Genomic DNA, 55304 nt, shown 5'->3' on the forward strand with positions numbered 1-55304 from the left:
ATGGGCCAGCAGTCCATCCAGCCGCTGCTGTCCAGGGACCTGCCCTATGACGCGGAGAAGGATTTCGCGCCCATCGCCTTGTTCTCCGCGGTGCCGAATGCGCTGGCGGTGTCGACCAACGTGCCGGTGAAGACGGTCCAGGAACTGATCGCCTATGCCAACAAGCATCCCGGGAAGCTGAACATGGCTTCCGCCGGCATTGCGTCGGTCAACCATCTGACCGGAGAACTCTTCATGCTGCGCTCGGGCGCCAAGTTCACGCATGTACCCTACCGGGGCGCGGGTCCCGCCACCGCCGACCTGCTGGCCGGACAGGTACACGTGATGTTCGCCAACCTGCCCAACGTGCTGCCCTACATCAAGCCGGGCAAGCTGCGCGTGCTGGCGATGGCCAGCGAGAAACGCAGTCCCGCCGCGCCCGACGTGCCCACGCTGGAGGAAGCCGGTGTGAAGGATGCGGTGGTCGAGTCCTGGTACGGGCTGATGGCGCCGGCCGGCACCAGTTCGCAGATCATCAAGAAACTGGAAGCCACAATCATCGGCATCGCCAAGGAGAAAGCCATGGCCGCGCAACTGGCCGAGCAGGGCGCCTTGCCGTTCCCCGGGACCAGCGAGGATCTGGCCAAGCTTTCCAGCGAAGAGACGAAGCGGTGGAAAGACATCATCTCGCGCGCCAACATCCAGTTGAACTGAACGCACGGCATGCAGCACAGGGGCAGAAGAACGTGGTTCCAGTCGGCATCATCGGGGGCATGGGCCCGTTCGCGGGGGCGCACTACGTCGGCCTGTTCCTGGAGGAATGCGCGCGGCTGATCGAGGCGGGCGGGGCAGGCGTGACCGACCAGCGCTTCCCGCCCCACTATCTGTTCCAGTTGCCGGTGCCCGACAGGACGTCGGCGTTGCTGGGGACGCGGGACGAGTATGGGCGCGTGCTGCATGGGTTGTCCGGGCAGATGGACGGGCTGCGGGCGTTGGGGGCCAGGGTAGTTGCGATGTCGTGCAATACCGCGCATGCGTGGCATGCCGAGTTGCGGCACATGCATCCGGACATGGCGCTGCTGCACATCGGCGATGCCACGGCCGACTATCTGGTTGGACAAGGCGAGACGGAAGTCGGGCTGTTGTCCACGGCCGGGACGGTGAAGTCGGGCGTCTATGCCGAAGCGTTGGCTCGGGTGGGTATCGCGTGCAGGGCACCGGATGGCGACGAGCTGGATCTGGTCATGCGGGGCATCTACGACGGGGTGAAGGCGGGCGACAGCGAGCTGGGGCGAGCCTGCTTTACCAGTGCATTGCTACGGATGCGCGGGCGTACCGGCGTGACGGGTTTCCTGATGGCGTGCACGGAGATTCCGCTGGCGCTGGGCACGGATGATGCGCCGGTGGAATGTCGGTTGTATGACCCGGGGCGGTTGTCGGCCCGGGAACTGGCGAGGCGGGCATTGGCATGACGGCCGCCGGCTCCGTCCCATAGTTGAGGCACAATCCCGGCTAGGATTCATACGATTCGGCCGAGACGTGAGCCTTCCATCCCGTCCCTCGTCGCTGCGCCTGAGCGCGCTCGACGCCCATCTGCTGCTCGGCCGCGACCGGCCCGGCCTGACCGGCATCCCCCGCTACGACGCGCTGCTGGTCATCATGACCTTCACGATCGTGGCCAATCTGAAGCACATCAAGGAAAGGGTTCACGTGCCGGAGTAGGCGCGGGTCCGCATCCATGGGCAACTTGCCAAGCAAGGCTTGTTCAAACAATAATAATAATCAATTACCTTTCACCAAAGCTTCTGCGCTCCGCTCCCCACGGCGCACCCGAACCCCTATGCACGAGCGCTACTACCGCGAGCTGTTGCGCTATTTCACCCGCCGGGCGGGAAATGGCGACACGGCAGCGGATGTCGTGCAGGAGGCCTATGCCCGGGTATTGGCATTGCAGCGCACCGGCGCCCCCATATTCGAGCCCCGCGCGGTGCTGTACCAGGCCGGCCGCAACATCCTGGCGACATTGCGTCTGCGCAGCGCGGTCGAGGCAAGGGTGCTGGAAACACTGGCGCTGGTGGGCGACGACAGCCGGCCGTCGGTGGAGCGCGAGGTCGGCGCCCGGCAGCAGCTCGAACGTTTGCTGGCCCTGTTGAAGAGCATGCCGTCCAGGCGGCGCGACGTGTTCATCCTGGTGCGCATCCATGGCATGAGCTATGCGCAGACCGCCGCGCACATGGACATGACCGTGCGAACGGTGGAGCGGCAGATGGCGCGCGCGCTGCTCGACTGCGCGGGCTATGCTCCCGGGGAAGATTGAAGCCCGTTCACGCCATGGCACCGAAGCCTGTCCCCCTGTTCGACCGCGAAGAGCGGCGCGCGCCACGCCAGTTGGTCGAGCACGCGCTGATCCTGATCGGCCGCATTCACCATGGGGATGCGGCCGCCGCCCAGCGTGCCGAGCTGGCGCTGCAAACGTGGCGCGAGTCCTCGTCCGAACACGCCGAAGCCGCCTTGACCGCGCAGCGTATCTGGAATGCCACCGAGCCGGGTGCCCTGCGCTCGCAAATCGCCAAGCCCGCCAGCGCGGCGCAGAGGCAGCGCCTGCGGCGCCGCGCGCTTGGCCTGGCCGGTGTGGGGGTGGGCCTGGGGCTGTTGGGCGTGGGCGGGCGCTGGGCATGGCGGCTGCCGGTGTACGAGATTGCGCTGCGAACCGGACGCGCGCAACGGATGACGCAGGCGTTGCCGGACGGCAGCAGCGTGGACTTGTCCGCGCGTACCGCGGCCCAGGTGACGTTCTTGCGCGCCAGGAGAACCGTCAGGTTGACCGAGGGCGAGGCGCGGTTCTCCGTGGCGTCCGACGCCGAGCGTCCATTCTGGGTGGAAACGGATTGGGGCCGCGTGCGCGTGGTCGGCACCGTGTTCACGGTTTCCACCCGCGAGGCCCGCATGCGGGTGGAGGTCGCCGAAGGCCGGGTCGCCGTGTGGGGCGCGGAGAACGGCCAGGCGGCGGATCCGGCGCCTTCCGTTTTTTTGCAGGCGGGCCAGGCTGCCGACATCGACGGCCGGGGGGTCGGTTCGCCTCGTCCGGTGGATCCGGGCGAAGTTGGCGGCTGGCGGCAGGGATGGCTGTTCTTCCGCGACACGCCGCTGCCGGAAGTCGTATCCCGGTGGAATGACTACCTGTCTCGCCCCTTGAGGTTGTCCCCGCGGGATGCGGCCCTGCGCGAGATGCGGGTGACCGGCAGCTATTTGCTGAAGGACCCTCAGTCCTTTCTCGACAGCCTGGCGCACATGCTGCCGGTGCGGGTGATGCCCGCGGACGAGCAGGGTATCGAGATCCGGGCGCGCGGTTGATTCCCGCCGGGGAAGTTGCTTTTTGTTGCAAGTGGGGAGGGGGGCAAATGCGCCGTGGCGTGTCTTCTGCATGACACGTTCAGTTCTTCCACCATGACCGCACACGACGCTTTCCGATTCTTCCGACCGTTCGCCGCCCGGCGCAGCCGCCATGGCGCGGCCATGGCTCCGTTTCTTCTGACCTGCGCCGTCGGCGCCGCGGGCCTGCTGCCGGCCGGGTCCGTCCGGGCCCAGCCCCAGCCCGCGCTCGCCTCGACGCCTGTCCATCTGTCGCTGCCCGCCCAGTCCCTGGCCAGGACGCTGGCCGCGTTGTCCCGGCAGTTCGGTATTTCCATCGGCGGCGAGGCCGGGTTACTGGACGGCCGCCAGGCGCCCGCGCTGAATGGGGCCCTGACCCTGGAGCAGGCGCTGCGGCATGCCTTGGAAGGCTCGGGCCTGGTTGCCGTGCGCAGCGGCGCCTCGGCGATGACGGTGGTGCGCGGATCGGATGCCGTCACGACCCTGCCGGCCGTGACGGTGACGGCGCGCGCCGATGCCCTGGGCGGCGAGCGTCCGCCCGCCTATGCCGGCGGGCTGGTGGCGCGCGGCGGGGGCCTCGGCCTCTTGGGCGACACCGATTTCATGGATACGCCCTTCAACGTCGTCAGCTACACCGCGCAGGCCGTCGAAGATCAACTGCCCCGCAGCGTGGCCTCCTTCCTGGCCCGCAACGATGCGTCGGTGCGGGTGGTGGGCGGCGAGGGCGATTCGACCGACACGCTGCGCATCCGCGGCTTCGATCTGGCCACCGATGAAATCGCCTTCAATGGCCTGCCCGGACTGCTTGCGCAATATCGCAGTGCGGCCGAATTCATGGACCGTATCGAAGTGCTCAAGGGGCCGGGCGCGATGCTGAGCGGCATGTCGCCCAGCGGCGCGGCGGGCGGCGCCGTGAACATCCTGACCAAGCGCGCGGACGACGCGCCGTTGACGCGGCTTACGACCAGCTACTTTTCGGATTCGCGCATCGGCCTGCATGCCGACGTGGGCCGCCGGTTCGGCGCCGACGGCGAGTTCGGCGTGCGGGTCAACGGCGTCCTGCGGCGGGGCGATACCGCGCGCGACCACCAGGACGAACAGATGGGCATGGGCGCCGTTGCCCTGGACTATCGCGGGCAGCGGCTGCGCGCATCGCTGGACTACGTCAAGCAGTCGCACCGGGGTCACGCGGTACGCACCGTCCTGAGCAGCTTCGCCGTGGCGCCCGGCGTGTCCCTGCCGGCACCCGCCGGCAGCACGAACTTCGGCCAGCCCTGGAGCTATCTGCGCAGCGGCGACGAAACCCTGGCGGCCCGCGTTGAATACGACCTGGCCGACGACGCGACGGCCTATGCCGCAATAGGCCGCTCCCGCGGCTGGCACGGCGGCATAGGGGGCAACATCTACCTGATGTCGGCCGACGGCGACACCACGCAGAACGCCGCGGCCTCCGCCTTCGACCTGCATACGACCTCGGCCGAGGCCGGCGTGCGCGGACGCCTGCGGACCGGACCGGTCTCGCATCGCTGGGCGCTCAGCGCGAACACCCTGAAGCGCGACGTTGCCTATGGTTTCTCGACATCGGTGGCGACGTTCGAGTCGAACATCTACGACCCCGTCATCTACCCCCAACCGGACGGCATTCCCGGCGTGGCCGCGCAGCCGGCATCGCAAACCCGATTGCGCAGCATCGGCTTCGCCGACACGCTGGGTTTCGTGGATGACCGCATCCTGCTGACGCTGGGGCTGCGCCACCAACAGGTCAAGGTGCAGAACTTCCCGGCCACCGCCGGCCAGTACGACGAGTCCGCCGTCACACCGCTGGCAGGCATCGTCGTCAAACCCTGGGACAACGTCTCGCTGTACGCCAACTACGTCGAAGGGCTGGCCCAGGGCGGTACCGCGCCGGATGGCGTGGCCAATGCCGGACAAGTCCTCAAGCCCCTGAAAACCCGCCAGGCCGAAGTCGGCATCAAGCGCGACTGGGGGCGCCTGGCGACATCCGTCAGCCTGTTCCAGATCCGCAAACCCAGCGGCTTGCTCGACCCGGCCACCAACCGCTACGAGGCGAACGGCGAACAGCGGCATCGCGGCGTGGAGCTGAACGCCTGGGGCGAAGTGACGCCCGGCTTGCGCATGCTGGGCGGCCTGGCGTGGATGGATGCGGAGATGACCCGGACCAACTCCGCGGCCACGACGGGCAAGGACCCGGTGGGCGTGCCGCGCATGACCGCCAACGTCGGGCTGGAGTGGGACGTGCCCACGCTGGCCGGAGTCACCCTGACCGCCGCCGCCATCCATACCGGCTCGGTATACGCCGACGGCACCAACGCCACGCGCGTATCGGGCTGGACCCGCTTCGACTTCGGCGCGCGCTGGGCCACCCGGGTCATGGACCGCAACGTGACCTTCCGGGCGATGCTCGAGAACGCCTTCGACAAACGCTATTGGACGATAGGCACCTGGCAATCCGCCTATCTCGGCCTGCCGCGCGCGGTCGTGCTGTCGGCCACCATCGACTTCTAGTGATTGCGCCTGGCCAGCACCTGGTCACGCGGGCCGGCATCGACCACCTTGCCGGCTTCCATCACGACAACGGTGTCGAACCGTTCGAGCAGGCTGGGCCGGTGTACCGAGGCCACGATGCAGGCTGACGGGAACGCCGCCACCATGCGGTCGAACACCCGGCCCTCGGCCTGCGGGTCGAGCGCGCTGGTGGGCTCGTCCAATAGCAGCAGCGAACTGCCTTGCGCCGCCAGAGCGCCGCGGGACAGGGCCAGCCGCTGCCGCTGGCCACCCGAAAGATTGCCGCCGCGTTCGTTCAGCGGACTGGCCAAACCCTCGGGCAGGCGTTGCAGCACCTCGTCGAACACCCCCGCATGCACGGCCGATTGCAGCGCCGCCGCGTCGGCCGGCTCGCCGAAGGTAAGGTTCTCCTCCACGGTGGCTTCGAACACCTCAGCCTCCTGCGGGATCAGCGTGGCCAAGGTGCGCAGTCCGGCCCAATCCACCGTCAGGCCGTCGCGCAACAGTTCGCCCTGCTGCGGCGGATAAAGGCCGGCCAGCATGCGCAGCAACGTACTCTTGCCGCCCCCGCTCGGACCGATCAGCGCCACCCGGGATCCTCGCCGCAGCAGCAGATCAATCCCATGCAGCCCGCCGCGCGCGTCGTCGGCATAGCGCCAGGTGGCGCCGCGCAGCTCCAGCGTTTGCCATGGCGCGTCGCGCACCACGGCCGGCACCGCCGCATCGGGGTCGCCGGGCGCTTCCCAGATCGGCTCCGCGCTGCCGTAGTCCGTATGCATGCGCGCGAAACTCTGGAAGTTCGACGCCATCGCGCCCACCACCGTCGCGGCCTGCTGGGCGTACTGGTAGATCATGAAGACCGTGCCCAGCATCACCGCCTGCCCGGGCTGCCGCGATTGCAGCACGTAGACCACCACCAGTATCCAGGTGAGCCCCATGCCGAGGATGTCCACGGTGAACCACTTGCCTTCCGTGACCATGACCGCACGGCGCAGCGGCGCCATCACCGCCTGCATGCGGCGGCCGAGCACCTTGCGCGAGGCCGATTGCAGCCGCAGGCCGATCACCGTGCCGGCATTGCCGACGAAGTCCAGCAGCGCGGCGGCATAGCGGCGCTCCGCGTCGTTCTCGGCGCGGGCAAGCTGCATCAGTGCGCGGTCGAAGCGCATGATGATCAGCGCGATGATGACGTAGCCGGTGATGGCGATGGTGCCGCTGGTGCGCGACAGCAAGGCCAGGGCGACCAGAGGACCGACGAAGTTGAAGGCGCTTTGCAGGTAGCCGAATTGGTTCTGGGCGAAGTCGGACAGGGCGCGGCTAGATTGGACGACGCGGTGCTGGAGTTCGCCGGAGTGCCGGCCGTCGCGCCAGGCGAGCGGGGCGGCGGAGATACGGGCGTAGAGTTGATCGGCCAGGCGTTCGCGTACTCGGACGCCTACGTTGCGTTCCAGGATGCGGCCGGGGCCGTGGAGGAGCCAGGACAGGAGGTAGACACCGACGAGATAGGCGATCCAGCGGCCGGCTGTTGCCATGTCGCCTTGCTGCAGGGCGTTGATGGCTTGGGCGGCCAGCCAGGGCATGGTCAGGCGGAGTAGCTGTGCGGCTGAGAGCAGGCCGGCTGCGCCGAGCAGGTGGGGGCGGACGCCGGCTGCGTGGCGCCAGAGGGCGCGGTAGAGGTCGCGGGCTGCGGTGCCTAGGCCGAGGGTAGGCGGCTGGGGAGGAAAGTCTGATTTCGTCACGTGAAGACAACTACTCTTTTGCCAATAGTGACTCGGTGGATGATCTTTGGGTCAATGTTTCTCGAATTTGCTTTCGATGCAGTTGATGCATCTAGCAGATTCAAAATTTGGTGAGTAACGAAGGGTAGGGATTGCAGTCAGCGCTAATGGACTCGCCGTCTCTAAGGAGAAACGATCTTTATGATGCCATTTTACCAAGTAAATCATCAGAGGGGTCGAATCAATTTTTTCAACTGTCTCGTCGTTCGCATGGTCAAAATCATGGCTTAATGTTTTTGGCAACGTTTTCTAGAATCGGCGGCCGGTTGGTTTTCATCGTTGGCAACTGAGCGACCTTAAAATCAATTTTTGGTTCGAGTTGCTGCAAAAATCTTGTTGATCGAAGGGTTGACTTGTATGTTCCGAACTCTTTTCCTCCTTGGTAAGTGTCCACCGCTTGCAGGTAATAGATTTCGATCGCTGTATCTGCGATTTTTCCTAAAGCAGAGCGAAAATTATCGGTGTTTATTTTTTCGAGGGTTATGTGAGGGGAATGAATGTCGGAAAGTTTAGAAATAATCTTTGACGCGGTGAAAATAATCCAAAAGGTGGCCGTAACGGCTAGGAGACCGCCGGTTGGTGCAGATTTTCCAAGCGCTCGCAATTGCTCTATTCGCTTTTCTTCGCAAATGTTACCCAATTGCCAAGTTAGTAAAATATCAGCAGCTGAGATTTGCGGGTAAAATATTTGAGAATAAGGTTGATCGAAGAGTTCAGCCTTATTGTCAATGGCTTGAATCAAAAAATCATTTCTTTGAGCTGCCAAATATTGGGCCAACCGATCAAGTTCAATAATTTTCGATTTGTCTCGACGTCGTCGGCTTCCCGATTGTTTTGGCGCATAGTCTAAGCCAATTACGCCTAATTCGCGGCGAAGGCGCTCTTGTGTGCTATCGACAGCGCGCACCGTCCAAATTTTGATGGCATTTTGCGAATTGTTGAAGCGCACCACATCGTTCTTCACCGAGTCTTTGGCTGCGATAACGCGAACCAATACCTTACAGTCATCGCTGGCATTTGCTTGGCTAAGGGCATTTGTGGTTTGGCAGCCATTGACAATGCTGAATCGACGAAGTGTCAATGAATTCTTTATTTTCTTGCTGCTAGTGGCAGTATCCGCAATGATGGAAACTCCATTGTTTAAGGCCCAAAATAATCCTGGAGTTTCATTTGCTGTTTTTATTATTTGTTCGTTGATTCCACCTTTTCGAGTTCCTAAGAAAAGCCGGACATTCCCTGCAAATAATTGATTCGAATAAGTTCTGTGAAGGCGAATTAGTTCTTTAGCCGATACATTGCCAATCCAAGCCCGCCCATATTCTCCGGTGTCTTCGATAATATTTCCAGAAAAAGCCAGTTGGTCTTCTGCAATGCCGCGTTCAGATTCAATAAGAGCGTCGTACTGCTCCTTGACGTTTTCTTGAGCTAGATAGAAGTACTGGTATTTGTTGAAGGTCTTTGACTGACGAGTGGCATCCACCGTTTTGGTGATGGTAACGTTTTTTCTCCCAAGGCTAATTAAGCCAAAGGCGATGGTGTAATCGCTATTTTCCGTCTTAACTGAGTCGATTTGATCCGCAAGCTCATGCCTTCCCACTTCTCGCAGAGAGCGAGTATCTTCAAAAAAGGGAATGGTCGAAACCACATCACTCCATTTGCTTTTAGGGGTAACTTTTGTATGGTTGTCGCCGCAGTGTCCCTGGATAACGTAAATGGTACGGGTTGAATCGTCCGCAAATACTAAATCGATTCCTTGGTCATTGCCGCCGTCCATGGCGGCCGAACTCAACGCGTCGTCCTCATCCAGATCGTGCATATTAATTGCAAACCAAGCAGTAAAAGCGCGGTGTTTGGAAATGCCGGCTCTAAGTCCGAGCTCGTTCACTGAGTCAATGATGTCTGCCAGAGTCGACGGGTCTTTTACGCTAGCTTTCACTTTTGGCCTTTCGTTGGTGTATACGGCTTTCATTTGTAACTAATAGTACACAAAACTCGAGTACGCCGGTTGAATTGTTCTATATGCGAAGTACCTGGGGAGAGCGCAAAGTTCTGGCCGACCTTCACCATTTCATAAAGCTGCACCGCAGCATTTCCCCTTTTCCGCATCCAGGAAATCCCGCACCCCTGGTCTCGCGCAGAAAAATCCCCCGCCAAATCAACCACTTGCCCCCGCTGGCACGCCCGTTGCACTTCTCATGGCACCACCGCAGCCCCCGCTGCGCCAAGTCATGAAATCAACGAGGGCATCACGCCCCATGGAGACACGCCCATGGATGCAACCGCCGCCGGCACGCCACCGCACGCCTCCCGCTACGTCCGCGTCCTGGGTCTGCTGGAAAGCCGCTACGTCGAGTTCGAGTTTTCGATAGGCGATCCGGAGCTGGCCGTGGAGCTGGTGCTGGCGTTTCCCCAATTCCAGGAGTTCTGCCGCCGCAACCGCGTGCGGATGGTGGGCGCGGAGGAAGCGGCCCGCCTGGACCTGGAGCGCATGAAGTGGCGCTATGGCTCGCCCGGCTTGGCCGAGTAGCGCCTTCCCTTTTTTCCCTTCCGACGAGACCCAGCCATGCAAGTCGATATCAAGACTTCCGACATCCGTCCGATTCGCCAGACGTTTTCCCACATTGCGCGCCGCTTCGGCGCGGACAAGCCGGCGTCGCGCTATCAGGAGGCGACCTATGACCTGCAGCCGGAGGTGAATTTCCATTACCGGCCTTTGTGGGAGCCGGCGTTCGAGCTGTACGACACGCGCCGCACGGCGGTGGTGATGCGGGACTGGTACGCGTTCAAGGATCCGCGTCATTACTACTACGGCACGTACACGCAGGCCCGCGCGCGGCAGCAGGAGGCGCAGGAGAGTGCGCTGGAGTTCGTGGACAAGCGCGGCCTGCTGCGCGATGCGCCGGGGGAGGTACGGCAGCGTATCGAGGAACTGGTGCTGCCGCTGCGTCACTACGAGTGGGGCGCGAATATGAACAACTGTTATGTGACGGCCTATGGCTATGGGGCGGCGATCACGCAGGCGGCGCAGTACCAGAGCATGGACCGGCTGGGGCTGGCGCAGTACCTGAGCCGCATCGGGCTGCTGCTGGACGGCAATCAGGGGGCGTCGCTGGCGCGGGCGAAGCAGTACTGGTTGGGCTCGCCGGCGTGGCAGGGGCTGCGGTGCGAGATGGAGAACCTGTTCGTGACGAAGGACTGGTTCGAGGTGTTCGTGGCGCAGGACTTCGCGCTGGACGGGCTGGTGTATCCGCTGGTGTTCCAGGCGCTGGAGCGGGAGTTGTCGGCGGCCACGGGCAATGGTTTCGGGATGAGCGTGGAGTTCATGCGTGACTGGCATGGCGAGAACCTGCGCTGGGTGGATGCCTGCCTGAAGACGGCGGCGGAGGAGTCGCCGGAGAACGCGGCGCTGTTGTCGCGGTGGGTGAAGGGCTGGCTTGCGCGCGGCAAGGAGGCGCTGGCGCCGTGGGCGGCCGTTGCCTTTGGCGATCGCGCCGCGGCGCAATTGGACGAGGCGGTGTCGGCGCTACGCCAACGCGCCGCGAAGTGCCAGGTCGCCGTCTGACCCCAGTCTCTATCAAGGAACCGCCATGTCCCAAAACGTATTCATCGCCTTCCAGGCCAATGACGATACCCGCAGCATCATCGACGCGATCCTGGAGGACAACCCGCACGCGCAGCGCCAGGACTTCCCCGCGATGGTGAAGATCGACGCGCCGGATTCGCTGGTGGTCCGGCGCGCCTCGGTGGAGGAGCGCCTGGGCCGCGACTGGGATCTGCAGGAGCTGCACGTGAACCTGGTCTCGCTGTCGGGAAACATCGACGAGACGGATGACGAGTTCACGCTGGCCTGGCATCGCTAAGGCCCGAACGCCATTCCCCATCAAGCAAGAACGGAGACGCACATGACCACGACGACGCCCGCGCGCAAGCTGGGCCTGAAGGAGCGCTACGCGCTGCTGACCCGCGACCTGGGCTGGGAAACCAGCTACCAGCCGATGGACAAGGTGTTCCCCTACGACAAGTTCGAGGGCATCAAGGTGCACGATTGGGACAAGTGGGAGGACCCCTTTCGCCTGACGATGGACGCGTACTGGAAGTTCCAGGGCGAGAAGGAGCGCAAGCTCTACGCCATCATCGATGCCTTCGCGCAGAACAACGGCCAGTTCAACGTGACCGACGCGCGCTACATCAACGCCATCAAGCTGTTCCTGCAAGGGGTGAGCCCGCTGGAGTACGCGGCGCACCGGGGCTATGCGATGGCGGGGCGCAATTTCCGCGGGGTGGGGGCGCGCATCGCGTGCCAGATGCAGTCGATTGACGAGCTGCGGCATTCGCAGACGCAGATCCACACGATCAGCCACTACAACAAGTATTTCAACGGCTTGCACGACTTCAAGCACATGCATGACCGGGTCTGGTATCTGTCGGTGCCGAAGTCGTATTTCGACGACGCGATGTCGGCGGGGCCGTTCGAGTTCGTGACGGCGATCTCGTTCTCGTTCGAGTACGTGCTGACGAATCTCTTGTTCATGCCGTTCATGAGCGGCGCGGCGTTCAACGGCGACATGGCCACGGTCACGTTCGGCTTCTCGGCGCAAAGCGACGAGTCGCGCCACATGACGCTGGGGCTGGAGATCGTGAAGTTCCTGCTGGAACAGGATCCGGACAACCTGCCCATCGTGCAGAAGTGGATAGACAAGTGGTTCTGGCGCGGCTACCGGCTGTTGACGCTGGTGGCGATGATGATGGACTACATGCTGCCCAAGCGCGTGATGTCATGGTCGGAGGCCTGGGAGATCTATTTCGAGAAGAACGGCGGCGCGCTGTTCCAGGATCTGGCCCGCTACGGCATCCGCATGCCCAAGTATCACGAGCAGGCGCGCAAGGAGAAGGATCACATCTCGCACCAGGCCTGGGGCATTTTCTACAACTACACGCATGCGGCGGCGATCCACACGTGGATCCCGCGGCCGGACGAGATGGCCTGGCTGTCGGAGAAGTACCCGGCCAGCTTCGATCGCCTGTATCGCCCGCGCCTGGAGTACTGGGACCGGCAGGCGCAGGAAGGCAAGCGCTTCTACAACAACGCGCTGCCCATGCTGTGCCAGATCTGCCAGATTCCCATGGCCTTTACCGAGCCGGACGATCCGACGCGCATCTGCATGCGCGAGACCACCTATCACGGCATGAAGTACCACTTCTGCTCGGACGGCTGCAAGGACGTGTTCGAGGGCGAGCCCGAGAAGTACGTGCAGGCGTGGCTGCCGGTGCACCAGATCTTCCAGGGCAACTGCGGCGGCGCCACGGTGCCCGAGGTGCTGGAGTGGTACCACCTGAAGGCGGGCGAGGACAACGGCGACTTCGACACCTCGGCCGACCGGCGCAACTGGGACCGCTGGACCGGTGGCGAGGCACCCGAACAGCGGGTCGCGTAACGACCCATCCGCTGCATCAACTCATATGTATCCCATCCGGGGCACCGCGGATCCGGCTCTGCCGGTCCGCCAGTGCCGCCCCCTCGAGGGGGCGCGCGAAGCGCGTACGGGGTGGGCCAACCTTGGAGACGAACATGCCTGTCATCGCGCTCGAACCCGACTATGCCGGCCCCGTCCAGGATACCGAGGACAAGTTCGGCGGCAACCGGCTGCTGTACATCAACTGGGACGGCCACATGATGTTCTGCTCGCCGGTGTGCCTGCCGGTGCCGCCGGACATGCCTTTCGCCGCGCTGGTGGACGAGGTGCTGCCCGGCATCTACGGCGCTCATCCCGATTTCGCCCGCATCGACTGGTCGGCGGCGCAGTGGGAGCACGGCGGCCAGCCGTGGCGGCCGGATCGGGCCAAGAGCCTGGCCGACAACGGCCTGGTGCACAAGTCCGCCATACGCCTGCGCACGCCGGGGCTGGAAGGCATAGGCGGCAGCCATTCGTAGGATCGTAGGAGCAGCACATGAGTTACCAACTCACCATCGAACCGCTGGGCCAGACCATCGACATCGAGCCCGGACAGACCGTGCTGGACGCCTGCCTGCGCAGCGGCATCTGGCTGCCGCACGCCTGCGGCCATGGCTTGTGCGGCACTTGCAAGGTGCACGTGCAGGAGGGCGAGGTGGACCACGGCGCGGCCAGCAGTTTCGCGCTGATGGATTTCGAGCGGGACGAAGGGCATTGCCTGGCCTGCTGCGCCATGCCCGAGGCCGATTTGATGATCGAGGCCGACATCGACGAGGAACCCGACGCGCAGTACCTGCCGCTGGAGGACTACGTGGGCGAGGTGGTGGCGCTGCGCGACCTGACACCCACCATCAAGGGCGTGTGGCTGCGCACCGACCGGCCAGTGCGCTTCCAGGCCGGGCAGTACGCCAACCTTGCGGTGCCGGGCGTGGAAGGCCAGCGCGCGTTTTCGCTGGCCAACGCGCCGGGCGAGAACGTGGTGGAGCTGCACGTGCGCAAGGTCGAGGGCGGCGCGGCCACGGGCTACATCCACGAGCACCTGCGCGAGGGCGAGTGCCTGCCGCTGTCGGCGCCGTTCGGGCGCTTCTACGTGCGCAAGTCGGCGCAGGCGCCGATGATCTTCCTGGCAGGCGGCTCGGGGCTGTCCAGTCCCAAGTCCATGATCGCCGAGCTGCTGGCCGAGGGTTGCCAGCAGCTCATCACGCTGGTGCACGGCGCGCGCCATGCGGGCGAGCTGTATTTCTCGGACTGGTTCCAGGAACTGGCCGTGCGGCATCCCAATTTCCGCTACGTGCCGGCGCTGTCCGAGGCGCACGACGAGGAAGGGCGGTGCGAGACGGGCTTCGTGCACGAGGTGCTGGCGCGGCTGTACGCGGGCCAGGACGGGCGCGCGGATTTTCGCGGCCACAAGGCCTACCTGTGCGGCCCGCCGCCCATGATCGAGGCCTGCATCGCGACGCTGATGCAGGGGCGGCTGTTCGAGCGCGATATCCACGTCGAGAAATTCCTGACGGCGGCGCAGGCGCAGGAAGGCCGCCGCAGTCCGCTGTTCAAGGCGATCTGACACCCATGGACGCCGACACCCACGAGGTCCACATCCTGGATACCGGCGAGCGCTACCGCTGCGCGCCGTCGCAGACCTTGCTGGCCGGCATGGAGGCCCTGGGCCGCAAGGGCATTCCGGTGGGCTGCCGCGGCGGCGGCTGCGGGGTCTGCAAGAGCCGCGTCGTGCGCGGCGCCTACCTGGCCTTGAAGATGAGCCGCGGCTGCGTCAGCGCCGAGGAAGAGGCGGCGGGCGTGGTGCTGGCCTGCCGCGCCATGCCGCGCGGCGACGTCGAGCTCCAGGCGCTGGACCGGATGCGCCGCTGCGTGACCCGGCACGTTTCCCGGGACGCCCTGGAGGAGGGGCGTCCCATTTCAACCTCCGACGAGTGACCATAACGATGAAAACCGCGAGACTCCTGCTTCCGCTGGCACAGGCCAGCGCCACCCCGGCGATGGCGCAGACCACGACCACGCTGTACGGCATCATCGATGCCGGCGTGAACTACCTGTCCAACCAGGGCGGCCATGGCACCTGGTCCATGGACACGGGGCTGTTGTCGCCCAACCTGTTCGGCCTGCGCGGCAGCGAGGCGCTGGGCAACGACCTGAAGGCGGTGTTCACGCTGGAAGGCCAGTTCGCGGCCGACAACGGCGCCAGCGTGGGGCCGCTGTTCGGCCGCCAGGCCTACGTGGGCCTGAGTTCCACGTCCTGGGGCACGCTGACCCTGGGCAAGCAGTACGACTTCAGCTTCGACATGCTGGGGCCGGGCCGCTACGGGCCGTCCTTCCCGATGATCGGCCTGTACAACCTGCGCCTGGGACCCTTCGGCGGATTGGGCGTGCCCGGCATGCCGGGCGGGGCGATGGACTTCGACGGCGTGGCCGGCGCCAAGCGGGTCGACAACTCGGTCAAGTTCACCAGCGCCAGCTACGGCGGCCTGACCTTCGGCGCACTGTACGGCTTCGGCGAACAGCCGGGCAGCATGGGGCAGGGCCGCACCTACAGCGCCGGCGTGTCCTACGCACGCGGCCCCTTCGCGTTGACGGCCGCCATCACCGACGCCCGCAACGCGGCCATCAACAACGGCAACGACGGCATCCGCACCTGGGGCCTGGGCGGCCGCTACCAGCTCGGCGCCGCCGTGCTGAACGCGCTGTACACCAACACGCGCAATACCTTTACCGGCGGCTCGGTACAGGTGGCGCAGGTCGGCACGACCCTGCCGGTGGCGGCCAGCACCACGCTGCTGCTGGACTATCAATACCAGTGGGCCAACGCCACGCTGAACAAGGTGCACGCCCACCAGGCCAGCGCCACGCTGGGCTACGCGCTGTCCAAGCGCACCGATGCCTACGCGGCCCTGGTCTACCAGCGCGCCGGCGGCGCGCCCGGCGCCACCGCCTGGATCGCCGGCCTGAACGGCCCCTCGGACGGCAAGACCCAGACCCTGGTGCGGCTCGGCATGCGCCACATGTTCTGAACCCACCCCTGTGCACACACCAAGGAGACTCACATGGCAATTACCGGAGTGCTGCGGCCCGGGCACGTCTGCATACGCGTGCTCGAACTCGAGCCGGCGGTACGGCATTACGTGGACACCATCGGCCTGACCGAAATCATGCGCGATACGGCCGCCGACGGCAGCCCGCGCGTGTTCCTGAAAGGCTGGGACGAATCGGACCATCACAGCGTGGTGCTGCGCGAGGCCGACGAATCCGGCATGGACTACATGGGATGGAAGGTGGACTCGGAAGCGACGCTGGAGAAATTGTCGGCCGACGTGGAGGCCAGCGGGCTCGCCACCGACATGCATTGGATCGCGGCCGGCGAACACCCCGAGACCGGCAAGCGCTTCCGCTTCACCGTGCCCACCGGACACATCATGGAGCTGTACGCCTACCGCAAGGCCACCGGCTGCGCGACGGGTTCGCTGAACCCCGATCCGTGGCCGGACGACATGCACGGCATGGGTGCGCGGCGCTTCGACCACTGCCTGCTGTATGGCGACGACCTGGCCAATACCTACAAGCTGTTCACCGAGGTGCTGGGCTTCGGGCTGAGCGAGGCCGTGGTGGCGGGGCCGGGGGAACAGATGATCGGCGCCTTCCTGAGCTGCGCCAACAAGGCGCACGACGTGGCCTTCATCCAGCAGCCGGTCAAGAACAAGCTGCACCACGTGTCCTTCCTGCTGGACAACTGGGGCGAGGTGCTGAAGGCGGCAGACATCATCTCCAAGCGTCGCGTGTCGCTGGACATCGGGCCGACGCGGCACGGCATCACGCGCGGCGAGACGGTGTACTTCTTCGACCCCAGCGGCAACCGCAACGAGGTGTTCGCGGGCGGCTACACCTGGTATCCGGACAAGCCGGTGATCAAGTGGACGGACGACCAGCTCGGCACGGGCATCTTCTATCACGACCGCAAGCTGAACGAGAAATTCCTGAGCGTATTCACCTGAAGCGGGAGCCGGCATGGAAGACTGGACGCGCATCACGCGCGCGCTGACCCTCGAGGCCGTGCGCACGGCGCTGGACGCCGCGGTGCGGAAAGCCTCGGCACAAGGCATCCGCATCAACGTGGCCGTGGTGGACGCCAGTGGCGTGCCGCTGGGTTTCCTGCGCATGCCGGGGGCGTTCCTGCATTCGGCCGACATCGCGGTCGACAAGGCCTACACGGCGGCCGGTTTCCGGCTGCCCACCGGGGCCTGGAACGACGTCCTGAAGGGGCTTTCCCCGGCGGTGCGCCAGGGCCTGCCGGCCCGGCCCCGGTTCGCGGGCTTCGGCGGCGGTTTTCCGTTGATCGCCGAAGGCGAACTGGTGGGCGGCATAGGGGTGTCGGGCGGAAGCGAGGAACAGGACGAGGCCTGTGCGCGGGCGGCATGCGTAGTATTGGGTATGGCGCCGGACTGAGTTGCCCACGGGCGGATGCGGGTTTGCCCGATCGCCTTTGGTCCATATAACGGACCAAAGGCGATTAATTTTTTTCATGGTCCGAATAACATTCCTGCCTGGTTCATCACGAACGTTCCGTTTTTCGGACTTCTCCCGCTCATGTCCCGTATCCCTTGCCTTGCGGCCCGGCTGCCATGACCGGCCGCGCGCTCTACCTGATGTACGCCGAGGACGTCGACCACAGCGAGGCGCTGCGCGCGCCCCTGCGCGACGCGCACATCCGCCGCCGCAGTGAACTGGCCGCCCAGGGCCGCGTGGTCGTATCGGGTCCCTTGTGGGACTCGGACGCCGGCCAGGGCGACTACTGCGGCAGCCTGCTGGTGGCCGCCTTCGATTCGATGGACGAGGCCCGGGCCTGGGCCGATGCGGACCCGTACGCGCAGGCCGGCGTCTATCGCCGCATGGTCGTGCGCCGCGTCAACACGCACTTCCTGGGCCAGGAGTCCTCTTCATGATCACGCGCCGCGCCTTCGGCCTCGCCTCGCTGGCCACGCTGGGCCTGCCCGCGCTGGCGGCCTTTCCCGACAAGCCTGTCCGCATTCTGGTGGGCTTCGCCGCGGGCGGCCCGGCGGACACGTGCGCGCGGCTGGTCGCGCGCCTGCTGGGCGACAGCCTGGGCCAGCAGGTGGTGGTGGAGAACCGCCCCGGCGCCGGCGGCGCGCTGGCGACCCGGGCGGTGAAGAGCGCGCCGGCCGACGGCCATACGCTGTTGCTGTGCGCCTTCGCCGACGTGCTCAATCCCATCATCGATCCGGCCGAGGCCAACTACAACCTGGTGAACGACTTCGCGCCCATCACGCGCATCACGGGCGTGGGCAACGTGCTGGTCGTGCACCCCTCGCTGCCGGCCAGGACGGTGCCCGAACTGGTGGCGTACGCGCGCGCGCGGCCGGGTCAACTGAATTACGGTTCGGCGGGCATCGGTTCGGCCAGCCACCTGGCGGGCGAGCTGTTCGGCGGGCTGGCGGGAATCAAGGTGACGCACGTGCCCTACAAGGGCACGGCGCAGGCGCAGGTGGACATGCAGACGGGCACGCTGGCCTTCATGTTCGACAGCCTGATCAGCGCGCTGCCCAATATCCAGGCGGGCAAGCTGCGTGCGCTGGCGGTCACCACGGCGGTGCGCTCGCCGGGTGCGCCCGAGGTGCCGACGATGGTGGAGGCGGGGGTGCCGGAGTATGACCTGACGTCGTGGTTCGGCCTGGCCGCGCCCAAGGGCACGCCGGCGCCGGTGGTGGAACGGCTGGCCGGCGCGGTGCGGCAGGCGATCAAGCGCGACGAGGCGGTCGAGGCCCTGCTGCGGCTGGGCGGGCAGCCCGACGACATGGACGGAGCGGCTTTCGATCGCTACCTGCGCAGCGAGGATGCCCGGTGGAAGAAGCTGTTCGCGGCGGGCACGGTGCGCGTCGACAAATAAGAAAAGAAGAGGCCCGCGTTTCGCCGCGGGCCTCGCTCATGCCCGCCGGAGCGGGCATGATGCTCACTCCTGCGGAGCCTTCCCCTCCAGCGCGATCACCCGCGCCTCCAACGCCTGCACCTGCGCTTCCAGCGCATCCACCTTGGCCCGCGTGCGCGCCAGCAATTCGGTCTGGATGTCGAATTCCTCGCGGGTGATCAGGTCCAGCCTGGTGAAGGTCTGGCCCAGGAATCCCTTGACGTTGCGCTCGATGTCGGCCGCCGGGCTGCGGGCGATCAGGTCGGAGATGTTCTTCTGCAGGTCTTCGAACCAGTCGGTGCGATTGATCATGATGTCTGTCCTTTGAGTCGGCTGCCGGCCTCCAGTTTAGTCCCGCCCGGCCGTGCGCGCGCGCCACGACATGGTGCGGGCCCCGGCCCGCGCACCCCGCCGTGCACCAAGTTGGGTCGCAGCGGGAGCGACAGTGGTGCGTTTCATGGGGAAAGCAAGCTGGCACGGGAAATGCTCAGTAACAACCAACCGGGGGCCGCCTGACCGCGAAACCCCGTGACCACGCCAGTTGCGCCACCCACGCACTGGAGCCTGGCTGACAACCCGCCCTGGAACGACCCATGAAAAAACCTCTGCTTGCGACCGCCCTGGCCTTGTGCGCCACCTCGACCGCCTTCGCCGCCGATCCGGAGCCCGACTTTACCTTCACCGGCAATGCCGGCCTGTTCAGCGACTACCGTTTCCGCGGCTTCAGCCAGACCAACCTGAAGCCTGCCATGCAGGGCGGCTTCGATTTCGCCCACAAGTCCGGCTTCTATCTGGGCAACTGGAACTCCAACGTCGCCAGCGAGCTGTTCAGCGGCGGCAACCTGGAAATGGATTTCTACGGCGGCTACAAGTTCAAGTACGAGGATTTCGCCTTCGACGTGGGCGGCCTCTATTACTACTACCCCGGTTCCAAGCTGAACGGCAGCACGATCGACAACTTCGAGCTGTACGGCGCGGTGGGCTGGGGCCCGTTCACGCTGAAGTACTCGCACGGCATGACCGATTTCTTCGGCGCGCCGAACAGCAAGAACAACTACTACCTGGACCTGGGCGCCGCCTTCGACCTGGGCGACGGCTGGGGCGCGAACGCCCACATCGGCTACCAGAAGCTGAAGAACGACGCGACCGGCCTGGATCACTACGTCGACTACAAGGCGGGCGTGACCAAGGACCTGAACGGCTGGATCCTGGGCCTGTCGCTGGTCACCACCAGCAAGAAGGACTGGGTCATCACCAACAAGGGCAAGAACGCCGGCCGCTTCGGCGCGGTGCTTGGCCTGAGCAAGGCGTTCTGATCACGGGGCGGCCGCCGGGCCGCGCCGGTCAATTTCGATTCATCACCATGTGGGGTTCGTCATGAAACTCATCACTGCAATCATCAAGCCTTTCAAGCTTGACGAGGTACGAGAAGCCCTCTCCGGCATCGGGGTCCAGGGCATCACCGTTACCGAGATCAAGGGCTTCGGCCGCCAGAAGGGCCATACCGAGCTGTATCGCGGCGCCGAGTACGTCGTCGATTTCCTGCCCAAGGTCAAGATCGAGATCGCCCTGGCGGACGATCTGGTGGACCGCGCGATCGAGGCCATCGAGACCTCGGCCCGCACCGGCAAGATCGGCGATGGCAAGATATTCGTATTCCCGCTGGAACAGGTCATCCGGATTCGTACCGGGGAAACCGGCAAGGACGCCCTCTGATAGGACGATTCAAAAATGAAAACAACGCATGCTTCATCGATGAAAGCCCTTGGGGCGGGACTGGCGCTGGCGCTGGCACTGTTCGCCGCGCCCGCGCTGGCGGAGGATGCCGCCCCCACGCTGGTCGGGGCCGATCTGGCCTGGCTCAGCACGTCCACCATCCTGGTGCTGCTGATGGTGGTGCCGGGCCTGGCGCTGTTCTACGGCGGCCTGGTGCGCAGCAAGAACATGTTGTCGGTCCTGATGCAGGTGCTGGTCACGTTCTCGCTGATCGTCGTGCTGTGGTTCATCTACGGCTATTCGCTGGCCTTCACCGAGGGCAATGCCTTCTTCGGCGGGCTTGACCGCCTGTTCCTGAAAGGCCTGTTCGATGCCGACACCGGGACCTTCCCGCTGTCGGGCACCGTGCCGGAACTCAGCTTCGCGGCCTTCCAGGCGACGTTCGCCGGCATCACCTGCGCGCTGATCGTGGGCGCCTTCGCCGAACGCGCGCGTTTCTCGGCCATCCTGCTGTTCATGGTGCTGTGGTTCACCTTCGCCTACATCCCCATCGCGCACATGGTGTGGTTCGGCGGCGAAGTCAAGGGCTTCCTGTTCGAGCGCGGCGCGCTGGACTTCGCGGGCGGCACGGTGGTGCACATCAACGCCGGCGTGGCGGGCCTGATCGGCGCCTACGTGATCGGCAAGCGCATCGGCTTCGGCAAGGAAGCCCTGTCGCCGCACAACCTGCCCATGACGATGATCGGCGCCTCGCTGCTGTGGGTGGGCTGGTTCGGCTTCAACGCGGGTTCGGCGCTGGCGGCCAACAACATCGCCTCGCTGGCCTTCATGAACACGCTGATCGCCACGGCCGCGGCGGTGCTGGCCTGGGTCTTCACGGAATGGGCGGTCCGGGGCCATCCCTCGATGCTGGGCGGCGCGTCCGGCGCCGTGGCGGGCCTGGTGGGCGTGACCCCGGCGGCCGGCGTGGTCGGCCCGGTGGGCGCGCTGGTGATCGGCCTGGCCGCGGGCGTGATCTGCGTCTGGGGCGTGACCGGCCTGAAGCGCATGCTGAAGGTGGACGACTCGCTGGACGTGTTCGGCGTGCACGGCGTGGGCGGCATCGTCGGCGCCCTGCTGACCGGCATCTTCAACGCGAAGGTGCTGGGCGGCCCGGGCGTGGACGGCATGACCATCCTGGGCCAGCTGTGGGTGCAGGTCGAGGCCGTGGTGATCACCATCGTCTGGACCACCATCGTCGCGCTGATCGCCTACAAGATCGCCGACGCGCTGCTGGGACTGCGCGTGACCGAAGAGGAAGAGCGCGAGGGCCTGGACATCACGACGCACGGGGAAAGCGCGTATCACTCGTAGATAAGTTCCCCCCTACGCGCTAATGCGCGCCCCCCAGGGGGCGATGCGGGTGGACCGGCAAAGCCGGATCCACCGCATCCTGGCAACATCGGGTGGGTTCTTGCAGGAGCGGCGTCCAGAATTGGGCGCCGCTTTTTTTTCAGGGGTTGTATACGGGGCTTGGCGTTTTCCCTAGGCCTGGTACAAAGTTCTTGTTCTCGGTCGGAATATCTGTATACAGTCTGTATCCAGCAAAGCGGTGAAGAGCTGTAACGGAGACATGACTACCCCCTGCCGTATTCCGGGCGCCATCGGCGCCTTGCCTGTCCGGACTTCCTGTCCGCGTTCCCCCTCTTCGCTGCGAGGCCTGCATGACTGAGCGGGCTTCCGCGCGCGACCGGGCCGAGGGCAAGGCCAAGTCGGGCGGCGCGCAGACGACCGCGGCCGAACTGGGGCTGCGGGAACTGATCCTGTCGGGCGAGCTGACCCCCGGGGCGCGGCTGTCCGAGCCCAGCGTGGCCGAGCGCCTGGGCATTTCGCGCACGCCCATCCGCGCCGCGATGGCCAGGCTGGAAGACGAAGGCCTGCTGGAAGTGATTCCTTCGGGCGGCTATGCGGTCAAGGCCTTCACCGAATCCGAGATCCGCGATTCCATCGAGGTGCGCGGCACCCTGGAAGGGCTGGCCGCGCGCATGGCCGCCGAACGCGGCGTGTCGGCCGCCGACCTGGATGCGATGCGCGACTGCCTGACCGAGATCGACCGCATCCTGACCGGCCGCGACAAGGGTGTCGCCGACCTGTCCAGCTACATCGAGCTGAATCGCCGCTTCCATCAGATGCTGCACTACCTGCCGGGCAGCTCGGTGCTCGAACGCCAGATCGCGCGCGCGACGAACCTGCCGTTCGCCTCGCCCAACGGTTTCCTGCAGGCCCAGGCGGACGACGAGGAAGCCTGGCTGAGCCTGATCGTGGCGCAGGACCAGCACTGGATGGTGCTGGCCGCCATCGAGAACCGCGAAGGCGCACGCGCCGAAGCCATCATGCGCGAACACGCGCGCATCGCCTTCCGCAACATGCAATCGGTGCTGCGCAACCAGGACATGTTCTCGCAGATCCCAGGAGCCCGACTGATACGCAGACGCATACCGCGATAACGTTTCGCGCTTGCGGATTACCCGCAAGCGTCACTTTTCCCGTTTACAAGCTGATACGCTATGCCGCGCTTTTCAGCGGCCCCTGGCTTCTGATTTCCCACGTTGTCCCATCTGGTGAGTTAGCAAGGAGACACCATGAACAACAAACGCAATCTGCTCAAGATCGCAGCCGCGCTGATGCTGGCCGGCACGGCCGCCGTGCCCGCCTACGCGCAGGACGTGGTCAAGGTCGGCCTGATCCTGCCGATGACGGGTCCGTTCGCGTCCACCGGCCGGCAGATCGAAGCGGCCGTCCGCCTGTACATGGCCGAACACGGCACCACCGTGGCGGGCAAGAAAATCGAGCTGATCATCAAGGACGACGCCAACGTCGCCGACACCACCAAGCGCCTGGCGCAGGAACTGGTGATCAATGACCGCGTCGCCGTGCTGGCCGGCTTCGGCCTGACGCCGCTGGCCCTGTCGACCACGCCCATCGCGACCCAGGCCAAGATTCCCATGGTGGTGATGGCCGCCGCGACCGCGATGATCACCGAACAGTCGCCCTACGTCGTGCGTTCCGGCTTCACGCTGCCGCAGGCCACGCTGGGCATCGCCCAGTGGGCGCCGAAGAACGGCATCAAGAAGGTCGTGACCCTGGTCGCGGACTACGGTCCTGGCATCGATGCCCAGAACTCGTTCAAGAAGGTCTTCACCGCCAACGGCGGCGAGGTGCTGCAAGAACTGCGCGTGCCGGTGAACAACCCCGACTTCGCGCCCTTCCTGCAGCGCGTGAGCGATGCCAAGCCCGACGCCGTGTTCGTGTTCGTGCCCTCGGGCATGGGCTCGGTGGTCATGAAGCAGTTCGCCGAGCGCGGCCTGGACAAGGCCGGCATCAAGATGATCGGCACCGGCGACGTGGTCGACGACGATCTGTTGAACGACATGGGCAACGTGGCGCTGGGCGTGGTGACGTCCATGCACTACTCCGCCGCGCTGGACAACCCGGCCAACAAGGCCTACGTGGCCGGCATCGCCAAGGCCAACAAGGGCATGCGTCCGAACTTCCACAGCGTGGGCGGCTATGACGGCATGCACCTGATCTACAAGGCCCTGGAAGCCACCAAGGGCGACACCAACGGCGACAAGCTGCTGGCCGCCATGAAGGGCCAGAAGTGGGACAGCCCGCGCGGTCCGGTCATGCTGGATCCGCAGACGCGCGAGATGGTGCAGAACGTCTACATCACCAAGGTGGAACGCGTGAACGGCGGTCTCTATAACGTGCCTTTCGACAAGATCGAAGCCGTCAAAGATCCAGCAAAGATTAAGTAACCCCCCCTACGCGCTTCGCGCGCTTCCCCAGGGGGGGCGGCACTGGCGGACCGGCGGAGCCGGATCCGCTGTGCCCTGGGGTACTACCGGGCTGGCCGGGGGTGGCGTTCTGTAGTGACGTCATGCGGGTCTTGGGTGTTGCCGTGTCTTGAGCGCGGTTTGGAATTGCGGTGGCTTCATGTTGACTATCTTGTTCGATGGCATTGCATATGGGATGCTGTTGTTCGTGCTGGCTTGCGGGCTGTCCGTGACGTTGGGGTTGATGAACTTCATCAACCTGGCGCACGGGGCGTTCGCGATGGTGGGCGGCTATGTGACCGTGCTGGCCATGCAGCGCCTGAACGTGCCTTTCCTTTTGTGTCTGCCGCTGGCCTTCATCGTGTCGGCGGTCATGGGGGCGATCCTGGAGCGCACGCTGTACAAGCGGGTGTACGGGCAATCGCACCTGAACCAGGTGTTGTTCTCGATCGGCCTGACCTTCATGGCCATGGCCATGGTCGACTACTTCATGGGATCGCAGCAACAGCTGCTGCACCTGCCGGAGTGGCTGAGCGGCCGTTCGGTCATCGGCGGCGTGGGCATCGGGCACTACCGGCTGTTCGTGATCGTGATCTGCGTGGCGCTGGTGATCGGGCTGCAACTGATCCTGAGCAAGACGCGGTTCGGCAGCCGCCTGCGTGCCTCGGTGGACGATCCGCGCGCGGCCAGCGGGCTGGGCATCAACATCAACCTGGTGTTCCTGTCGACCTTCGCCTTCGGTTCCGGCCTGGCCGGCCTGGGGGGCGCGCTGGGCGCCGACCTGCTCGGCCTGGATCCGACCTTCCCGGTCAAGTACATGATCTATTTCCTGATCGTGGTGGCCGTGGGCGGCACGTCGTCCCTGACGGGGCCGCTGGTGGCCTCGCTGCTGCTGGGCGTGGCCGACGTGGCCGGCAAATACTACATCCCCACTGTGGGGGCATTCATCATCTATTGCGTCATGATCATCATGCTGATGTGGCGCCCGCAAGGCCTGTTCGCCCGGGCGGGGGGTAAGTAATGAAAGCCACGATCGCACCCCGGGCCGCCGCCGTGGCGGCCCCTGATTCGCTGCGCGCCGTCGGCGCGCGCTGGTCCCGCATCCGGTGGTTCGAAATCGTCTTCTGGGTGGTCGCCATCGGCGCCGCCTTCGTGCTGCCCAGGGGATTCCTGCTGCTGAACGAACTGGCCATCCTGGCCTTGTTCGCGGTCTCGCTCGACCTGATCCTGGGCTACGCCGGCATCGTCTCGCTGGGGCACGCGGCCTTCTTCGGGTTGGGCGCCTATTGCGCGGCGCTGCTGGCCAAGCACTTCGGCATCGATCCTCTCCTGGGGCTGGCCATCTCGGCCGCCCTGAGCGCGCTGCTGGGACTGGTGACCAGCGTGCTGGTGATGCGCGGTTCGGACCTGACCCGTCTGATGGTGACGCTGGGCGTCGCCTTGATCCTGTACGAGATCGCCAACAAGATGGGTTGGCTGACGGGGGGCGCGGACGGCCTGACCGGCGTGACCATGGTGCCCCTGTTCGGCACCTTCGAGTTCGACCTGTTCGGCCGCACTGCCTATACCTACTCGATCATCGTGGTGGCGATATTGTTCTTCATCGCCCGGGCCATCGTGCATTCGCCGTTCGGCATGTCGCTGCAGGTGGTGCGCCAGAATCCGCTGCGCGCCGCGGCCATGGGCGTGGCCGTGAACCGCCGCCGCGCCGCCGTCTACACGCTGGCGGCCGCCTATGCGGGCGTGGCCGGCGCGCTGCTGGCGCAGACCACCGGCTTCGCCTCGCTGGACGTGCTGGCCTTCCACCGGTCGGCCGACGTGATGCTGATGCTGGTGATCGGCGGCGCCGGCTACCTGTACGGCGGCATCATCGGCGCGGTCATCTTCAAGTTCATGCAGGACTGGCTGTCGGGCATCACGCCTCAATACTGGCAATTCTGGATCGGCCTGCTGCTGGTCGTCATCGTGGTCGTCGGCCACGAGAAGCTGGTGCGTCCCTGGACCTGGTTCCGCCGTGGCCATGGAGGCAAGCAATGACCACCGTACTGCAGACCTTCAACCTGACCAAGCGCTTCGGCGGGCTGGTCGCCACCAACGACGTGTCGATCAAGGTCGAGCGCGGCGCTCGCCAGGCGCTGATCGGCCCCAACGGCGCGGGCAAGACCACGCTGATCAACCTGCTGACCGGCGTGTTGTTCGCCACTTCCGGCCGTATCGAGCTGGAAGGCGAAGACGTCACGCGCCTGCCGGTGCACGCGCGCGCACGCCGCGGCCTGGTACGCACCTTCCAGATCAACCAGCTGTTCGCCGAAATGACGCCCGCGGAATCGCTGGCGGTGGCCATCTCCGAACGCGAAGGCAAGGGCTGGCGCTGCCTGCGCCCGCTGGGCAAGCGCGGCGAGATCATGGACGAGTGCGCGGCCCTGATGGAGCAGTGCAACCTGCTCGACGTGAAAGACCGCAAGACGGCGGTGCTGCCCTACGGCAAGCAGCGCCTGCTGGAGATCGCGCTGGCGCTGGCCGCCAAGCCGCGCGTGCTGCTGCTGGACGAACCCGTGGCCGGCGTGCCCGACGGCGAGCGCCGCGAGATCCTCAACACGGTCGGCGCCCTGCCCGAGGACGTGACCATCCTGCTGATCGAACACGACATGGACCTGGTATTTTCCTTCGCCAACCGCATCTCGGTACTGGTCAACGGCGGCTTGTTCGTCGAAGGCACCAATGCCGAGATCGCCCGCGACCCGCGCGTGAAGGCGGTGTACCTGGGCGAAGAAGTGGTGGAGGGCTACCATGACTGAGCTGCTCAAGCTGGAAGGCATCGTCGCCGGCTACGGCGAAGCCAAGGTCCTGATGGGCATAGACCTGAGCCTGGGCGAAGGCCAGGCGCTGGCCTTGCTGGGCCGCAACGGCACCGGCAAGACCACGCTGATCAATACCATCGTCGGTCACACGCGGCGCTTCGCCGGCCGCCTGCACCTGGGGGGCCGGGACATCACCGGGCTGCGTCCGGACCAGCGTGCGCTGGCGGGCATCGGCTGGGTGCCGCAGGAGCGCAACATCTTCAAGTCGCTGACCGTCGAGGAAAACCTGACCGCCGTGGCCGTGCCCGGACCGTGGAACCTCAAGCGCATCTACGAGATGTTCCCGCGCCTGCAGGAACGCAAGGCCAACATGGGCAACCAGCTCTCGGGCGGCGAGCAGCAGATGCTGGCCATCGGCCGCGCGCTGATGCTGAACCCGCGCGTGCTGCTGCTGGACGAGCCGCTGGAAGGGCTCGCGCCCATCATCGTGCAGGAACTGATGAGCGCCCTGCAGCGGATCATCCGCGACGAGGGGATGTCGGTGATCCTGGTCGAGCAGAACGCCCGCAAGGCGCTCAGCATCACCGACTCCGCCATCGTGCTGGAACGCGGCAGCGTGGTGCACGCCAGCTCCGCGCAGGCCTTGCTGGCCGATGGCGCGACGCTGGACGGATTGCTGGGCGTGGCCAAGCATTAGGATGTGGCGAAAGCCGGAAGTCCCTGGCGGCTTCCGGCGCGTTTGCCTCAGAGCCGGGCGTCGGCGTGCTCGCACTGCCGGGGCAGGGCCGGTACCGCTGCGCGGCGGTAGTCCCGGGGAGTGAAGCCCTGCTGGTCGACGAAGAACTTCGAGAAATGGCTTTGCGCGCCAAAGCCGCAGCGCTGCGACAGCTCGGCGATGGGACCCGCGTCGTCGGCCAGATACTCCACCGCGGCATGCAGCCGCAGCATATTGACATAGTGCTTGGGCGACAGGCCCGTGCAGGCAGTGAACAGTTCGAAGAAGCGGGAGCGGGACAGGCCTACCCGCGCGGCGATCTCCTGGGTGGGCAGCGGTTCTTCCAGGTGTTCCTGCATCAACGAGATCGCCCGCCGGATGCGATAGTCGTTGCTGCGGGCAGGCCGTTCGCGATTCGGATAGGTGGGGCCGTGCTGATGGCAAAGATGCTCGGCGAGCTCGCCGAACAAGGCCTGGACTTCGGGGGCGTTGAGCTCGACCGCCTCGAGCATGTGCCTGGCCAGACGCTGGGCGAGCTCGACCGCGCGTGTTCCCAGTTGAACGCTGCTGTGCCGAAAAAAACGCACATAAGAGGGCAGGCCGGGAAACTGTTCCTCGATCCACAGGGGCGAGAAATACAGCATCAGGATCGTGCTCTTGCCCTGGCCGACGGAGAGGTTGGCGTGCAGTTCGTGGCTATTGACGAGGACGGCGTGGCGGGGGGCCAGCATCGCCGACGTTTCTCCAACCTGGTATTCATGGCAGGGGCCGTCCAGTTCGATCATGGCATGGTGGACGGGATGCGCATGCGGGCCTGCGGGACGCACCTTGTCGAGCAGGCAGGCCCGGCCGATATGGCCATGGGTAACGGCTAGGACTCTGGACACGTGGCACTTCCTTCGCCCCGAAGGCGATGAGACGGCGATGTTGCGTGTGTGCGGACAGTATATCCAAGGCCCCGGCGAACGCCATCGGCTGGCCAGACAAAATCGGATGAATTCATAAATCGGCAGACGCAGGCGTAATGGCCGCCCAGGCCCGCGTTCCTACACTCCCTGGCACCCAAGGACACATTGCCAAGAAAGGAGAGACGGAATGACCCAGGATCTGATCGTCGGTGGCGCCATGCTGCCGCATGCCCCGCAGTTCTTTACCTTGCCCGATACCGAGGACAAGAACACCGTCCAGCGCGTTCGGGACGTGGCTGCATCGATCGGGGAGCGGCTGCAGGCGCTGGAGCCGGAGCTGTGGATCATGATTGCCAACGACCATGCGCAGCAATTCTTCCACCAGTGCGCGCCGCCGTTCACGCTGCACGTGGGTGGCGTGGCCAGGGGCGAGTTCGCGGGCCGGGGGTTTCGCTACCAGGTGCCCAGCGACATTTCCTTCGCGATCGTCGAGGACCTGTACCGGTCGGGCTTCGATCCCGCCTTCACCAGCAGTGCCGAGATCGACTATGCGCTCGGCATTCCGTTGACGCACCTGGGGGTATCCGCGCCCGTACTGCCGGTCTACGTGAACGCCTATCTGCCGCCGCAACCGACCACTGAGCGATGCTATGCCTTCGGCGTGGCGTTGGCCAACGCCGTGCGCCGCCTTGGCTTGCGCACGGTCGTCGTCGCCAGCGGCGGCATGTCGCATTTTCCTGGAACGGACCGCTACAGCCAGCCCGACCTGGAGTTCGACAACCGGGTACTGGACACCCTGCGAACCGGCAATCTGAAGTCGCTGATCGGATACGCCGAGTCGAAGCTGGACGATACCGGCAACATCGAGCTGCGCTGCTGGGCGGTGGCCGCGGGAGCGCTGGGCGAGCGCGTTCCCGACGTGGTGCAGATGGATCCGAGCTGGCACCACAACTATGCCTCGGTGGGATTCTTTTCTCCGCCCCGGCCGGCTCCTCGCCCGCACTATCCGCGCATCGCTCCCGAGTTGGCGGAGCTGACGCGCGCCCTGCATGGCCTGGCCTACGATCAGGCCAACCAGCGTGCCTTCGTCGCGGATCCGCGGGCCTACGTCGCCCGCTTCGAACTCAGCGAGGCGCATCGCGGAGCCTTGCTGGACATGGACCAGCTCAAGTTCGCCGAGATGGGGCTGCATCCGCTGATCGGGTTCCTGGCGAACATGAACATCCGGCATCTGCGCGCCGAGCAGGGAGGCGGACGATGAAGGACACGCTGGCTGGAGAGGTACAGGCCTCGTTCATCGACGGCGCCCGGGTGGCGCCGGGCGTGGCGCGCATGCCGTGGCGCCAGGCCGGCAGCGGCGGCATGCTGGCCATTGCCGAGGCGGACGAAGGCATCGTGGCGCAGGCGGTTGACAGCGCGCGGCGCGCGTTCCAGGCGCAGCGCCCTGCGCCGTCGACCGTGCGCCTGCGGCACCTGCAATGCCTGAAGGACGCCCTGTCCCGGGAGGCCGCGGCCTTGGCGCGCCTCATCAGCGAGGACGTCGGCAAGCCGATACGCGTGGCGCGCGGGGAGGTGGCGCGGGGCCTGCAATTCGTCGAAGCATGCATGTCGGAGCTGTCACATCTGGGGGGCGAAGTCCTGCCCCTGGATGCCGTGCCCGCCGGCGTGGGGCGCATCGGCTACACCCGCCGCTTCCCCTATGGGGTCGTGGGTGCGATCACGCCGTTCAATGCGCCGGTGAACCTGCTCGTGCAGAAACTGGCCCCCGCGCTGGCGGCGGGCAACGCGTGCGTGGCCAAGCCCGCTCCGGCGTCGCTGCGCACGGCCCTGCACCTGGCTGCCGCGGCGGTCGAGGCGGGCCTGCCTCCGGGCATGATGAACGTGCTGGCGGGCGACAAGGCGACGGCGCTGGCCCTGGCGGGCCATCCCGACGTCGGCGTCGTGTCGTTCACGGGCGGGGTGCAGGCCGGGGAAGCACTGGCCAGGGCGACGGGCGTGCGCCGATTCGTGTCGGAACTGGGGTCGAGCGCCGCCAATGTCGTACTGGCCGACGCGGACCTGGAGTCGGCCGTCGCCAAGATCGCCACGGCGGCGTTCGAGGCCAGCGGGCAACAGTGCATATCGGCGCAGCGGATCATCGTCGAGGCGCGGATCTACGACGAGTTCGCGGAACGTTTCGCCGCCGCTGCCGGACGGATGCGGGTCGGGCCCGCCGACGACGAGCGGACGGACGTCGGCCCGCTGGTGTCCGAGGCGTCGGCCGATCGCATCATGGCCCTGTGCGACGATGCGATCTCGCTGGGCGCACGCTATCGGCTCGCGCCCCGCCGCGAGGGGCTGGTCCTGTCTCCGGTCATCATCGAGGAGCTTTCACCGTCGGCGCGGCTATGGCACGAGGAAGTCTTCGGGCCTGTGGCCGTGCTGATCCGGGCCAGCGATGCCAACCATGCACTGGAACTGGCCAATGATTCTCCCTTCGGTCTCCAGGGGGCGGTGTTTACCCGCAGTCTGAGCCAGGCGTTCCGGTTCGCCGAGTCTTTCGAGGTGGGGGCGTTGTGGGTGAACGAGGCCAGTCGCTTCCGCCTGGACATGTACCCCTTCGGCGGCATGAAACTGAGCGGCACCGGTAGGGAAGGCGTGCGCTATGCCATCGAGGAGTTGTCGCAACTCAAGTTCACGGGTATTGCCTGGCAGTAGCGCCAAGGCGTGCCGTCCATCAAGGACGGCACGCCTTCTTCTTCAGTTCATCAAGGGAAGTCCTTGCTCGGCCACGACACGCTTCCACTTGGCGACTTCGCCCTGGAAGAACCTGTCGAACTGGGCGGGAGAGCCCGACATGCCTTCCGCTCCGAGTTGCTCGAGCCGGGACTTGAATTCGCCGGACGCCAGGGCCTTGGCCATCATTTCGTTGAGTTGCGCCACGCGTCTGGAATCCATGCCGGAAGGGCCGAAGATGCCGAACCACGAGACGAATGAATACTTGGGATAGCCCGATTCCGCCACGGTGGGAAGATCGGGCAGCGCTTCGGACCGCGCCGACCCGGTGACGGCGATGCCGCGCAGTTTGCCGCTGCGGACGTGTCCCACCACCGCCGGCATCAATTCGAACACCAGGTCGAGATTGCCCGCCATCACGTCGGCCATCGCCGGTCCTCCGCTCTTGTACGGCACGTGAAGGAGGTCCACGCCGACTTCGCCCTTGAACAGTTCGACCGACAGGTGACTGGAGGTACCGATGCCGGCGGTGCCGAAGGTCAGCTTGCCAGGATGTTTCTTGGCCTCTGCGACGAGCTCGCTCACGTTGCGCAGCCGGGAAGACGGATTGACCGCTATGACGTTCTGCAGCGAAGCCACGCCGCTGATGGCGACCAGGTCCTTCAGCGGGTCCACGGGCATGCTGCGCATCAGGCTGGGGTTGCTGGCCAGGCTCGTGGCGCCGAGCAGCAGGGTATGGCCGTCCTTGTCCTGGGCGCGCGCGACGAGCTCGGCGCCGATGTTGCCCCCCGCACCGGGTTTGTTTTCGACCACCACGGGTTTGCCTGCGATGCCCGCCAGTTCCTTGGCGACCGAGCGTCCGAGGATGTCGCCCGCGCCGCCTGGCGCATAAGGCACGATCAGCGTGATGGGCCGCGTGGGAAAGGCCTCGGCGGCAAGCAGGGGGGCATGGGCTCCGAAGGCCAGGGCGAGGAGTGCAGCCTGTTTCAGGACGAGGGGCGGACGACGATGCATGGGGACTCCTGATGGTTGAAAAAGGCATCGGCGAGTGTAGGAGGGGCTTCATTCTTTGTAGTTATCCCACTGTCCTCCCATTTACGCATTGATCTCATTTTTTGCGCCGGCGACGCCGGCGTGGATCGCCTGCGCAATTAATCGGACGCCATCGTAAATGCGGCGACGAAACGGTAATGGGCCGCCGCGACCCCATTCCTATAATCCGCTTCAATTTCCGGATACGCCCTCGTCACCTGATCACAAGGAGGCAGCATGAACCGGCAGTCGAGTCTTTGCGCGACGATCCTCGTCTCGCTGTTGGGAGGCGGCACGGCATGCGCCGCCGGCTATCCCGATCGCCCCATCAAGATGGTGGTGCCGTTCGCGGTGGGCGGACTGAACGACGTGCTCGCCCGCATCATCGCGCCGCGGTTGACGGCCGAGCTGGGCCAGCCCGTGGTGGTGGAGAACAAGGGGGGCGCTGGCAGCGTCGTGGGCACCGAGCAGGCCGCACGCGCCAGGCCCGATGGCTACACATTGCTGCTGTCCAGCGCCGCGCTGGCCATCAATCCCTCGCTGTACAAGAAACTGCCTTACGACGTGCAGCGCGACTTCGTTCCCGTCATCCAGATCTCGAGCACCCAGATGGTGCTGCTGCGTTCGCCCAAGTTCGAGCCGGACTCCGCCCCCGCGCTGGTCGACTACCTACGCAAGCATCCGGGCAAAGTGAACTATGCATCGTCCGGCGTGGGGTCGCCCAGCCACCTGGCCTCGGAGCTGTTCGTGCGCACGTACAAGCTCGACACGGTACACGTGCCCTATAAGGGCGCGGGCCCCGCGTTGGCGGCGATCGCGGCGGGCGAGGCGGAGTTCTGCGTGGACGTGCTGCCCACGGCGATGACGATGCACAAGTCCGGCATGCTGAAGATCCTCGCGCTGGCCGGCGACAAGCGCTCGCCGCGGCTGCCGGACGTGCCGACGCTGGCCGAGGTGGGCTTTCCCGAGTATGCCGCCAGCTCGTGGAACGTCATCATGGCGCCGGCGCACACGCCAGCCGATGTATTGGACAAGCTGCGCGCGACGCTCAGAAAGATCATGGAGTCCGACGACATGCGCGAGCGGATGCGGCAATTGGCGGTGGAGCCCAGGTCGGTGACGGGCGAGGCGCTGGCCGCGTTCATCGCCAGCGAAACGGACAAATGGGGCAACCTGATCCAGTCGGCCTCGATCACGGCCGACTAGCGCGAACCGATACTTGAGGGGAGTGGAGAATCATGCGAGACGGATACCATGTCGTGGACCTGCGAGCCCGCCCGCCTACCAAGGAGATCCTGACCTATTTCACGCCGGATCACTTGAAGTTCTTCGGTGGCCACCTGGGAATGAAGACCATCCCGCCGTCCTACCTGAATGCGTCGGTGGAACTGTTTTTCCAGGAGGCGGATCGCGCCGGCGTGGACCGGATGCTGTGCGTGCATCGGGTGGTGCCGGCCGCAGGCGGATCGCCGCGCAGCGACGTATCCAACGACCATATCGCCGAAGTGGTGCATGCCCATCCCGACCGCCTGTCGGGCGTCGCGGGCATCGACGTGGGCGGGGACTTCGGCGACCCCCTGGAGGAAACCCGCCGGGCCATCGACGACCTGGGCCTGCGCGGCATCCATATCGCGCCCACGCGCAGCGCGCTCGCCACGCACTGGGACGACCGGCGCCTTTATCCGCTGTACGAGTTGTGCGATGACCGCAAGGTGCCGGTGGTGCTGATGTCCGGACCGTTCGCGGGGCCGGAGATCGAGGATACTCACCCGCGGTACATCCAGGGGGTGGCGCGGGACTTTCCCAACCTGTCCATCGTTGCCGGGCACGCCTGCTGGCCCTTTTTCGCCGAGCTGCTGGGCGTGGCCTATCGCCACGAGAACGTATACGCGTATCGGCCGATGCCTACCTCTTCATGCCTGGGGGAGACCTGCTGGTCCAGGCGGCCAACGGGTTCCTGCAGGACCAGATGATGTACGGGTCAGGATATCCGGTGCGGGAGATCGACGCCTGCCTGGACGCGTACATGCAACTTCCCTTGTCGGATACGAGCTTTCGCAAGACGCTGGGCGAGAACGCGGTGCGAGTGTTCGGACTGCCCGGGCCTGCCGCCGTGGATTCGACCCGGGAGGGCCGGGATGGCCGCGCCGCCCAATGACGGCGTGACGGTGATAACCGGGGCCAGTGGCGGGATAGGAGCGGCTCTTGCCCGGCGTGTGCTGGCAGAGGGCGGACGGGTGGTCAACCTGTCCGACCGGCCGCCCGCGGTGCCGCTCGGTGCCATGGACCGGATCGTCGACCTGACCGACGCCGTGGCCACGCGGGAGGTGTGCGAGGCCATCTTGCGCGAGCACCGCGTGACCGGCTTCGTGCATTGCGCGGGAATACCGCACATGGCGCCAGTCGAGGCTTTCGACGCCGAAGGCTTCGACCGCATCGTGCACCTCCACCTGCGCGCCGCCATGCAATGCATCGGCCTCGTGGTCCCGTCCATGAAAGCCCGGCGACATGGGCACATCGTGCTGCTGGGCAGCCGGGTCAGCCTGGGGCGCGTGCGCAGCTCGCTCTACGGCGCGGTGAAGTCCGGCATCCTGGGCATGGCCAGGGCCTTGGCGGTTGAACTGGCGCCGCACGGCATCAATGTCAACGTCGTCAGCCCCGGGCCGGTGGATACGCCCATGCTACGGGTCTACCACCCCGCCGGCTCGGAGCGGGCCCTGGCGCTGGAGGCCTCGATTCCCATGGGACGGGTAGCGCAGCCCGAGGACGTGGCCAATGCGGCCATGTTCTTCCTGCGGGACGAGACGTCCTATGTCACGGGGCAGAACCTGTTCGTGTGTGGCGGGCGGGACATCGCGGCGGCCGAGCGGGGCTGACGGCGGTCTCAGTCCGCGTCCATGATGGATCCGCAGGTCAGGTTGACGATGGCGCCCGTCATCGCGCCCGCGCGGTCGGAGGCCGCGAAGGCCGCCGCATCCGCCACCTCGGCGATCCGCGGCAGGCGCCCCAGCGCCGTTCCTGCATTCATGTAGTCCCGGATCTCGCGCAGCTCGGCCTCGGCTTCCGGCGGCCAGGTCTCCGGCAGCGCGTCCGAGCGCAGGCAGACGACGCGCACGCCGTGCCGCCCCAGTTCCCCCGCGAAGGTCCGGGCCATTGCCTCGATGGCCGTGCACGCGACGGCGAACCCGCCGGTCCGGTGGTAGACCCGATCCCGGCCGGACAGGCCGGCGGACGTCGCCGAAAGCGCCAGGATGACGCCGTGCCCCTGCCGCACCATGTGCCGGGCCGCGCCGCGCATCGTCAGGAAATTGGCCCGCACGCCCGTCTCCACGGGCGCCATGAAATCGGCCATGGCCATGTCCAGCAGTGGAGTGCCCTGCAGGTCGCCGCGGATGCTGGCAGCGTTCAGGCTGACGTCGATGCGTCCGGCCTTGGCCGCGACGTCGGCGGCGTAGACGATGGCGGTCTTGTCCTGAAGCAGCATGTGTGTCTCTCTGGAGCGGGCCGTGGGCGGCCTCGTGGTCTGTATCGAAGGCGATCCGGCTGCCTCGCGCATCATTATCGGCCAAGGGTGCCTGGTCCACCCGCAACCCTGGAGGTATCCTCTGGGGCGATACATCGTCCCAAGGATCTCCATGCGCCTCCTGTGGACCTACCTCAAGCCCCACCGCTCCCTGGCCTTCGTCGCGCTGCTGCTGGCGGGCGTCTCCCAGGTACTGGCCCTGGTCGACCCCATCATCTTCGGCCGCATCATCGACGAGTACGCGATCAACCGGGCCGGCAAGACCGAGCACGAGCTGGTCACCGGCGTGCTGGGGCTGCTGGGCCTGGCGGTGGGGATCGCCATCCTGTCCCGGCTGGCCCGCGCCTTGCAGGAATACACGACCCGGCTGGTGGTGCAGAAGCTGGGCACGCATCTTTTCAACGACGGCCTGCGGCAGGTACTGCGCCTGCGCTTCCAGGAGTTCGAAGATTTGCGCAGCGGCGAGGTGCTGTCGCTGCTGCAGAAGGTCCGGGCCGACAGCGAACGTTTCATCAACACCTTCATCAATACGGTGTTCGCGGCGGTGGTGGGGGTAGGGTTCCTGACCTGGTATTCGGTCACGAAGAACTGGCTGCTGGTGCCGGTGTTCCTGGTCGGAGTGCTGCTGCTGGGCGGGCTGACGGGATTGCTCAGCCGCGAGATCAAGACCCAGCAGCGTTCCATCGTGCGCGAGACCAACCGCAATTCGGGCTTCATTACCGAGTCCCTGCGCAACGTGGAACTGATCAAGAGCCTGGGGCTGACCTATCCGGAAATCCGCCGCCTGCAGGCGCAGACGGCGGCGATCTTCGCGCTCGAAATGGAGAAGGTCAAGCGGATACGGGTGCTGTCCTTCCTGCAGGGCATGACGCTGAGCCTGTTGCGGCTGTCCATCCTGTTCGCGCTGCTGTGGCTGATCTTCCGCGAGGTGCTGAGCCCGGGCGAGCTGATTGCGATGCAGTTCATCTCGGTGGCGATCTTCGCGCCGTTGCAGGAACTGGGGAACATCATCCTGGCCTATCGCGAAGTGGATGCCTCGCTGCTGAATTTCGGGGCGCTGATGAAAAAGCCGGTGGAACGGCGGCCGCCCGGCGCGGTGGACGTGGGGCCGGTGCGCAACGTGCGTTTCGAGCAGGTCCGTTTTCGCCACAAGGGGGCGCCGGACTACGCGCTGGAAGACGTGTCGTTCGACGCGGAACTGGGTGACACGATCGCGTTCGTGGGGCCGTCGGGTTCGGGCAAGTCGACCCTGGTGAAGCTGTTGGTGGGGCTGTATCCGCCGGCCAGCGGGACGGTGTCGTACAACGGCCAGCCCACGACGGCGCTGCGCTTCAACCGCGTCCGGCGGCAGATCGGATTCGTGACGCAAGAGGCGCACATGTTCGCGGGCACGATCCGCGAGAACCTGCGCCTGGTCAAGCCCGACGCCACCGACGAGGAAATGGTGACGGCGATGGAACAGGCGTCCTGCGCCTATCTGTTGACGAAGTCGCCGGACGGGCTGGATACGACCATAGGCGAGATGGGGATGAAGCTGTCGGGCGGCGAGAAGCAGCGCCTGTCGATCGCCCGCGCGCTGATCCGCCAGCCCCGGCTCCTGATCTTCGACGAGGCGACCTCGGCGCTGGATTCGCTGACCGAGGAACAGATCAACGAGACGGTGCGGCGCATCTGCGCGCGCCGCACGCAGATCACGATCCTGATCGCGCACCGGCTGTCGACCGTGATGCAGGCCGACACCATCTTCGTGCTGGAAAAAGGGCGTATCGTGGAGCAGGGCAGCCACGCGCGGCTGCTGGAAGGCAAGGGACTTTATTATGCGATGTGGCGGCAGCAGATAGGCGAGCGGCCCGCCGCGCCGACGTCCGAGGACCTGCCCGCCGACGAACCCGAGGATGCCTATGACCCGCTCCCGCCCGGGCCCTGACGCCCCCGACTCCCGCTTCGGCCCCGGCCGTCACGCCCTGCGCGGCGCCACGCTGAGTTTCCATGCCGATCCTTTCCTGTCGGATCCGCACGCCTCGTACACCCACCTGCCCGATGCGCTGGTAGTGATCGAGGACGGCCGGATCGCGGAAGCCGGCCCCTACGACCGGCTGCGCGCCTCGGTCGAAGGCTCCATGCCGGTGGCGCACTATCCGGACGCCCTGATCTTGCCCGGCTTCGTCGACACCCACATCCATTACCCGCAGACCCAGATGATCGGCGCCTTCGGCGAGCAGCTGCTGGAGTGGCTGAACAAGTACACCTTCGTGACCGAGCAGCAGTTCGCCGACCCGGCGCACGCGGCGATGGTCAGCGAACTGTTCCTGCGCGAGCTGCTGCGGGCGGGCACGACGACGGCGGCGGTGTACTGCACGGTGCATCCCGGGTCGGTGGACGCCTTCTTCCAGGCCTCGCAGCGCTTCGACACGCGCATGATTGCCGGCAAGGTGCTGATGGACCGCAACGCGCCGCAGGCGCTGCGGGATACGGTGCAAAGCGGCTACGAGGATTCCCGGGACCTGATCGCCAAGTGGCACGGCAACGGGCGCCAGCTGTATTGCATCACGCCGCGCTTCGCGGCGACCTCGTCCCAGGCGCAGCTGGAGTCGGCCGCCCGCCTGTGGCGCGAGCATCCCGGCACCTACATGCAGACCCATCTGAGCGAGAACCTGGGCGAGGTGGGCTGGATCGCCGAGCTGTTTCCGGACTGCTGCGATTATTTCGAGGTCTACCGGCGCGCCGGGCTGGCGGGGCCGCGCGCCATCTTCGCGCACGCGGTGCACGTTTCGGAAGACGAACTGTGCGCCTGTCACCGGGCCGGGGCGGCGCTGTCGCACTGTCCGACGTCCAACCTGTTCCTGGGCAGCGGGCTGTTCCGGGTGTTCGACGCCAAGCGGGCCGACCGGCCGGTGCGGGTGGGGCTGGGCACGGACATAGGCGGCGGCACGGCCTTCTCGCAGTTGCAGACGCTGAACGAGGCTTACAAGGTGGCGGCCCTGAACCAGACGCGGCTGACCGCTGCCCATGCGTTCTACCTGGCGACCCGGGGTGGCGCGCATGCGCTTTATCTGGACGACCGCCTGGGAGCGATCGAGCCGGGCTACGAGGCCGACCTGGTGGTGCTGGACCTGAAGTCCACGCCCCTGATGGATTTCCGGATGCGCTATTGCGCCGACCTGATGGAGCGGCTGTTCGTGCTGATGACGCTGGGCGACGACCGCGCCGTCCGCGCCACCTACGTGGCGGGGCGGCCGGTGTACGACCGCTCGCGCCAGCCCGCGCCCTTCCGGTACGCGGACGGTTCGGCGGCGCCCGCGCCGGCTTGCTAGAATCAGTATTCCTTTCCGCGCCCGCGTCCGGCGGGCATTCAAGGCCATCATGCACGTACTTTTCATTGTTGACCCGCTTCCCGCGCTAAAGGCCTACAAGGACACCTCCGTGGCGATGATGCGGGCCCTCGTGGCCCGCGGCCACCGGCTGAGCGTGGCGATGCAGGGCGATCTCTACGTCATCGACGGCGCGGTGCGCACCGCTTCCCGGCCCGTCGAGCTGGTTCCGGACGCCGACCTGCACGAGCATGCCTGGTGGAAGGAAGGCCCCGAGGGCGACCAGCCGCTGACCGCCTTCGACGCGGTGTTGATGCGCAAAGACCCGCCGTTCGACATGGAATACGTGTATTCCACCCACCTGCTGGAGCGGGCCGAGGCCCAGGGCGCGCGCGTGTTCAATTCCGGCGCCGCGATCCGCAACCACCCCGAGAAGCTGGCGATCGCCGAGTTCCCGCACCTGACGGTGCCGACGCTGGTGACGCGCGACATGGCGCGCCTGCGGGCCTTCCACAACGAATACCACGACGTCATCGTCAAGCCGCTGGACGGCATGGGCGGCACCGGGATCTTCCGGCTGGCGCCGCGGGAGGCGAACCTGAACGCCATCCTCGAGACGCTGACCGACAACGGCCAGCGCAGCATCATGGCGCAGCGCTACATTCCCGAGATCCTGCAGGGCGACAAGCGGGTGCTGCTGATCGGCGGCGAGCCCGTGCCGTATTGCCTGGCGCGCATTCCGCAGGCGGGCGAGACCCGCGGCAACCTGGCCGCCGGCGGCCGGGGCGTGGCGCAGCCGCTGTCCGGGCGCGACCTGGCCATCGCCCGCGAGCTGGGGCCGAAGCTCGCCGCGCGGGGGCTGCTGCTGGTGGGCCTGGACGTGATCGGCGACTACGTCACCGAGATCAACGTGACCAGCCCCACCACGTTCTGTGAAATCACCGAGCAGACCGGCTTCGACGTCGGCGCGATGTTCGCGCGGGCCCTCGAGGACGCCGTCGCCGCGAAACCGGAAGCGAGATCGGCATGACCGGCGTCGTCATCGTCGCGCACGAACCGCTGGCTTCGTCGCTCCTTTCCTGCGCATCGCACATCTTCGGCGAGTTGTCGGGCGTGCTGGCCTACGATGCCGGCAACGACGAGGATCCCGACCAGATGTTCCGCGCGGTGCTCGAGCGCATCGAATCCGCGGCGGCCGGCGAAGGCGTGCTGGTGCTGACCGACGTGGTGGGCGCCACGCCCGCCAACCAGACCGACCGGGCGGCGCGCGAGGCGTCGCGGCTGGGAACGCCCACCACCGTGCTGGCGGGCGTCAACATACCGATGTTGCTGCGCACCTTGCCCTACCGCCACCTTTCCCTTGATGATCTGGCGCAGCGCGCCCTGGCCGGCGGCACGCAAGGCGTCTTGCGCGTCGACGGCGAACCTGAAGACCATTGACCATGCCGAGCATCGACATCGCCGTTATCAACAAGCTGGGCCTGCATGCGCGGGCATCCGCCAAGCTCACGCAGCTCGCCAGCCGGTTCCGCAGCGAGATCCACATCGCGCGCGGCACGCGCCGCGTCAATGCCAAGAGCATCATGGGCGTCATGATGCTGGCGGCCGGCATCGGCACCAAGGTGACCGTCGATGCCGAGGGCGAGGACGCCCAGGAGGCCCTGGACCAGATCCGGGCGCTGTTCGAGCAGAAGTTCGGCGAGGCCGAGTAGCCTATGGAGACCTCGATGCTGGCCTTGCACGGACTGGGGGTGTCGCGCGGCTATGCCATCGGCCGCGCCGTGGTCATCGGCGCGGCCGCTCTAGAGGTATCCCACTATCGTATCGATGAAGAGGAAGTGGAGGCCGAGTGCGCGCGCCTGGCCGCCGCCATCCGCGCCGCTTCCGACGAGCTGGCCCAGCTGGCCGACCATCTCCCCCCCGACGTGCCCCGCGAACTGGGGGCCATCCTCCAGGTGCACAGCATGATCCTGGCCGACGCGATGATCTCGCTCGAGCCGCTGGAGATCATCCGTTCCCGCCACTACAACGCCGAATGGGCCTTGACCGCCCAGGGCCAGGCGCTGGCCGAGCAGTTCGCGCAGATGGACGACGAGTACATGCGCGAGCGGGGCGGCGACGTGCGCCAGGTGATCGAGCGCATCCTGCACGCGCTGGCCGAGGCGAACGGGCGGCCGCGCGGCTTGAAGGGCTCGGCCATCGACGACCATGGCGATCCGCTGATCGTCGTCGCGCACGACATCGCCCCCGCCGACATGCTCAAGCTGCGCGGCGCGCGCTTCGCGGCCTTCACCACCGACCTGGGCGGCGCGACCTCGCACACGGCCATCGTCGCCCGCAGCATGGGCGTGCCCGCGGTGGTGGCGCTGGGCGTGGCGCGCACGCTGCTGCGCGACGGCGACATGGTCATCGTCGATGGCGAGGCCGGGGTGCTGCTGGTCAACCCGCCGCCGCGCGTCGTGGCCGAGTACCGTGCCCGCCAGGCCGACTATGCGCGCGAGCGGGCCACGCTGGCGACGCTGCGCGACGTGCCGGCCATCACGCTGGACGGCGTGGTCGTGTCCATGCTGGCCAACATCGAACTGCCCGAAGAGGCGCAGGCGGCGTTGGACGCGGGGGCCGAGGGCATCGGCCTGTTCCGCAGCGAATTCCTGTTCATGGGGCGCGACGGCCTGCCCGGCGAGGACGAGCAGTACGAGGCCTATGCCTCGGTGGTGCGCACGATGGCGGGACGCCCCGTCACCATCCGCACCCTGGACATCGGCGCCGACAAGACGCTGGACGGCGAGGCCACCGTGGCCACCAACCCGGCGCTGGGCCTGCGCGCGATCCGCTACTGCCTGGCCCATCCCGAACTGTTCGCCACGCAGCTGCGCGCCATTCTTCGCGCCTCGGCCCATGGCCCGGTGCGGATACTGATCCCCATGGTGGCCCACCTGCGCGAGGCGCGCGCTTCCTATGCCGCCATCGCGGCGGCCAGGCAGGAGCTCGACGTCCGCGGCCAGGCCTATGGCCAGAACATCCAGGTGGGCGCGATGGTCGAGATCCCGGCGGTGGCGATCGCCATCGAGCCTTTCGTCGAGGCCTTCGACTTCCTGTCCATCGGCACCAATGACCTGATCCAGTACACGCTGGCCATCGACCGGGCGGATCCCGACGTGGCCGGGCTGTACGACTCGCTGCATCCCGCGGTGCTGCGCCTGGTGGCCAACACCATCAACGCGGGGTCGCGCGCCGGCAAGTCGGTATCGGTGTGCGGCGAAATGGCGGGCGATACCGAGTTGACGCGGCTGTTGCTGGGCCTGGGCCTGACGCAGTTCTCGATGCATCCGCAGCAGTTGCTGGACGTCAAGCGCGAGATCCTGCATGCCCATTCGAATGCGCTGCGGACCAAGGTCGCCGCGGTCCTGAATCGCGCGTCGGAAATGGACCTGTCTTTGCTGAACCAATAAGGGCGCGCCTCTCCGGACACTTTCGCATTCAGAAAGTTATTCACAAACCAGTGAGTTCGTCATAGAATGTTACAAAAATGACATTCTGGTGAAATGACGAAGCCCGTCCCTTCATCTTTGGCATTGCGCAGCACGCAGCACGCAGCATCGAAGAGCATGAGACCCAGTACCCGCGCGTTGCGGGCACTGCGCCCGTTGATTGAAGCCTCCTGTCCCGCCGCCATCGGCAAGGTCGTCCGCGAGTTTTCCTGGGAACTTGGCGCCGCTCATTACGCGCTGTGCATCGTCCAGTGCACCAGCGACGGCAATGTGTTGCGGCTGCGGTATGAGGATGCGCCGGGTTGGTGGGAAGGCTTTCGGCCGGAGCTTCCGCCGCTGGTCGCGCCGTCCGGCTGGCGATCCGGTCAGGTGCGCATGGTCTGGCGCGCGCTGGACGACGGCGAAACTTCATCCGCCCACGACGAGTTGCGGCGCCTGGGTGCGCACGGCGCGCTGTTCCTGGTGGCCGAGGGCCTGCATCCCGGCGATACCGTAGCCTGCCTGGCACTGCTGTTCGATTCCCCCGAGGCGGCGAGCCGGCTCGAGACTCATGCGCAATTGGCCGACCTGTGTCATCACGCCGCTTCGTTGCTGGTGGATGCGTATCTGCGCTTGCCGGACCAGGATCAGCCCGCGCTTCCCATCCGGCTTTCCGCGCGCGAGCAGGAGTGCCTGCATTGGGCCTCGATGGGCAAGACCGGTGGCGAGACCGCCCAGATCCTGGGCGTGAGCGAACGGACCGTGAACTTCCATCTGGGCAATGCCTTTGCCAAGCTCCAGGTCAACAACAAGCAGGCGGCCGTGGCCCAGGCCATCCTGCAGGGCCTGTTGTAAGGCCGGAGCGTTCCCGCCGGGCGCCTTCAGTCCGCGGCGATCTTTGCCGCGGCCACGACCTTGGCCCAGCGCGCGAGTTCGCTCTGGATCAGCGCTCCCAGTTCCTGCGGGGTGCCGCCCGTTGCCACCAGACCCTGGTTCTTGAGGCTTGCAATGACGTCCGGATCGCGCAGCAGCGCGTTCAGGTCCTTGTTCCACTTGCCGATGATCGCATCTGGCGTATTGGCGGGCGCCAGTAGTCCATACCAGGTGTCCACCACCAATTCCGGGTGTCCCTGTTCCACCACCGTGGAGGTACCGGGCAGTTCCGGCACCCGGTTCTTGCTCATCACGGCCAGCGCCTTCAATTGCCCGCTCTGCAGGAAAGGCGTGGCCGCGCCCAGGCTCGTCACCATGGCCTGGGCGTGCCCGCCCATGATGTCCGTGAGGGCGCCTGCCGTGCCCTTGTAAGGGATGTGGACCATGTCCAGCTGGGCGCTCTGCTTGAGGAGTTCCATGGCCAGGTGCTGCGCGGTGCCGGTGCCGGGGGAGGCGTAGTTGAGTTTGCCGGGCTGGGCGCGCGCGAGCTGGATCAGGTCTTGCACCGACTGCGCCGGCAGCTTGCCCGGGGCGACCAGGGCCATGGCGCTGGTCGCGGCCAGGCCGATCGGGCGGAAAGACTTGATGGGGTCGAACGGCGTGTGCCTGTTGATGACCGGCGTGGTGCCGAAGGCGGTAGCCGTCATGAGCAAGGTGTAGCCATCGGGTGCGGCGCGCGCCACCAGCTCCGCTCCGATATTGCCGCCCGCGCCCGGGCGGTTTTCGGTGACTACCGCGACCTTCCAGCGTTCGGCCAGCCTGGGGCCGATGACGCGGGCGATGATGTCGGCGCTGGTACCGGGCGTGAAGGGTACGACCAGGGTGACGGTGCGCTCGGGATAGGCGCCATCCGTTTCGCCGGCCGAGGCCGGTCCGGAACCGGCCACGGCCGTGCATGCGGCGGCCAGCCAGGCGAGAGCTTGCCGCTTCGGCAGCAGGGGGGCGATTGCAGGCATCACTGTCTCCTCGTGGATTAAAAGTCCCTTAATGTGGGATATTTGTTATTCAGATAAGCCCAAATAACGGGATTCTAATCCTAATGATTTCTCATAAATAACGCTCGGTAAACGGATTTTTCCTAGGGGAAATCCACAAGATGCTGGATTTTTATTCCCAACATATGGGATGATAGATTTAACGATGAGTTAACTATCGTCCCTAATGGTTGGAATAAAAATGAGCTACATCATTGACGATCCCGTGAACCAGCGCTTCTTGCTGCACCGGGCCGTGCATGTGTCGCCGGCCGTGCTGGCCGAGGAAATGGACAAGGTCTTCGCCAAGTGCTGGATCTATGTCGGCCATGGGTCCGAACTCGCCAAGCCGGGCGACTTCGTGGCGCGCAAGGTCGCGGGCAGGCCGGTCATCTTTGCCCGCGACGCGGAAGGCGCCATCGGCTGCTTCTTCAATACCTGCCGGCATCGCGGGGCGGTGGTGGCCACCAAGCGCGAGGGCAACGCCCGGCGGTTTTTCTGCGTCTACCACGGCTGGAGCTACGGCCTGGATGGCAGCCTGGCGCGCATTCCCGGCGAGGACGCCTACACAGGCTCGTTCGACCGCAACGAATATGGCCTGAAACGGCCGCCGCGCTTCGAGCAATACCGCGATTTCTGGTTCATGTGCCTGGATCCCGACGCGCCTGCCCTGCAGGCCTACCTGGGCCGGGCCACCGAGTACATCGACCTGGTGGTGGACCAGTCGCCGTCGGGCACCATGCAGGTGATCTCCGGCACGCAGGAATACGCGGTGGCGGCCAACTGGAAGCTGATGGTCGAGAACAGCGTGGACGACTACCACCTGCCGACCACGCACTCGACCTGGCTGAATTTCATGGCGAATTCGGGCGTGACCATCGAGCGGCCCCCGCGCGAAGCCGGCCAGGTCTTGCCGACCAAGGGTTATGCCATCAGCCTGGGCAATGGCCACTTCACCACCGACAACGTCAATTTCCGCGGCCGTCCGGTGGCGCACTGGATACCGCTGTACGGCGAGGCGGCACGCGACGAGATCGACGCCATCCGCCAGGAACTGGTGGAGCGGCTGGGCCCGGAGCGCGCCGAGCGCGTGGCCAACACCAATCGCAACCTGGTCATCTTCCCCAACCTGGTCATCAACGACGGTTCGTCGGTCACCATCCGCACCTTCTTCCCCGACGGCCCGGAGCGCATGGAGGTGACGGCCTGGGCGCTGGGGCCGGTCGAAGAGGACGAGTCGGCCCGGGCCCGCCGCCTGGACGCTTTCCTGACGTTCTACGGTCCGGGCGGATTCGCCACGCCCGATGACGTGGAGGCGTTGGAGCTGGTGCAGCAGGGCATGGCCAACTGGCGCAGCGATGAATGGTCGGAGATGTCGCGAGGCATGGGCAAGCCCGAGTCGGAGCAGCTCAACAGCGATGAACACCACCTGCGCACTTTCTGGCGCCATTGGAACCGCATGATGCAGGAGAACGCGTGATGCAACAGAGCGCAACCGGCCGCCTGACCCGGGCCGAGGCCGAGGATTTCCTGTACTTCGAGGCGGCGTTGCTTGACGAGTGGCGGCTCAAGGAATGGCTGGAACTGTTGACCCCGGACGCCACCTATCTCATTCCGCCCAACGACAAGCCGGACGGCGATCCGCGCAATACGCTGTTCATCATCGCGGACGATGCCGAGCGCATCCGCCAGCGCGTCATACGCGTGCTGGATCCGAACTGCCATGCCGAGGCGCCCAGGTCGCGCCTGCGCCGCAGCATCAGCAACGTGCGCGTGCTGGGGCAGGAGGGCGACCTGGCCACCGTGGCCGCCAACTTCATCTGCCACCGCTACCGCCGGCACGAACGCATACGCGAGTACGTCGGCGGGCTGACCTATCAGCTGCGCATCACCGCCGACGGCCTGAAGATCAGGCAGCGGCGCATCGTGATCGATGCCCACGAGCTCGGCTCGCTGGGATCCGTCAGTTTCATTCTCTAGCAAGGAAGTCCGAATGGCGATGCCGCAAGCACTGCTGGAAGAGCTGGTCACGGCCAACCACATACTCGCGTCGGAAGGCGTGGTCGATGCGTTCGGGCACATCAGCGTGCGCCACCCCGACGATCCGGACCGCTACTTCTTGTCGCGCGCGCGTCCGCCCGAGCGGGTCGAGCTGGCCGACATCATGGAGTTCACCCTCCGGGGCGAGCCCGTCGATGCGCGCGGCCGCAAGCCCTACCTCGAGCGCTTCATACACGGCGCGATCTACGAAGCTCGTCCCGACGTGCAGTCGGTGGTGCACAACCACAGCCGCAGCGTGGTGCCCTTCGCCGTGACCGGCGCGCCCCTGCGTCCCGTGGTGCATAGCTGCGCGACCATCGGTTTCGACATTCCGACCTGGGATGCCCAGGACAGGTTCGGCGACACCACGCTGCTGGTCAGCGACATGGAGATGGGCCGGGACCTGGCCACCGTGCTGGCGCGGAACCGTAGCGCACTGATGCGCGGGCATGGCTGCACGGTGGTGGGCGGCTCGATCAAGGAAGCGGTCTATACCGCCGTCTACCTGGAGGTGAACGCCAATCTGCAGTTGCAGGCAAGCCACCTGGGGCCGATCACCTTCCTGACCGAAGGCGAGGTCGACAAGATATGCGCGCGGCTGCGCGACGGGCTGCCGGGCGAGGGATTCGCCCGCGCCTGGGAATACTGGCGCGGGCGGGCCGAAGCGGCGCGCGCGTAAAGCGATCAACAGGAGGAAGACATACCCATGACGAACATGGCACAACCGGCAGCGGTCCATATCGGCGCCACGCCGTCCTTTCATACCCAGCCGCTGCTGTCCGGGCTGATCGACGTGCCGGGCCTGGCTTACCGCGTCAGCGCGACGCGCACCATAGACGAATGCACGATGAAGGCGCTGCGCGGCGAACTGGACGTGGCGGAGATGTCGTTGGCGACCTTCGTCAAGGCCCGCGAGCGGGACGACTCGCTGGTGGGGCTGCCCGTCTTCGCGCGCAAGCTGGTGTCGCAGTACGCCTTCTGCCGCGAGGGCTCGGAGCTGTCCGGCCACAAGTCGCTGGCCGGCAGGCGCGTCGCGGTGCCGCAGTACTGGCTGACCGCCGCCCTGTGGCACCGCTGGTACCTGGGCATGCACGGCGTGGATACGGCCGGGGTGGTGTGGTGTCCGCTGGCCGATGACCGCCTGGCAGGCATGTCCTATCCCGAGGGCGTGCAAATCGACTGGTCGCTCAAGGGCCGCGGGCCGGCCGACGTGCTGCGTTCGGGCGACGCCGATTGCTTCATCTTCGCGCGCCGGCCGCTGGACATGACGGGATTGCGCTACTTGTCGCCCGATCCGGCGGGGGAAGCCCTGGCGCTGGCGCGGCAGACCGGGGTGGTGCCGGTGACGCACGTGATCGCGGTGCGCGCCGCGCTGCTGCGCGAGCGGCCCGGGCTGGCCGGGGCGCTGGTCGAGTTGTACACGCGGGCACTGCATCACGCCGCGCAGGAAGTGGCGCACGAGGCGGCGCAGTTCCTGCCGCTGGGCGACCTGGAGCAGGACCGTACCCGCGCCGCGCTGGGCGAGCACTGGAACGAGTACGGCTGGAAGCACAGCGAGCCGGCGCTGCGCGTCTTCTGCGAAGCCGCCGTGGCGCAAGGCATGGTGCGCGAGGTGGACGTGGACCGTGCGTTCCTGCGCCTGGAACCGTGAACGTGACGAGGTGAATCGTGCTGAGATTCAAGAAACTGAGCCATCTGGCATTGAACGTGTCGGACCTGGACCGTTCGGCGGCCTTTTACCGTGACATGGTCGGCCTGGACCTGGTCGAGCGTACCGCCGATACCGCATTCCTGTCCTGCGATGCCGACCACTACAACCTGTCGCTGCATGCGGCGGCGCAGCCCAGCCTCAAGCGCATCGCCTTCGAGCTGGAGTCGGTGGCGCAAGTGCCGGTGGCGCGCGAGGTGCTGGAACGGGCCGGCGTGCGGCATCGGCGCCTGGGCGCCGGCGAGTGCGCCGACCTGCGCGTGGAAGAAGGCATCCGGCTGGTGGATCCCAATGGCATCACCCTGGACCTGCTGGCAGGCATGCGCCAGCGGACCGAGGCCTTCACGCCGCACCCCATGAAGCTGCTGCGCCTGAGCCACGCGGTGATTCGCGTGCCCGATTTTGCGCAGAGCCTGCGTTTCTATACCGAAGTGATGAACTTCCGGGTATCGGATTTCCGTCATGAAGACGACGGCGACCCGTACTTCGCGTTCATGCGTTGCTTCCCGAATCCTTTCCACCACTCGTTCGCCATCCAGCAGGGCAAGGCGCCGGCGTTCTTCCATTCGGCGTATTCGGTGGACAGTCTCGACGACCTGATGGCGGGGCGCAACCGCTTGCTGGATGAAGGCGCCATCGTGGCGCCTTCGCCTGGCCGGCACAAGGCCTCGGGCAGCGTCTTCCAGTATTTCGCGGATCCGGACGGCTTCACCGTCGAGTTCACGCTGGGAATGGAGGAGTTTCCGGAAACGGGGCCGCGGCAGCCGCGCCAGCTGGACAAGAGCTATCGCACCACGGACATCTGGAACGGGCCCAAGCCCACCAACCTGCCCAACCTGGGGGCGATCGAACCCGCGGCCTGGTGAGCCGGCGGTGTCAGTCGTCCTCGCGCATCGGGTCGGGCGGCGTCCGCGCGTGTGCGGTGCGCAGGGCCTGGTCGCGGGCGCGCGGCGTATCGCTGGCGATGGTCTTGCTGACGATGCCGGCGCAGAAAGCGATGCGGTCGGCCGCGGCGGCGGTTTCCCGTTCGTCCAGGCGGGCCTTGCCTATGGTGACGCTCAGGCTGCCCACGACGCTGCCGCGGCTATCCAGGATGGGCGCGGCAACGCCGGTGACGCCATGGGTGACCTGTCCGCTGGTGGAGTCCCAGCCGCGTTGGCGGATGGCGGCCAGGGTGGCCTTGACGGCTTCGAGCGAGTCGCCCAGGCCGGCCTGGGCGAACGCGGCCGGATCGGCTTCATAAAGCCGGCCGACGGTTCGCGCCGGGGTGTAGGCAAGGATGATGCGGGAGGCCGATCCGCGCAGCAGGGGCCGGGCGTAGCCGCGTTCGTAGCTGCTGTTGAAGGCGTCGGTATTCGACTCCTGGTGCACGCACAGGACCTTGTCCCGGTACCTGCGGCATAGCAGGGCGATGCCCGGCACGGCCTTGACCAGCTCGATCATGATCGGGCGGCTGGCGATGATCAGCGGGTCGCGCATCCGCATCTTGTAGTCGAGTTCGGAAATCCTTGGCCCCAGCGTGTAGCCCACGTCCGGCAAGGAGGTCAGCAGGCCGGCTTCCGTCAGCACCTTGAGGTAGCGGTACAGCGTCGAGCGCGCGAGCCCCAGTTTGTCGGAGAGATCGTCGTAGCTCTGTCCGGCGTCGCTGTCCTCGATCAGGTCGAGGATGGACAGCATTTTTTCCAGGCTGGTGGCGGGCGGGTCGGCGGGCATGGCGGATCGGGGCAATCGTTACGGGAGGGCGGCGCGCAGGAAAGCGCTTCGCCGCAGCGGTAGATGATAAATGCAAACCCACGCATCGAACCGGGCGCAGGCCCGGACATAAGGAGGAGACATGAAAGACACGAACATCGAATCCCCATGCGACGCGGCCGGCGACCTGCCGGTTCGCGCCGGCAGGCGCGCGGCGCTCGGCCGGGTGCTGGCCGTGGCCGGTGCCGCGTGGCTGGGCCGCGCGGGCGCGGGCCAGCCAGGCCAGCTTGACGACAGGCTGGTGCGTATCCTGGTGCCGCAGACGCCGGGTACCACGCCCGACTCGGTGGCGCGCATCCTGGCTCCGCGCATGAGCCGCGAGCTTGGTGTCGCCTTCGTGGTCGAGAACCGGGTGGGCGCCTCGGGCATGATAGGCATGGAGGCGGTGGCCAAGGCGCCGCCGGATGGCCATACCTTGATGAGCAATGTGTCGACCACCCTGACACTGCCTTATTTCTACGACAAGCTGCCGTTCGATGTCCTGGCGGATTTCACGCCCGTCGGGCTGGTGGGTTCCGGCAATTTCGCGCTGGTGGTGAACCAGGCGCTGCCGGTCGCCGACGTGGCGCAACTGGTGGCCTACGCCAAGGCTCGTCCGGGCGCGCTGCGCTACGCGTCGCCCGGACTGGGTACCCACCATCACCTGTGCATGGAACTGCTGATGGCGAAGACGGGCATCCAGCTCCAGCACATTCCCTACAAGGGTTCGGCGGGCGCGACCACCGACGTGCTGTCGGGGCAGGTGGAGGTGATGTTCCTGCCGGTACAGGTGGCGATGAACCATGCCGCGAGCGGGCGCATCAAGGTGTTGGGCGGCACGCGCCGGCAGCGGCAGCAGCCCTATATGGACCTGCCCACGCTGGACGAGCAGGGCGTGGCCGGCTACGACGTCGATCCCTGGTACGCGCTGTGGGGGCCCAAGGGCATGGCGGCGCCGATCGTGCAGCGCTACAACGCCTTGCTGCAATCCCTGCTTGCCCGCGACGACGTCAAAGGGGAACTGGCGGCCGTGGGCCTGACGGCTCGTCCCGGGCCGCCCGCCGACCTGACGCGCACCGCGCAGGCCGAGCAGCGGCTGTGGGCCGGGCTATTGAAGACCGCGCAAGGGTCGACCAGGGCGGGGTGACGCCCTGGCGCGCGGCGCCGGGCAAGCGACGGGTGTTCCCGCGGGGGGGCGCCCGTCCATGGCCCGGTGCTACAATTCCCGTACTTTTCATTGGCGCCGATTTGCCTGGTCCGCTTGCGGGCGCCTGATAAATCCAGCTAAAGAGCTCCGTCCATCGTGTCTTCCGATTCGCATCTCGAAGAGGCGTTGACCGCCTTTCTCGACACTCCCGCATCTCCTCCCATCGGTCCCGATTCCGTCGGCGTCGTCCAGGCGCAGGCCATGACGTTCGACGAGCCGCTGCAACTGGCCAGCGGCACGGCCTTCGGCCCGTATTCGCTGATGATCGAGACCTACGGCCGCCTGAACGCCGACCGCTCCAACGCGGTGCTGGTCTGTCATGCGCTGAACGCCTCGCACCACGTGGCCGGCGTCTCGGCGGACGATCCGTCCGACGTCGGCTGGTGGGACAACATGGTGGGGCCGGGCAAGCCGCTGGACACCGATCGCTTCTTCGTGATCGGGATCAACAACCTGGGGTCCTGCTTCGGATCCACCGGGCCCGCCAGCATCGATCCCCGCACCGGCCGCCCGTACGGCGCCTCGTTCCCCGTGGTCACGGTCGAAGACTGGGTCCATGCGCAGGCGCGCGTGGCCGACAGGCTGGGCATCGCCCGCTTCGCCGCGGTCATGGGCGGGTCGCTGGGCGGCATGCAGGCGCTCAGCTGGGCCATCACCTATCCCGAGCGCGTGGCGCATTGCGTGGTCATCGCCAGCACGCCGCGGCTGTCGGCGCAGAACATCGCGTTCAACGAAGTGGCGCGGCGCGCCATCATCACCGACCCCGAGTTCCACGGCGGCGACTTCTATGCCCATGGCACGGTGCCGCGCAACGGCCTGTCGGTGGCGCGCATGATCGGCCACATCACCTATCTGTCGGGCGACGACATGGCCGAGAAATTCGGGCGGGCGCAGCGTTCGCCCGGGGCCGACGGCGCGTTCCGCTATGGCTACGACGTGGAATTCGAGGTGGAGTCCTACCTGCGCTACCAGGGCGAGAAGTTCTCGAAGTACTTCGATGCCAATACCTATCTGCTGATCACGCGGGCGCTGGATTATTTCGATCCGGCCAAGCAGGCCGGCGGCGACCTGGCGCGGTCGCTCGCGCCGGCGCAGGCGGAGTTCCTGCTGACGTCGTTCACGACGGACTGGCGTTTCCCCCCCTCGTGTTCGCGCGAGATCGTGCAGGCGCTGCTGCGCAACGGCCGTCCGGTCACCTACGCCGAGATCGAGGCGCCGCACGGCCACGATGCCTTCCTGCTGGACGATGTCCGCTACCACGCGGTGGTGCGGGGATATTTCGACCGCGTGGCCCGCCAGCTGGGCCTGGGTGCGGCGGGAGGCGCGCGATGAACCGCAACGCCGCCCCCCTGCGTCCCGACCTGGCCCGCATCGCCGGCTGGATCGCCGATGGCTCGCGCGTGCTGGACCTGGGCTGCGGCGACGGCACGCTGCTGGTCCACCTGCGCGATGCGCAACAGGCCAGCATCGTCGGCGTCGAGATCAGCGACCAGCACGTGATCGAATGCGCGCGCAAGGGCGTCAACGTCATCCAGCAGAACCTGGAGGACGGACTGGCGCTGTTCGAGGACGGCCGCTTCGATACGGTGGTGCTGTCGCAGACGCTGCAAGCCGTGCACAACACCGAGCGCATCCTGCTCGAGATGGCGCGCGTGGGAAGCGAGGGCATCGTCTCCTTCCCCAATTTCGGCCACTGGACCCACGGCCTGTCCATCCTGCGCGGACACATGCCCGTGACCGGGCAGATGCCCTACCAGTGGTACAACACGCCCAACATCCACCTGTGCACGCTGAAGGACTTCGAGGCGCTGGCCGCCAAGCTCGGACTGCGCATCCTGGCCCGCGCGACCTTCGCCGACGCCCGCGAAATCTCGTGGCTGCCGGGCTGGCGCAGCACGCTGGCCGTGTACCGTTTCGCCTCGCCGGCGCGGCGCGGAACGGCGGCGTGACACGCGGGCGTGCCGCCTCGTCCTAGCAAGGATGTCGCGCAGCGACAGGAGAGCCACCAGTGAGCCAGCGGCGCGCCCTGCACAGGTTCTACTTCTTTGGCCTGATCGGCCTGGTGCATGCCTATGTCGGGCTGCGCCTCGTGCCCGACCTGGGCGTGGTGCCGGGCCTGGCTCCGGCGCTGGCGGCCGTGCTGGCGGCGTCCGCCATCCTGATCCCAACCAGCATGCTCGCGCGGCGGCGCTCGGCCGGGCCCCTGCTGCTGGGCGCGATCTGGCTGGGGCTGCTGTGCATGGGCCTGTTCTCGTCGCTGTTCGTGCTGACGCTGCTGCGAGATCTCGTGCTGGCTGGCGCTTCCGCCATGGCGTGGTTCGGGACCGGTGACGGACACGCCGCGCTGGCGGTACCGTCGGCCCTGTTCGTGGTGGCGGCTTCGCTGCTGATGTCGGTGGCTGGCTTCGTCGGCGCCCGCCGCGTGGCGCGCGTGGTCCGGATCGACATCCCGCTGCGGGCGCTGCCCGCCGAGCTGGAAGGATTCACCATTGCGCAGATCAGCGACATCCACGTCGGCCCCACCATTCGCGCGCCCTACGTGCGGCGCATCGTCGACGCGGTCAACCGGCTGCGGCCGGACATGGTGGCAATCACCGGCGACCTGGTCGACGGCAGTGTGGCCGACCTCGCGCCCCACGCGCGGCCCCTGGCGGAACTGGCCTCGCGCCACGGAACCTTCTTCGTGACCGGCAACCACGAGTACTACTCGGGCGCGCACGCGTGGATCGACGCCCTGCGCGGGATGGGCATGCGGGTGCTGCTGAACGAACACGCGGTGCTGCGGCACGCGGGCCAGGAACTGGTGGTGGCCGGCATTACCGACTACAGCGCCCACCAGTTCGACCCGGCGCATCGCAGCGATCCGCAACGCGCGATGGACGGCGCGCCGGCCGGTGCCGGCGCCCGCGTGGTGCTGGCTCACCAGCCGCGCAGCGCCGCCCTGGCCGCCCAGGCGGGCTTCGATCTCCAGTTGTCGGGCCATACGCACGGCGGGCAGTTCCTGCCCTGGAATTTCTTCGTGCCGCTGCAACAGCCGTTCGTGACGGGACTGCATCGCCAGGACGGCATGTGGGTGTACGTGAACCGCGGCACGGGCTACTGGGGGCCTCCCATGCGCTTCGGCGTGCCGTCGGAAATCACGTTGCTGCGGCTGGTGCGGGCGCCGGACGGCGAGACCTGACCCGACAGCGCGGGGGCGTTACCGCGCCAGCGATGCCCGCGCCGCGAACAGCGGGCGCTGCACGGTCTGCGCGATCAGCACGCCGGCCAGGCTGATGCCGCCGCCGATCACGTGGTAGGCGCGCATGGGTTCGTCCAGCAGGGCGATGGCCAGGCCCGCGGTCAGCACCGGGAGCAGGTTGATGAAGATCGCGCAGCGGTTGGGGCCCAGCAGCTTGACGCCCTGTATCCAGAAGAAGGTCAGGATGATGGACGAGAAGATGCCGGCGTAGGCGATCAGCGGCACGGTCCTGGCGTCCAGCGTGGCGGTGCCGGCGGGCAGGGCCAGGAACAGCGGGAACATGAACACCAGCGCGAAGGCCGCCTGCATGTAGGTCGATTGCCAGGCGGGAATGGCCATGCGCCAGCGCTTGAGCAGCACGCCGTACAGGGAATAGGCCAGCGCGGCGAACAGCATCAGCACGTCGCCCAGGTGGGCGCCCTGG

At 66.4% G+C, this 55304-nt stretch carries 58 protein-coding genes and 1 riboswitch (1 of these 59 running past the window's edge); of the genes, 49 read left to right on the forward strand and 9 right to left on the reverse strand.

Annotation, left to right across the window (positions count from 1 at the left end; genetic code table 11):
* From N5K27_RS17645 to N5K27_RS17670, 6 genes are all read left to right on the forward strand, one after another.
* Positions 1-693 (forward strand): tripartite tricarboxylate transporter substrate binding protein (locus N5K27_RS17645; RefSeq protein ID WP_279817828.1); only part of this gene is annotated, 693 nt, incomplete at its 5' end.
* Between the two features lie 32 nt (positions 694-725).
* On the forward strand, positions 726-1451 hold the full coding sequence (locus tag N5K27_RS17650) for an amino acid racemase (RefSeq protein WP_279817830.1): 726 nt from the start codon (positions 726-728) through the stop codon (positions 1449-1451).
* A 67-nt stretch (positions 1452-1518) separates the two neighbouring features.
* Complete coding sequence (locus N5K27_RS17655; RefSeq protein WP_130356005.1) at positions 1519-1701, forward strand: hypothetical protein; 183 nt, start codon at positions 1519-1521, stop codon at positions 1699-1701.
* 118 nt (positions 1702-1819) lie between these two features.
* A complete protein-coding gene (locus N5K27_RS17660; RefSeq protein ID WP_279817832.1) occupies positions 1820-2296 on the forward strand; it encodes a sigma-70 family RNA polymerase sigma factor in 477 nt (158 codons plus the stop codon).
* A gap of 14 nt (positions 2297-2310) precedes the next feature.
* Positions 2311-3333 carry a FecR domain-containing protein gene (locus N5K27_RS17665; RefSeq protein WP_279817833.1) on the forward strand — a complete coding sequence of 341 codons (1023 nt, stop codon included), beginning with the start codon at positions 2311-2313 and terminating at the stop codon, positions 3331-3333.
* Positions 3334-3495: 162 nt separating this feature from the next.
* Positions 3496-5877, forward strand: coding sequence for a TonB-dependent receptor (locus N5K27_RS17670; RefSeq protein WP_279817834.1), 2382 nt, complete (start codon positions 3496-3498; stop codon positions 5875-5877).
* On the opposite strand, the gene N5K27_RS17675 is transcribed toward N5K27_RS17670, so the two are convergent.
* Together N5K27_RS17675 and N5K27_RS17680 are read right to left on the reverse strand one after the other, a co-directional pair.
* Positions 5874-7616, reverse strand: a complete 1743-nt coding sequence (locus tag N5K27_RS17675) for an ABC transporter ATP-binding protein (RefSeq protein ID WP_279817836.1) — start codon at positions 7614-7616, stop codon at positions 5874-5876. The two genes, N5K27_RS17670 and N5K27_RS17675, sit on opposite strands and share 4 nt — an antisense overlap.
* 259 nt (positions 7617-7875) lie before the next feature.
* Entirely contained in the window at positions 7876-9624 is a 1749-nt protein-coding gene (locus N5K27_RS17680) for an AIPR family protein (RefSeq protein ID WP_279817838.1), read from the reverse strand.
* Between the two features lie 300 nt (positions 9625-9924).
* On the opposite strand from N5K27_RS17680, the gene N5K27_RS17685 reads away from it, so the two are divergent.
* The 12 genes from N5K27_RS17685 to N5K27_RS17740 all read left to right on the forward strand — a co-directional run bounded on the left by N5K27_RS17685 (position 9925) and on the right by N5K27_RS17740 (position 19022).
* A complete protein-coding gene (locus tag N5K27_RS17685) occupies positions 9925-10182 on the forward strand; it encodes a phenol hydroxylase subunit (protein WP_132979466.1) in 258 nt (85 codons plus the stop codon).
* 36 nt (positions 10183-10218) lie between these two features.
* Positions 10219-11217 carry an aromatic/alkene monooxygenase hydroxylase subunit beta gene (locus N5K27_RS17690; RefSeq protein WP_279817839.1) on the forward strand — a complete coding sequence of 333 codons (999 nt, stop codon included), beginning with the start codon at positions 10219-10221 and terminating at the stop codon, positions 11215-11217.
* Positions 11218-11242: 25 nt separating this feature from the next.
* Complete coding sequence (locus N5K27_RS17695; RefSeq protein ID WP_087838143.1) at positions 11243-11515, forward strand: MmoB/DmpM family protein; 273 nt, start codon at positions 11243-11245, stop codon at positions 11513-11515.
* Positions 11516-11557: 42 nt separating this feature from the next.
* Positions 11558-13090 (forward strand): aromatic/alkene/methane monooxygenase hydroxylase/oxygenase subunit alpha, encoded by a 1533-nt coding sequence (locus N5K27_RS17700; RefSeq protein ID WP_087782757.1) that lies wholly within the window; start codon positions 11558-11560, stop codon positions 13088-13090.
* 134 nt (positions 13091-13224) lie between these two features.
* A complete protein-coding gene (locus N5K27_RS17705) occupies positions 13225-13587 on the forward strand; it encodes a phenol hydroxylase subunit P4 (RefSeq protein ID WP_279817841.1) in 363 nt (120 codons plus the stop codon).
* A gap of 17 nt (positions 13588-13604) precedes the next feature.
* Positions 13605-14672, forward strand: a complete 1068-nt coding sequence (locus N5K27_RS17710; RefSeq protein WP_279817843.1) for a 2Fe-2S iron-sulfur cluster binding domain-containing protein — start codon at positions 13605-13607, stop codon at positions 14670-14672.
* 5 nt (positions 14673-14677) lie between these two features.
* Positions 14678-15043 (forward strand): 2Fe-2S iron-sulfur cluster-binding protein, encoded by a 366-nt coding sequence (locus N5K27_RS17715; RefSeq protein WP_087838139.1) that lies wholly within the window; start codon positions 14678-14680, stop codon positions 15041-15043.
* Positions 15044-15051: 8 nt separating this feature from the next.
* Complete coding sequence (locus N5K27_RS17720; RefSeq protein WP_279817845.1) at positions 15052-16134, forward strand: porin; 1083 nt, start codon at positions 15052-15054, stop codon at positions 16132-16134.
* A 33-nt stretch (positions 16135-16167) separates the two neighbouring features.
* A complete protein-coding gene (locus tag N5K27_RS17725; RefSeq protein ID WP_279817846.1) occupies positions 16168-17112 on the forward strand; it encodes a catechol 2,3-dioxygenase in 945 nt (314 codons plus the stop codon).
* Between the two features lie 13 nt (positions 17113-17125).
* Positions 17126-17563 carry a heme-binding protein gene (locus tag N5K27_RS17730; RefSeq protein ID WP_087838136.1) on the forward strand — a complete coding sequence of 146 codons (438 nt, stop codon included), beginning with the start codon at positions 17126-17128 and terminating at the stop codon, positions 17561-17563.
* Between the two features lie 176 nt (positions 17564-17739).
* Positions 17740-18060 (forward strand): YciI family protein, encoded by a 321-nt coding sequence (locus N5K27_RS17735; protein WP_132979471.1) that lies wholly within the window; start codon positions 17740-17742, stop codon positions 18058-18060.
* Positions 18057-19022 carry a tripartite tricarboxylate transporter substrate binding protein gene (locus N5K27_RS17740; RefSeq protein ID WP_087838134.1) on the forward strand — a complete coding sequence of 322 codons (966 nt, stop codon included), beginning with the start codon at positions 18057-18059 and terminating at the stop codon, positions 19020-19022. Before N5K27_RS17735 ends, N5K27_RS17740 begins: the two co-directional genes overlap by 4 nt.
* Before the next feature lie 63 nt (positions 19023-19085).
* On the opposite strand, the gene N5K27_RS17745 is transcribed toward N5K27_RS17740, so the two are convergent.
* Positions 19086-19352, reverse strand: a complete 267-nt coding sequence (locus N5K27_RS17745) for an accessory factor UbiK family protein (protein WP_087838133.1) — start codon at positions 19350-19352, stop codon at positions 19086-19088.
* Positions 19353-19633: 281 nt separating this feature from the next.
* Between N5K27_RS17745 and N5K27_RS17750 the strand changes: the two genes are divergently transcribed.
* The 9 genes from N5K27_RS17750 (at position 19634) to N5K27_RS17790 (ending at position 28069) form a co-directional block, all read left to right on the forward strand.
* Entirely contained in the window at positions 19634-20356 is a 723-nt protein-coding gene (locus N5K27_RS17750) for a TorF family putative porin (protein ID WP_087838132.1), read from the forward strand.
* A 61-nt stretch (positions 20357-20417) separates the two neighbouring features.
* Entirely contained in the window at positions 20418-20756 is a 339-nt protein-coding gene (gene glnK / locus N5K27_RS17755) for a P-II family nitrogen regulator (protein ID WP_087838131.1), read from the forward strand.
* Positions 20757-20876: 120 nt separating this feature from the next.
* Positions 20877-22109 (forward strand): ammonium transporter, encoded by a 1233-nt coding sequence (gene amt / locus N5K27_RS17760; RefSeq protein ID WP_087838159.1) that lies wholly within the window; start codon positions 20877-20879, stop codon positions 22107-22109.
* Between the two features lie 350 nt (positions 22110-22459).
* A complete protein-coding gene (locus N5K27_RS17765; RefSeq protein ID WP_124691794.1) occupies positions 22460-23242 on the forward strand; it encodes a GntR family transcriptional regulator in 783 nt (260 codons plus the stop codon).
* Between the two features lie 135 nt (positions 23243-23377).
* Positions 23378-24553: an ABC transporter substrate-binding protein gene (locus tag N5K27_RS17770; protein ID WP_087838129.1), complete on the forward strand. Its 1176-nt coding sequence runs from the start codon at positions 23378-23380 to the stop codon at positions 24551-24553.
* A gap of 178 nt (positions 24554-24731) precedes the next feature.
* Positions 24732-25592, forward strand: coding sequence for a branched-chain amino acid ABC transporter permease (locus N5K27_RS17775; RefSeq protein ID WP_087838128.1), 861 nt, complete (start codon positions 24732-24734; stop codon positions 25590-25592).
* Positions 25592-26608 carry a branched-chain amino acid ABC transporter permease gene (locus N5K27_RS17780; protein ID WP_087838127.1) on the forward strand — a complete coding sequence of 339 codons (1017 nt, stop codon included), beginning with the start codon at positions 25592-25594 and terminating at the stop codon, positions 26606-26608. The genes N5K27_RS17775 and N5K27_RS17780 overlap by 1 nt, the downstream gene beginning before the upstream one ends.
* Positions 26605-27369 (forward strand): ABC transporter ATP-binding protein, encoded by a 765-nt coding sequence (locus N5K27_RS17785; RefSeq protein ID WP_279817856.1) that lies wholly within the window; start codon positions 26605-26607, stop codon positions 27367-27369. The genes N5K27_RS17780 and N5K27_RS17785 overlap by 4 nt, the downstream gene beginning before the upstream one ends.
* Positions 27362-28069, forward strand: a complete 708-nt coding sequence (locus N5K27_RS17790) for an ABC transporter ATP-binding protein (RefSeq protein ID WP_087838125.1) — start codon at positions 27362-27364, stop codon at positions 28067-28069. Before N5K27_RS17785 ends, N5K27_RS17790 begins: the two co-directional genes overlap by 8 nt.
* 47 nt (positions 28070-28116) lie before the next feature.
* Here the strand turns inward: N5K27_RS17790 and N5K27_RS17795 are convergent, their stop codons facing one another.
* Complete coding sequence (locus N5K27_RS17795) at positions 28117-28974, reverse strand: AraC family transcriptional regulator (RefSeq protein ID WP_132979489.1); 858 nt, start codon at positions 28972-28974, stop codon at positions 28117-28119.
* 208 nt (positions 28975-29182) lie between these two features.
* Here N5K27_RS17795 and N5K27_RS17800 point away from each other — a divergent pair, with 208 nt between their 5' ends.
* Together N5K27_RS17800 and N5K27_RS17805 are read left to right on the forward strand one after the other, a co-directional pair.
* Positions 29183-30256, forward strand: coding sequence for a hypothetical protein (locus N5K27_RS17800; protein WP_087838123.1), 1074 nt, complete (start codon positions 29183-29185; stop codon positions 30254-30256).
* Positions 30253-31692, forward strand: coding sequence for an aldehyde dehydrogenase family protein (locus N5K27_RS17805; RefSeq protein WP_279817859.1), 1440 nt, complete (start codon positions 30253-30255; stop codon positions 31690-31692). The genes N5K27_RS17800 and N5K27_RS17805 overlap by 4 nt, the downstream gene beginning before the upstream one ends.
* 42 nt (positions 31693-31734) lie before the next feature.
* On the opposite strand, the gene N5K27_RS17810 is transcribed toward N5K27_RS17805, so the two are convergent.
* Complete coding sequence (locus N5K27_RS17810) at positions 31735-32724, reverse strand: tripartite tricarboxylate transporter substrate binding protein (protein ID WP_087838121.1); 990 nt, start codon at positions 32722-32724, stop codon at positions 31735-31737.
* Positions 32725-32979: 255 nt separating this feature from the next.
* Here N5K27_RS17810 and N5K27_RS17815 point away from each other — a divergent pair, with 255 nt between their 5' ends.
* From N5K27_RS17815 to N5K27_RS17830, 4 genes are read left to right on the forward strand one after another with little or no spacing between them, the layout of a single operon-like run.
* Entirely contained in the window at positions 32980-33948 is a 969-nt protein-coding gene (locus N5K27_RS17815) for a tripartite tricarboxylate transporter substrate binding protein (protein WP_279817861.1), read from the forward strand.
* A 32-nt stretch (positions 33949-33980) separates the two neighbouring features.
* A complete protein-coding gene (locus N5K27_RS17820) occupies positions 33981-34715 on the forward strand; it encodes an amidohydrolase family protein (protein WP_279817863.1) in 735 nt (244 codons plus the stop codon).
* Positions 34716-34735: 20 nt separating this feature from the next.
* Entirely contained in the window at positions 34736-34900 is a 165-nt protein-coding gene (locus N5K27_RS17825; protein WP_279817864.1) for a hypothetical protein, read from the forward strand.
* A complete protein-coding gene (locus N5K27_RS17830) occupies positions 34881-35618 on the forward strand; it encodes an SDR family oxidoreductase (RefSeq protein ID WP_087838118.1) in 738 nt (245 codons plus the stop codon). Before N5K27_RS17825 ends, N5K27_RS17830 begins: the two co-directional genes overlap by 20 nt.
* An 8-nt stretch (positions 35619-35626) precedes the next feature.
* On the opposite strand, the gene N5K27_RS17835 is transcribed toward N5K27_RS17830, so the two are convergent.
* Complete coding sequence (locus N5K27_RS17835; RefSeq protein ID WP_279817865.1) at positions 35627-36226, reverse strand: SDR family oxidoreductase; 600 nt, start codon at positions 36224-36226, stop codon at positions 35627-35629.
* Positions 36227-36377: 151 nt separating this feature from the next.
* Between N5K27_RS17835 and N5K27_RS17840 the strand changes: the two genes are divergently transcribed.
* The 7 genes from N5K27_RS17840 to N5K27_RS17870 all read left to right on the forward strand — a co-directional run bounded on the left by N5K27_RS17840 (position 36378) and on the right by N5K27_RS17870 (position 43901).
* Positions 36378-38192: an ABC transporter ATP-binding protein gene (locus N5K27_RS17840; RefSeq protein ID WP_279817866.1), complete on the forward strand. Its 1815-nt coding sequence runs from the start codon at positions 36378-36380 to the stop codon at positions 38190-38192.
* Positions 38167-39579 (forward strand): guanine deaminase, encoded by a 1413-nt coding sequence (gene guaD / locus N5K27_RS17845; RefSeq protein ID WP_279817868.1) that lies wholly within the window; start codon positions 38167-38169, stop codon positions 39577-39579. The genes N5K27_RS17840 and guaD overlap by 26 nt, the downstream gene beginning before the upstream one ends.
* A 49-nt stretch (positions 39580-39628) precedes the next feature.
* Complete coding sequence (gene gshB, locus N5K27_RS17850) at positions 39629-40606, forward strand: glutathione synthase (RefSeq protein ID WP_132979495.1); 978 nt, start codon at positions 39629-39631, stop codon at positions 40604-40606.
* Positions 40603-41016, forward strand: coding sequence for a PTS sugar transporter subunit IIA (locus N5K27_RS17855; RefSeq protein ID WP_087838113.1), 414 nt, complete (start codon positions 40603-40605; stop codon positions 41014-41016). The genes gshB and N5K27_RS17855 overlap by 4 nt, the downstream gene beginning before the upstream one ends.
* A 2-nt stretch (positions 41017-41018) precedes the next feature.
* Positions 41019-41288 carry an HPr family phosphocarrier protein gene (locus tag N5K27_RS17860; RefSeq protein ID WP_087838112.1) on the forward strand — a complete coding sequence of 90 codons (270 nt, stop codon included), beginning with the start codon at positions 41019-41021 and terminating at the stop codon, positions 41286-41288.
* 3 nt (positions 41289-41291) lie between these two features.
* The gene (ptsP, locus tag N5K27_RS17865) at positions 41292-43028 is read left to right on the forward strand and encodes a phosphoenolpyruvate--protein phosphotransferase (RefSeq protein ID WP_279817872.1); all 1737 of its coding nucleotides are present in this window, start codon (positions 41292-41294) and stop codon (positions 43026-43028) included.
* A 156-nt stretch (positions 43029-43184) separates the two neighbouring features.
* The gene (locus N5K27_RS17870) at positions 43185-43901 is read left to right on the forward strand and encodes a LuxR family transcriptional regulator (protein ID WP_279817873.1); all 717 of its coding nucleotides are present in this window, start codon (positions 43185-43187) and stop codon (positions 43899-43901) included.
* 26 nt (positions 43902-43927) lie between these two features.
* Here N5K27_RS17870 and N5K27_RS17875 read toward each other — a convergent pair whose 3' ends face one another.
* Positions 43928-44935 (reverse strand): tripartite tricarboxylate transporter substrate binding protein, encoded by a 1008-nt coding sequence (locus N5K27_RS17875; RefSeq protein WP_087838111.1) that lies wholly within the window; start codon positions 44933-44935, stop codon positions 43928-43930.
* Positions 44936-45155: 220 nt separating this feature from the next.
* On the opposite strand from N5K27_RS17875, the gene N5K27_RS17880 reads away from it, so the two are divergent.
* From N5K27_RS17880 to N5K27_RS17900, 5 genes are read left to right on the forward strand one after another with little or no spacing between them, the layout of a single operon-like run.
* Positions 45156-46433: an aromatic ring-hydroxylating dioxygenase subunit alpha gene (locus N5K27_RS17880; RefSeq protein WP_279817875.1), complete on the forward strand. Its 1278-nt coding sequence runs from the start codon at positions 45156-45158 to the stop codon at positions 46431-46433.
* Entirely contained in the window at positions 46433-46933 is a 501-nt protein-coding gene (locus N5K27_RS17885) for an aromatic-ring-hydroxylating dioxygenase subunit beta (protein ID WP_279817877.1), read from the forward strand. The genes N5K27_RS17880 and N5K27_RS17885 overlap by 1 nt, the downstream gene beginning before the upstream one ends.
* A gap of 13 nt (positions 46934-46946) precedes the next feature.
* On the forward strand, positions 46947-47672 hold the full coding sequence (locus N5K27_RS17890; RefSeq protein ID WP_279817879.1) for a class II aldolase/adducin family protein: 726 nt from the start codon (positions 46947-46949) through the stop codon (positions 47670-47672).
* A 27-nt stretch (positions 47673-47699) separates the two neighbouring features.
* A complete protein-coding gene (locus N5K27_RS17895; protein ID WP_279817880.1) occupies positions 47700-48644 on the forward strand; it encodes an MqnA/MqnD/SBP family protein in 945 nt (314 codons plus the stop codon).
* A gap of 17 nt (positions 48645-48661) precedes the next feature.
* Positions 48662-49567, forward strand: coding sequence for a VOC family protein (locus tag N5K27_RS17900; RefSeq protein ID WP_279817882.1), 906 nt, complete (start codon positions 48662-48664; stop codon positions 49565-49567).
* Between the two features lie 10 nt (positions 49568-49577).
* Here the strand turns inward: N5K27_RS17900 and N5K27_RS17905 are convergent, their stop codons facing one another.
* The gene (locus N5K27_RS17905; protein ID WP_087838105.1) at positions 49578-50414 is read right to left on the reverse strand and encodes an IclR family transcriptional regulator; all 837 of its coding nucleotides are present in this window, start codon (positions 50412-50414) and stop codon (positions 49578-49580) included.
* A gap of 121 nt (positions 50415-50535) precedes the next feature.
* On the opposite strand from N5K27_RS17905, the gene N5K27_RS17910 reads away from it, so the two are divergent.
* The 4 genes from N5K27_RS17910 (at position 50536) to N5K27_RS17925 (ending at position 54820) form a co-directional block, all read left to right on the forward strand.
* Positions 50536-51579, forward strand: a complete 1044-nt coding sequence (locus tag N5K27_RS17910; protein WP_279817884.1) for a tripartite tricarboxylate transporter substrate binding protein — start codon at positions 50536-50538, stop codon at positions 51577-51579.
* Positions 51580-51662: 83 nt separating this feature from the next.
* A riboswitch (SAM riboswitch) is annotated at positions 51663-51741 on the forward strand.
* Positions 51742-51801: 60 nt separating this feature from the next.
* On the forward strand, positions 51802-52971 hold the full coding sequence (locus N5K27_RS17915) for a homoserine O-acetyltransferase (RefSeq protein ID WP_243724496.1): 1170 nt from the start codon (positions 51802-51804) through the stop codon (positions 52969-52971).
* Positions 52968-53588 (forward strand): methionine biosynthesis protein MetW, encoded by a 621-nt coding sequence (metW, locus tag N5K27_RS17920; RefSeq protein WP_279817886.1) that lies wholly within the window; start codon positions 52968-52970, stop codon positions 53586-53588. Before N5K27_RS17915 ends, metW begins: the two co-directional genes overlap by 4 nt.
* A 59-nt stretch (positions 53589-53647) precedes the next feature.
* Positions 53648-54820, forward strand: a complete 1173-nt coding sequence (locus N5K27_RS17925; protein WP_279817888.1) for a metallophosphoesterase — start codon at positions 53648-53650, stop codon at positions 54818-54820.
* An 18-nt stretch (positions 54821-54838) separates the two neighbouring features.
* On the opposite strand, the gene N5K27_RS17930 is transcribed toward N5K27_RS17925, so the two are convergent.
* On the reverse strand, positions 54839-55304 hold the 3' portion of the coding sequence (locus tag N5K27_RS17930) for a DMT family transporter (RefSeq protein ID WP_132979500.1). The gene runs 443 nt beyond the window's last position; 466 of the gene's 909 nt are visible here — the last part of the coding sequence; its start codon lies beyond the right edge, outside the window; the stop codon is at positions 54839-54841.

It is taken from the genome of Pigmentiphaga sp. GD03639, assembly GCF_029845405.1.
Taxonomy (GTDB): domain Bacteria; phylum Pseudomonadota; class Gammaproteobacteria; order Burkholderiales; family Burkholderiaceae_B; genus Pigmentiphaga; species Pigmentiphaga daeguensis.

What these genes read in the sequence shown, in the direction of transcription:
- N5K27_RS17660 (WP_279817832.1), top strand. Translation starts at nt 1,820, where the DNA reads ATGCACGAGCGCTACTACCGCGAGCTGTTGCGCTATTTCACCCGCCGG.
- N5K27_RS17665 (WP_279817833.1), top strand. Translation starts at nt 2,311, where the DNA reads ATGGCACCGAAGCCTGTCCCCCTGTTCGACCGCGAAGAGCGGCGCGCG.
- N5K27_RS17670 (WP_279817834.1), top strand. Translation starts at nt 3,496, where the DNA reads ATGGCTCCGTTTCTTCTGACCTGCGCCGTCGGCGCCGCGGGCCTGCTG.
- N5K27_RS17680 (WP_279817838.1), bottom strand. Translation starts at nt 9,624, where the DNA reads ATGAAAGCCGTATACACCAACGAAAGGCCAAAAGTGAAAGCTAGCGTA.
- N5K27_RS17685 (WP_132979466.1), top strand. Translation starts at nt 9,925, where the DNA reads ATGGATGCAACCGCCGCCGGCACGCCACCGCACGCCTCCCGCTACGTC.
- N5K27_RS17690 (WP_279817839.1), top strand. Translation starts at nt 10,219, where the DNA reads ATGCAAGTCGATATCAAGACTTCCGACATCCGTCCGATTCGCCAGACG.
- N5K27_RS17695 (WP_087838143.1), top strand. Translation starts at nt 11,243, where the DNA reads ATGTCCCAAAACGTATTCATCGCCTTCCAGGCCAATGACGATACCCGC.
- N5K27_RS17700 (WP_087782757.1), top strand. Translation starts at nt 11,558, where the DNA reads ATGACCACGACGACGCCCGCGCGCAAGCTGGGCCTGAAGGAGCGCTAC.
- N5K27_RS17705 (WP_279817841.1), top strand. Translation starts at nt 13,225, where the DNA reads ATGCCTGTCATCGCGCTCGAACCCGACTATGCCGGCCCCGTCCAGGAT.
- N5K27_RS17710 (WP_279817843.1), top strand. Translation starts at nt 13,605, where the DNA reads ATGAGTTACCAACTCACCATCGAACCGCTGGGCCAGACCATCGACATC.
- N5K27_RS17715 (WP_087838139.1), top strand. Translation starts at nt 14,678, where the DNA reads ATGGACGCCGACACCCACGAGGTCCACATCCTGGATACCGGCGAGCGC.
- N5K27_RS17720 (WP_279817845.1), top strand. Translation starts at nt 15,052, where the DNA reads ATGAAAACCGCGAGACTCCTGCTTCCGCTGGCACAGGCCAGCGCCACC.
- N5K27_RS17725 (WP_279817846.1), top strand. Translation starts at nt 16,168, where the DNA reads ATGGCAATTACCGGAGTGCTGCGGCCCGGGCACGTCTGCATACGCGTG.
- N5K27_RS17730 (WP_087838136.1), top strand. Translation starts at nt 17,126, where the DNA reads ATGGAAGACTGGACGCGCATCACGCGCGCGCTGACCCTCGAGGCCGTG.
- N5K27_RS17735 (WP_132979471.1), top strand. Translation starts at nt 17,740, where the DNA reads ATGACCGGCCGCGCGCTCTACCTGATGTACGCCGAGGACGTCGACCAC.
- N5K27_RS17740 (WP_087838134.1), top strand. Translation starts at nt 18,057, where the DNA reads ATGATCACGCGCCGCGCCTTCGGCCTCGCCTCGCTGGCCACGCTGGGC.
- N5K27_RS17745 (WP_087838133.1), bottom strand. Translation starts at nt 19,352, where the DNA reads ATGATCAATCGCACCGACTGGTTCGAAGACCTGCAGAAGAACATCTCC.
- N5K27_RS17750 (WP_087838132.1), top strand. Translation starts at nt 19,634, where the DNA reads ATGAAAAAACCTCTGCTTGCGACCGCCCTGGCCTTGTGCGCCACCTCG.
- glnK (WP_087838131.1), top strand. Translation starts at nt 20,418, where the DNA reads ATGAAACTCATCACTGCAATCATCAAGCCTTTCAAGCTTGACGAGGTA.
- N5K27_RS17765 (WP_124691794.1), top strand. Translation starts at nt 22,460, where the DNA reads ATGACTGAGCGGGCTTCCGCGCGCGACCGGGCCGAGGGCAAGGCCAAG.
- N5K27_RS17770 (WP_087838129.1), top strand. Translation starts at nt 23,378, where the DNA reads ATGAACAACAAACGCAATCTGCTCAAGATCGCAGCCGCGCTGATGCTG.
- N5K27_RS17775 (WP_087838128.1), top strand. Translation starts at nt 24,732, where the DNA reads ATGTTGACTATCTTGTTCGATGGCATTGCATATGGGATGCTGTTGTTC.
- N5K27_RS17780 (WP_087838127.1), top strand. Translation starts at nt 25,592, where the DNA reads ATGAAAGCCACGATCGCACCCCGGGCCGCCGCCGTGGCGGCCCCTGAT.
- N5K27_RS17785 (WP_279817856.1), top strand. Translation starts at nt 26,605, where the DNA reads ATGACCACCGTACTGCAGACCTTCAACCTGACCAAGCGCTTCGGCGGG.
- N5K27_RS17790 (WP_087838125.1), top strand. Translation starts at nt 27,362, where the DNA reads ATGACTGAGCTGCTCAAGCTGGAAGGCATCGTCGCCGGCTACGGCGAA.
- N5K27_RS17800 (WP_087838123.1), top strand. Translation starts at nt 29,183, where the DNA reads ATGACCCAGGATCTGATCGTCGGTGGCGCCATGCTGCCGCATGCCCCG.
- N5K27_RS17805 (WP_279817859.1), top strand. Translation starts at nt 30,253, where the DNA reads ATGAAGGACACGCTGGCTGGAGAGGTACAGGCCTCGTTCATCGACGGC.
- N5K27_RS17810 (WP_087838121.1), bottom strand. Translation starts at nt 32,724, where the DNA reads ATGCATCGTCGTCCGCCCCTCGTCCTGAAACAGGCTGCACTCCTCGCC.
- N5K27_RS17815 (WP_279817861.1), top strand. Translation starts at nt 32,980, where the DNA reads ATGAACCGGCAGTCGAGTCTTTGCGCGACGATCCTCGTCTCGCTGTTG.
- N5K27_RS17820 (WP_279817863.1), top strand. Translation starts at nt 33,981, where the DNA reads ATGCGAGACGGATACCATGTCGTGGACCTGCGAGCCCGCCCGCCTACC.
- N5K27_RS17830 (WP_087838118.1), top strand. Translation starts at nt 34,881, where the DNA reads ATGGCCGCGCCGCCCAATGACGGCGTGACGGTGATAACCGGGGCCAGT.
- N5K27_RS17835 (WP_279817865.1), bottom strand. Translation starts at nt 36,226, where the DNA reads ATGCTGCTTCAGGACAAGACCGCCATCGTCTACGCCGCCGACGTCGCG.
- N5K27_RS17840 (WP_279817866.1), top strand. Translation starts at nt 36,378, where the DNA reads ATGCGCCTCCTGTGGACCTACCTCAAGCCCCACCGCTCCCTGGCCTTC.
- guaD (WP_279817868.1), top strand. Translation starts at nt 38,167, where the DNA reads ATGACCCGCTCCCGCCCGGGCCCTGACGCCCCCGACTCCCGCTTCGGC.
- gshB (WP_132979495.1), top strand. Translation starts at nt 39,629, where the DNA reads ATGCACGTACTTTTCATTGTTGACCCGCTTCCCGCGCTAAAGGCCTAC.
- N5K27_RS17855 (WP_087838113.1), top strand. Translation starts at nt 40,603, where the DNA reads ATGACCGGCGTCGTCATCGTCGCGCACGAACCGCTGGCTTCGTCGCTC.
- N5K27_RS17860 (WP_087838112.1), top strand. Translation starts at nt 41,019, where the DNA reads ATGCCGAGCATCGACATCGCCGTTATCAACAAGCTGGGCCTGCATGCG.
- ptsP (WP_279817872.1), top strand. Translation starts at nt 41,292, where the DNA reads ATGGAGACCTCGATGCTGGCCTTGCACGGACTGGGGGTGTCGCGCGGC.
- N5K27_RS17870 (WP_279817873.1), top strand. Translation starts at nt 43,185, where the DNA reads ATGAGACCCAGTACCCGCGCGTTGCGGGCACTGCGCCCGTTGATTGAA.
- N5K27_RS17875 (WP_087838111.1), bottom strand. Translation starts at nt 44,935, where the DNA reads ATGCCTGCAATCGCCCCCCTGCTGCCGAAGCGGCAAGCTCTCGCCTGG.
- N5K27_RS17880 (WP_279817875.1), top strand. Translation starts at nt 45,156, where the DNA reads ATGAGCTACATCATTGACGATCCCGTGAACCAGCGCTTCTTGCTGCAC.
- N5K27_RS17885 (WP_279817877.1), top strand. Translation starts at nt 46,433, where the DNA reads ATGCAACAGAGCGCAACCGGCCGCCTGACCCGGGCCGAGGCCGAGGAT.
- N5K27_RS17890 (WP_279817879.1), top strand. Translation starts at nt 46,947, where the DNA reads ATGGCGATGCCGCAAGCACTGCTGGAAGAGCTGGTCACGGCCAACCAC.
- N5K27_RS17895 (WP_279817880.1), top strand. Translation starts at nt 47,700, where the DNA reads ATGACGAACATGGCACAACCGGCAGCGGTCCATATCGGCGCCACGCCG.
- N5K27_RS17905 (WP_087838105.1), bottom strand. Translation starts at nt 50,414, where the DNA reads ATGCCCGCCGACCCGCCCGCCACCAGCCTGGAAAAAATGCTGTCCATC.
- N5K27_RS17910 (WP_279817884.1), top strand. Translation starts at nt 50,536, where the DNA reads ATGAAAGACACGAACATCGAATCCCCATGCGACGCGGCCGGCGACCTG.
- metW (WP_279817886.1), top strand. Translation starts at nt 52,968, where the DNA reads ATGAACCGCAACGCCGCCCCCCTGCGTCCCGACCTGGCCCGCATCGCC.